The sequence below is a fragment of the Inquilinus sp. 2KB_23 genome (genome assembly GCF_052115705.1).
Taxonomy (GTDB): Bacteria; Pseudomonadota; Alphaproteobacteria; order DSM-16000; family Inquilinaceae; genus Inquilinus; species Inquilinus ginsengisoli_A.
Genome location: NZ_JBFRHF010000019.1, coordinates 57,301 through 110,290, shown reverse-complemented (window position 1 = coordinate 110,290; position 52,990 = coordinate 57,301). Strand labels below are relative to the sequence as shown.

Annotated in this window: 60 protein-coding genes, 1 tRNA gene and 1 riboswitch (1 of these 62 cut by a window edge); of the genes, 41 read left to right on the top strand and 20 right to left on the bottom strand. The window is 70.1% G+C overall.

Features of this window, described 5'->3' with window-relative positions; translation table 11 throughout:
• Window positions 1-875, bottom strand: partial view of a sugar phosphate isomerase/epimerase family protein gene (locus tag AB4112_RS23400; protein ID WP_441723333.1) — the 5' portion only. Its footprint begins 184 nt before the window's first position; only the first 875 of its 1,059 coding nucleotides appear in the window; its start codon is at window positions 873-875; its stop codon lies off the left edge, out of view.
• A 291-nt stretch (window positions 876-1,166) separates the two neighbouring features.
• On the opposite strand from AB4112_RS23400, the gene AB4112_RS23395 reads away from it, so the two are divergent.
• The gene (locus tag AB4112_RS23395) at window positions 1,167-1,622 is read left to right on the top strand and encodes a hypothetical protein (protein WP_441723331.1); all 456 of its coding nucleotides are present in this window, start codon (window positions 1,167-1,169) and stop codon (window positions 1,620-1,622) included.
• Window positions 1,623-1,631: 9 nt separating this feature from the next.
• Here the strand turns inward: AB4112_RS23395 and AB4112_RS23390 are convergent, their stop codons facing one another.
• Genes AB4112_RS23390 through AB4112_RS23380 form a run of 3 tightly spaced genes read right to left on the bottom strand, consistent with a single transcriptional unit; the run spans window position 1,632 to window position 2,536 of the window.
• Window positions 1,632-1,871 (bottom strand): hypothetical protein, encoded by a 240-nt coding sequence (locus AB4112_RS23390; RefSeq protein WP_309793960.1) that lies wholly within the window; start codon window positions 1,869-1,871, stop codon window positions 1,632-1,634.
• A 24-nt stretch (window positions 1,872-1,895) separates the two neighbouring features.
• Complete coding sequence (locus tag AB4112_RS23385) at window positions 1,896-2,195, bottom strand: DUF167 domain-containing protein (RefSeq protein WP_309793961.1); 300 nt, start codon at window positions 2,193-2,195, stop codon at window positions 1,896-1,898.
• A 38-nt stretch (window positions 2,196-2,233) separates the two neighbouring features.
• Window positions 2,234-2,536, bottom strand: coding sequence for a YggT family protein (locus tag AB4112_RS23380; protein WP_309793962.1), 303 nt, complete (start codon window positions 2,534-2,536; stop codon window positions 2,234-2,236).
• Window positions 2,537-2,747: 211 nt separating this feature from the next.
• Between AB4112_RS23380 and AB4112_RS23375 the strand changes: the two genes are divergently transcribed.
• The 12 genes from AB4112_RS23375 to AB4112_RS23320 all read left to right on the top strand — a co-directional run bounded on the left by AB4112_RS23375 (window position 2,748) and on the right by AB4112_RS23320 (window position 12,974).
• Window positions 2,748-2,834, top strand: a tRNA-Leu gene (locus AB4112_RS23375).
• Window positions 2,835-2,974: 140 nt separating this feature from the next.
• Window positions 2,975-3,592 (top strand): ribonuclease D, encoded by a 618-nt coding sequence (locus AB4112_RS23370; RefSeq protein ID WP_309793963.1) that lies wholly within the window; start codon window positions 2,975-2,977, stop codon window positions 3,590-3,592.
• A 165-nt stretch (window positions 3,593-3,757) separates the two neighbouring features.
• Window positions 3,758-4,717 (top strand): KpsF/GutQ family sugar-phosphate isomerase, encoded by a 960-nt coding sequence (locus AB4112_RS23365; protein WP_309793964.1) that lies wholly within the window; start codon window positions 3,758-3,760, stop codon window positions 4,715-4,717.
• A gap of 2 nt (window positions 4,718-4,719) precedes the next feature.
• The gene (gene lptC / locus AB4112_RS23360; protein ID WP_441723328.1) at window positions 4,720-5,424 is read left to right on the top strand and encodes an LPS export ABC transporter periplasmic protein LptC; all 705 of its coding nucleotides are present in this window, start codon (window positions 4,720-4,722) and stop codon (window positions 5,422-5,424) included.
• Complete coding sequence (locus AB4112_RS23355; RefSeq protein ID WP_309793966.1) at window positions 5,421-6,287, top strand: LptA/OstA family protein; 867 nt, start codon at window positions 5,421-5,423, stop codon at window positions 6,285-6,287. The genes lptC and AB4112_RS23355 overlap by 4 nt, the downstream gene beginning before the upstream one ends.
• Before the next feature lie 9 nt (window positions 6,288-6,296).
• The gene (lptB, locus tag AB4112_RS23350; RefSeq protein WP_309793967.1) at window positions 6,297-7,085 is read left to right on the top strand and encodes an LPS export ABC transporter ATP-binding protein; all 789 of its coding nucleotides are present in this window, start codon (window positions 6,297-6,299) and stop codon (window positions 7,083-7,085) included.
• Window positions 7,086-7,099: 14 nt separating this feature from the next.
• Entirely contained in the window at window positions 7,100-8,635 is a 1,536-nt protein-coding gene (gene rpoN, locus AB4112_RS23345) for an RNA polymerase factor sigma-54 (RefSeq protein WP_309793968.1), read from the top strand.
• A 157-nt stretch (window positions 8,636-8,792) separates the two neighbouring features.
• On the top strand, window positions 8,793-9,374 hold the full coding sequence (gene hpf, locus AB4112_RS23340; RefSeq protein ID WP_441723326.1) for a ribosome hibernation-promoting factor, HPF/YfiA family: 582 nt from the start codon (window positions 8,793-8,795) through the stop codon (window positions 9,372-9,374).
• Between the two features lie 22 nt (window positions 9,375-9,396).
• Window positions 9,397-9,855 (top strand): PTS IIA-like nitrogen regulatory protein PtsN, encoded by a 459-nt coding sequence (gene ptsN / locus AB4112_RS23335; protein WP_441723324.1) that lies wholly within the window; start codon window positions 9,397-9,399, stop codon window positions 9,853-9,855.
• 51 nt (window positions 9,856-9,906) lie between these two features.
• Window positions 9,907-11,424 carry an FGGY family carbohydrate kinase gene (locus AB4112_RS23330; protein WP_441723322.1) on the top strand — a complete coding sequence of 506 codons (1,518 nt, stop codon included), beginning with the start codon at window positions 9,907-9,909 and terminating at the stop codon, window positions 11,422-11,424.
• Window positions 11,425-11,481: 57 nt separating this feature from the next.
• Window positions 11,482-12,237 (top strand): GntR family transcriptional regulator, encoded by a 756-nt coding sequence (locus tag AB4112_RS23325; RefSeq protein ID WP_309793972.1) that lies wholly within the window; start codon window positions 11,482-11,484, stop codon window positions 12,235-12,237.
• Window positions 12,234-12,974 carry an SIS domain-containing protein gene (locus AB4112_RS23320; RefSeq protein WP_309793973.1) on the top strand — a complete coding sequence of 247 codons (741 nt, stop codon included), beginning with the start codon at window positions 12,234-12,236 and terminating at the stop codon, window positions 12,972-12,974. Before AB4112_RS23325 ends, AB4112_RS23320 begins: the two co-directional genes overlap by 4 nt.
• Before the next feature lie 89 nt (window positions 12,975-13,063).
• On the opposite strand, the gene AB4112_RS23315 is transcribed toward AB4112_RS23320, so the two are convergent.
• A complete protein-coding gene (locus tag AB4112_RS23315; protein ID WP_309793974.1) occupies window positions 13,064-13,285 on the bottom strand; it encodes a DUF1150 family protein in 222 nt (73 codons plus the stop codon).
• A 28-nt stretch (window positions 13,286-13,313) separates the two neighbouring features.
• Window positions 13,314-13,778 carry an Hsp20 family protein gene (locus AB4112_RS23310; protein WP_309793975.1) on the bottom strand — a complete coding sequence of 155 codons (465 nt, stop codon included), beginning with the start codon at window positions 13,776-13,778 and terminating at the stop codon, window positions 13,314-13,316.
• A gap of 324 nt (window positions 13,779-14,102) precedes the next feature.
• Between AB4112_RS23310 and AB4112_RS23305 the strand changes: the two genes are divergently transcribed.
• Complete coding sequence (locus AB4112_RS23305) at window positions 14,103-14,573, top strand: Fur family transcriptional regulator (protein WP_441723318.1); 471 nt, start codon at window positions 14,103-14,105, stop codon at window positions 14,571-14,573.
• Window positions 14,574-14,641: 68 nt separating this feature from the next.
• Window positions 14,642-15,256 (top strand): dienelactone hydrolase family protein, encoded by a 615-nt coding sequence (locus tag AB4112_RS23300; RefSeq protein ID WP_309793977.1) that lies wholly within the window; start codon window positions 14,642-14,644, stop codon window positions 15,254-15,256.
• Between the two features lie 33 nt (window positions 15,257-15,289).
• Here AB4112_RS23300 and bla read toward each other — a convergent pair whose 3' ends face one another.
• Window positions 15,290-16,072, bottom strand: a complete 783-nt coding sequence (bla, locus tag AB4112_RS23295; protein ID WP_441723316.1) for a subclass B1 metallo-beta-lactamase — start codon at window positions 16,070-16,072, stop codon at window positions 15,290-15,292.
• Between the two features lie 208 nt (window positions 16,073-16,280).
• Here bla and AB4112_RS23290 point away from each other — a divergent pair, with 208 nt between their 5' ends.
• From AB4112_RS23290 to AB4112_RS23255, 8 genes are all read left to right on the top strand, one after another.
• Window positions 16,281-17,246, top strand: a complete 966-nt coding sequence (locus AB4112_RS23290; protein ID WP_441723314.1) for a CobW family GTP-binding protein — start codon at window positions 16,281-16,283, stop codon at window positions 17,244-17,246.
• Window positions 17,243-18,271, top strand: a complete 1,029-nt coding sequence (locus AB4112_RS23285; protein ID WP_441723312.1) for a WD40 repeat domain-containing protein — start codon at window positions 17,243-17,245, stop codon at window positions 18,269-18,271. Before AB4112_RS23290 ends, AB4112_RS23285 begins: the two co-directional genes overlap by 4 nt.
• Window positions 18,268-18,600 (top strand): hypothetical protein, encoded by a 333-nt coding sequence (locus AB4112_RS23280; protein ID WP_441723310.1) that lies wholly within the window; start codon window positions 18,268-18,270, stop codon window positions 18,598-18,600. The genes AB4112_RS23285 and AB4112_RS23280 overlap by 4 nt, the downstream gene beginning before the upstream one ends.
• 23 nt (window positions 18,601-18,623) lie before the next feature.
• On the top strand, window positions 18,624-19,028 hold the full coding sequence (locus AB4112_RS23275) for a GFA family protein (protein ID WP_309793982.1): 405 nt from the start codon (window positions 18,624-18,626) through the stop codon (window positions 19,026-19,028).
• Between the two features lie 163 nt (window positions 19,029-19,191).
• Window positions 19,192-19,353: a hypothetical protein gene (locus AB4112_RS23270; RefSeq protein WP_309793983.1), complete on the top strand. Its 162-nt coding sequence runs from the start codon at window positions 19,192-19,194 to the stop codon at window positions 19,351-19,353.
• A 5-nt stretch (window positions 19,354-19,358) separates the two neighbouring features.
• Window positions 19,359-20,117 carry a metal ABC transporter ATP-binding protein gene (locus tag AB4112_RS23265; protein ID WP_374710609.1) on the top strand — a complete coding sequence of 253 codons (759 nt, stop codon included), beginning with the start codon at window positions 19,359-19,361 and terminating at the stop codon, window positions 20,115-20,117.
• The gene (locus AB4112_RS23260; protein WP_441723307.1) at window positions 20,114-20,989 is read left to right on the top strand and encodes a metal ABC transporter permease; all 876 of its coding nucleotides are present in this window, start codon (window positions 20,114-20,116) and stop codon (window positions 20,987-20,989) included. The genes AB4112_RS23265 and AB4112_RS23260 overlap by 4 nt, the downstream gene beginning before the upstream one ends.
• 26 nt (window positions 20,990-21,015) lie before the next feature.
• Complete coding sequence (locus AB4112_RS23255; RefSeq protein WP_309793985.1) at window positions 21,016-21,912, top strand: metal ABC transporter substrate-binding protein; 897 nt, start codon at window positions 21,016-21,018, stop codon at window positions 21,910-21,912.
• A 185-nt stretch (window positions 21,913-22,097) separates the two neighbouring features.
• On the opposite strand, the gene AB4112_RS23250 is transcribed toward AB4112_RS23255, so the two are convergent.
• Window positions 22,098-22,826 carry a CbtA family protein gene (locus tag AB4112_RS23250; RefSeq protein ID WP_309793986.1) on the bottom strand — a complete coding sequence of 243 codons (729 nt, stop codon included), beginning with the start codon at window positions 22,824-22,826 and terminating at the stop codon, window positions 22,098-22,100.
• A gap of 10 nt (window positions 22,827-22,836) precedes the next feature.
• Window positions 22,837-23,028 carry a CbtB domain-containing protein gene (locus tag AB4112_RS23245; protein WP_309793987.1) on the bottom strand — a complete coding sequence of 64 codons (192 nt, stop codon included), beginning with the start codon at window positions 23,026-23,028 and terminating at the stop codon, window positions 22,837-22,839.
• Window positions 23,029-23,192: 164 nt separating this feature from the next.
• Window positions 23,193-23,422: riboswitch (cobalamin riboswitch) on the bottom strand.
• Window positions 23,423-23,539: 117 nt separating this feature from the next.
• Between AB4112_RS23245 and AB4112_RS23240 the strand changes: the two genes are divergently transcribed.
• Window positions 23,540-23,983, top strand: coding sequence for a hypothetical protein (locus tag AB4112_RS23240; protein ID WP_309793988.1), 444 nt, complete (start codon window positions 23,540-23,542; stop codon window positions 23,981-23,983).
• A gap of 14 nt (window positions 23,984-23,997) precedes the next feature.
• Here the strand turns inward: AB4112_RS23240 and AB4112_RS23235 are convergent, their stop codons facing one another.
• Both AB4112_RS23235 and AB4112_RS23230 read right to left on the bottom strand, forming a co-directional pair.
• Complete coding sequence (locus AB4112_RS23235) at window positions 23,998-25,023, bottom strand: TIGR01620 family protein (RefSeq protein ID WP_309793989.1); 1,026 nt, start codon at window positions 25,021-25,023, stop codon at window positions 23,998-24,000.
• Complete coding sequence (locus AB4112_RS23230) at window positions 25,020-26,393, bottom strand: YcjX family protein (protein ID WP_309793990.1); 1,374 nt, start codon at window positions 26,391-26,393, stop codon at window positions 25,020-25,022. Before AB4112_RS23230 ends, AB4112_RS23235 begins: the two co-directional genes overlap by 4 nt.
• 149 nt (window positions 26,394-26,542) lie before the next feature.
• Here AB4112_RS23230 and AB4112_RS23225 point away from each other — a divergent pair, with 149 nt between their 5' ends.
• From AB4112_RS23225 to AB4112_RS23200, 6 genes are all read left to right on the top strand, one after another.
• Window positions 26,543-27,328 carry a YdcF family protein gene (locus AB4112_RS23225; protein ID WP_441723304.1) on the top strand — a complete coding sequence of 262 codons (786 nt, stop codon included), beginning with the start codon at window positions 26,543-26,545 and terminating at the stop codon, window positions 27,326-27,328.
• A 44-nt stretch (window positions 27,329-27,372) separates the two neighbouring features.
• Window positions 27,373-28,011, top strand: coding sequence for a 5,6-dimethylbenzimidazole synthase (gene bluB, locus AB4112_RS23220; protein ID WP_441723302.1), 639 nt, complete (start codon window positions 27,373-27,375; stop codon window positions 28,009-28,011).
• A 163-nt stretch (window positions 28,012-28,174) separates the two neighbouring features.
• Window positions 28,175-29,503: an ABC transporter substrate-binding protein gene (locus tag AB4112_RS23215; RefSeq protein ID WP_441723300.1), complete on the top strand. Its 1,329-nt coding sequence runs from the start codon at window positions 28,175-28,177 to the stop codon at window positions 29,501-29,503.
• A gap of 212 nt (window positions 29,504-29,715) precedes the next feature.
• Window positions 29,716-30,282 (top strand): SIS domain-containing protein, encoded by a 567-nt coding sequence (locus AB4112_RS23210; RefSeq protein ID WP_441723298.1) that lies wholly within the window; start codon window positions 29,716-29,718, stop codon window positions 30,280-30,282.
• A 7-nt stretch (window positions 30,283-30,289) separates the two neighbouring features.
• Window positions 30,290-31,177 carry a carbohydrate ABC transporter permease gene (locus AB4112_RS23205; RefSeq protein WP_441723296.1) on the top strand — a complete coding sequence of 296 codons (888 nt, stop codon included), beginning with the start codon at window positions 30,290-30,292 and terminating at the stop codon, window positions 31,175-31,177.
• The gene (locus AB4112_RS23200; protein WP_441723294.1) at window positions 31,177-32,025 is read left to right on the top strand and encodes a carbohydrate ABC transporter permease; all 849 of its coding nucleotides are present in this window, start codon (window positions 31,177-31,179) and stop codon (window positions 32,023-32,025) included. Before AB4112_RS23205 ends, AB4112_RS23200 begins: the two co-directional genes overlap by 1 nt.
• Before the next feature lie 9 nt (window positions 32,026-32,034).
• Here AB4112_RS23200 and pyrB read toward each other — a convergent pair whose 3' ends face one another.
• A complete protein-coding gene (gene pyrB / locus AB4112_RS23195; protein WP_441723292.1) occupies window positions 32,035-33,093 on the bottom strand; it encodes an aspartate carbamoyltransferase in 1,059 nt (352 codons plus the stop codon).
• A 59-nt stretch (window positions 33,094-33,152) separates the two neighbouring features.
• Complete coding sequence (locus AB4112_RS23190) at window positions 33,153-34,175, bottom strand: sugar-binding transcriptional regulator (protein WP_441723290.1); 1,023 nt, start codon at window positions 34,173-34,175, stop codon at window positions 33,153-33,155.
• A gap of 260 nt (window positions 34,176-34,435) precedes the next feature.
• Here AB4112_RS23190 and AB4112_RS23185 point away from each other — a divergent pair, with 260 nt between their 5' ends.
• Both AB4112_RS23185 and AB4112_RS23180 read left to right on the top strand, forming a co-directional pair.
• A complete protein-coding gene (locus tag AB4112_RS23185; RefSeq protein ID WP_441723288.1) occupies window positions 34,436-34,858 on the top strand; it encodes a hypothetical protein in 423 nt (140 codons plus the stop codon).
• Between the two features lie 59 nt (window positions 34,859-34,917).
• On the top strand, window positions 34,918-35,289 hold the full coding sequence (locus AB4112_RS23180; RefSeq protein ID WP_441723286.1) for a hypothetical protein: 372 nt from the start codon (window positions 34,918-34,920) through the stop codon (window positions 35,287-35,289).
• A gap of 20 nt (window positions 35,290-35,309) precedes the next feature.
• Here AB4112_RS23180 and AB4112_RS23175 read toward each other — a convergent pair whose 3' ends face one another.
• The gene (locus AB4112_RS23175; protein ID WP_441723284.1) at window positions 35,310-36,323 is read right to left on the bottom strand and encodes a zinc-binding alcohol dehydrogenase family protein; all 1,014 of its coding nucleotides are present in this window, start codon (window positions 36,321-36,323) and stop codon (window positions 35,310-35,312) included.
• Window positions 36,324-36,550: 227 nt separating this feature from the next.
• Here AB4112_RS23175 and AB4112_RS23170 point away from each other — a divergent pair, with 227 nt between their 5' ends.
• The 3 genes from AB4112_RS23170 to AB4112_RS23160 all read left to right on the top strand — a co-directional run bounded on the left by AB4112_RS23170 (window position 36,551) and on the right by AB4112_RS23160 (window position 39,351).
• Window positions 36,551-37,381, top strand: coding sequence for an ABC transporter ATP-binding protein (locus AB4112_RS23170; RefSeq protein WP_441723282.1), 831 nt, complete (start codon window positions 36,551-36,553; stop codon window positions 37,379-37,381).
• A complete protein-coding gene (locus AB4112_RS23165) occupies window positions 37,371-38,168 on the top strand; it encodes an ABC transporter permease (protein ID WP_309794003.1) in 798 nt (265 codons plus the stop codon). Before AB4112_RS23170 ends, AB4112_RS23165 begins: the two co-directional genes overlap by 11 nt.
• Window positions 38,169-38,334: 166 nt before the next feature.
• A complete protein-coding gene (locus AB4112_RS23160) occupies window positions 38,335-39,351 on the top strand; it encodes an ABC transporter substrate-binding protein (protein ID WP_441723280.1) in 1,017 nt (338 codons plus the stop codon).
• 228 nt (window positions 39,352-39,579) lie between these two features.
• Here the strand turns inward: AB4112_RS23160 and AB4112_RS23155 are convergent, their stop codons facing one another.
• Window positions 39,580-39,972: a response regulator gene (locus AB4112_RS23155; RefSeq protein ID WP_309794005.1), complete on the bottom strand. Its 393-nt coding sequence runs from the start codon at window positions 39,970-39,972 to the stop codon at window positions 39,580-39,582.
• A 229-nt stretch (window positions 39,973-40,201) separates the two neighbouring features.
• On the bottom strand, window positions 40,202-41,992 hold the full coding sequence (locus AB4112_RS23150) for a putative bifunctional diguanylate cyclase/phosphodiesterase (RefSeq protein WP_309794006.1): 1,791 nt from the start codon (window positions 41,990-41,992) through the stop codon (window positions 40,202-40,204).
• Window positions 41,993-42,535: 543 nt separating this feature from the next.
• Here AB4112_RS23150 and AB4112_RS23145 point away from each other — a divergent pair.
• Genes AB4112_RS23145 through AB4112_RS23125 form a run of 5 tightly spaced genes read left to right on the top strand, consistent with a single transcriptional unit; the run spans window position 42,536 to window position 47,910 of the window.
• Entirely contained in the window at window positions 42,536-43,579 is a 1,044-nt protein-coding gene (locus AB4112_RS23145; protein WP_309794007.1) for a BMP family ABC transporter substrate-binding protein, read from the top strand.
• 26 nt (window positions 43,580-43,605) lie between these two features.
• On the top strand, window positions 43,606-45,117 hold the full coding sequence (locus AB4112_RS23140) for an ABC transporter ATP-binding protein (protein ID WP_309794008.1): 1,512 nt from the start codon (window positions 43,606-43,608) through the stop codon (window positions 45,115-45,117).
• Window positions 45,114-46,154, top strand: coding sequence for an ABC transporter permease (locus AB4112_RS23135; RefSeq protein ID WP_309794009.1), 1,041 nt, complete (start codon window positions 45,114-45,116; stop codon window positions 46,152-46,154). The genes AB4112_RS23140 and AB4112_RS23135 overlap by 4 nt, the downstream gene beginning before the upstream one ends.
• A gap of 5 nt (window positions 46,155-46,159) precedes the next feature.
• Complete coding sequence (locus tag AB4112_RS23130) at window positions 46,160-47,068, top strand: ABC transporter permease (RefSeq protein ID WP_441723276.1); 909 nt, start codon at window positions 46,160-46,162, stop codon at window positions 47,066-47,068.
• Between the two features lie 23 nt (window positions 47,069-47,091).
• Window positions 47,092-47,910 (top strand): purine-nucleoside phosphorylase, encoded by an 819-nt coding sequence (locus tag AB4112_RS23125; RefSeq protein ID WP_441723274.1) that lies wholly within the window; start codon window positions 47,092-47,094, stop codon window positions 47,908-47,910.
• A gap of 142 nt (window positions 47,911-48,052) precedes the next feature.
• Here the strand turns inward: AB4112_RS23125 and AB4112_RS23120 are convergent, their stop codons facing one another.
• The gene (locus tag AB4112_RS23120) at window positions 48,053-49,855 is read right to left on the bottom strand and encodes an IlvD/Edd family dehydratase (protein ID WP_441723272.1); all 1,803 of its coding nucleotides are present in this window, start codon (window positions 49,853-49,855) and stop codon (window positions 48,053-48,055) included.
• A 178-nt stretch (window positions 49,856-50,033) separates the two neighbouring features.
• On the opposite strand from AB4112_RS23120, the gene AB4112_RS23115 reads away from it, so the two are divergent.
• The gene (locus AB4112_RS23115) at window positions 50,034-50,648 is read left to right on the top strand and encodes a DUF1287 domain-containing protein (protein ID WP_441723270.1); all 615 of its coding nucleotides are present in this window, start codon (window positions 50,034-50,036) and stop codon (window positions 50,646-50,648) included.
• Window positions 50,649-50,660: 12 nt separating this feature from the next.
• On the opposite strand, the gene AB4112_RS23110 is transcribed toward AB4112_RS23115, so the two are convergent.
• The 3 genes from AB4112_RS23110 to AB4112_RS23100 form a co-directional block, all read right to left on the bottom strand.
• Window positions 50,661-51,467 (bottom strand): hypothetical protein, encoded by an 807-nt coding sequence (locus tag AB4112_RS23110; RefSeq protein WP_309794014.1) that lies wholly within the window; start codon window positions 51,465-51,467, stop codon window positions 50,661-50,663.
• A 68-nt stretch (window positions 51,468-51,535) separates the two neighbouring features.
• The gene (locus tag AB4112_RS23105; protein WP_309794015.1) at window positions 51,536-52,066 is read right to left on the bottom strand and encodes a hypothetical protein; all 531 of its coding nucleotides are present in this window, start codon (window positions 52,064-52,066) and stop codon (window positions 51,536-51,538) included.
• A 55-nt stretch (window positions 52,067-52,121) separates the two neighbouring features.
• Complete coding sequence (locus AB4112_RS23100; RefSeq protein WP_309794016.1) at window positions 52,122-52,979, bottom strand: MBL fold metallo-hydrolase; 858 nt, start codon at window positions 52,977-52,979, stop codon at window positions 52,122-52,124.
• Between the last annotated feature and the right edge of the window lie 11 nt (window positions 52,980-52,990).

Below are 52,990 nucleotides of genomic sequence, written 5' to 3'. Positions count from 1 at the left end.
CCGTGCTGCGTCAGCTTCGAGAAGATGCCGCCGAAATCGACCTGGCCGTCGCCGAGCGAGCGGAAGCGGCCGGCCCGGTCGGCCCAGGGGGCGTAGCCGGAATAGACGCCCTGGCTGGCGCTCGGGTTGAACTCGGCGTCCTTGACGTGGAAGGCGCGGATCCGCTCGTGGTAGCGGTCGATGAAGCCGAGATAGTCCAGCTGCTGCAGCACGAAGTGGCTCGGGTCGTACAGGATGTTGCAGCGGGGATGGTTGCCCACCCGGTCCAGGAACATCTCGAAGGTGCGGCCGTCGAACAGGTCCTCGCCAGGATGGATCTCGTAGCACAGGTCGACCCCGGCCTCGTCGAAGGCGTTCAGGATCGGCGTCCAGCGCCGCGCCAGCTCGTCGAAGGCGGTCTCCACGAGCCCGGCCGGGCGCTGCGGCCAGGGATAGGCGTAAGGCCAGGCCAGGGCGCCGGAGAAGCTGGCATGCGATTTGAGGCCGAGGTTGCGTGACGCGGCGGCGGCGTAGCGCATCTGCTGCACCGCCCATTCCTGCCGCGCCTTCGGGTTGCCCCGCACCTCCGGCGCCGCGAAACCGTCGAAGGCCTCGTCATAGGCCGGGTGCACCGCCACCAGCTGGCCCTGCAGATGGGTCGACAGCTCGGTCAGGGCCAGGCCGTGCTTGCTCAGCGTGCCCAGCACCTCGTCGCAATAATCCTGGCTCTCGGCCGCGCGCTTCAGATCGAACAGCCGCGCATCCCAGGACGGGATCTGCACCCCCTTGTAGCCGAGGCCGGCGGCCCAGCCGGCAATGGCGTCCAGGCTGTTGAAGGGGGCCGCGTCGCCGGCGAACTGGGCGAGGAAGATGGCCGGTCCCTTGATCTCTTTCATGATCTGCTCCTCCGCGGGGCGCTGCGGCCCCTTCTCCCTGGGCGTTGGTCCGGCCCGGCGGGCTTCGGACCCTGTTCCAGCCTAGCAATCCGGATGGCCGAAACGCAATGTAACCGATTGCAGAACGTATTATCGCGCAACGTCATGGTCCCGATCGCGGCCGCGCTTGTCAAATAATTGTCTGATGAATAAATCACGGCTTTGTCACGACATTTGGTCCGGAAGCGAAACGCAGCGTAGGATGACCGCCACACCGCCCTCGAGAGGCGGGGATCGAGAATGGAGGCTGAGATGCGTATTGCCACGCTCGCCGCGGGTCTCGGGATGGTCCTGGCCCTCGTTGCCTGTACGCCGCCTTCGGCGCTCGACACCAACCCGCACTATGTCCGGATGACCCGGACGGAGTTCGACCGCCAGATCCTGGGCAAGCCGTTCCTGGTCGAAGGCGTCCTGGGCGGGCCGGACCGGCTGTTCCAGTACGGACGCAACGGCAAGTACACACTCAGCTCGCTCGACGGGCGCGGCGCCCCGATCCAGGTGCGGGAAGGCAGCTGGCGGTTCGAAGACGGCACGGTCTGCACCGGCCGGCTCAGCCGCAGCGAAACCGGCGACAGCTGCGTCACCATTTTCTCGTCGCCGCTGGCCGTGGCCCCCGACGTGATGAACTGCAATGTCCGCTGGGTGGGAGAGCGCGGCGCGCTCGAGGATGCCGCCGTGCATCGCTGCCGGGTCGCCGCGCGGCGCTGAGAGCCCGCTTCAGCCGGTGATCGCGCCGCGCATGCCGTGGGCCATTTCCAGGCCCAGCCATAGCAGCACGCCGCCCAAGGCCAGCAGCACCAGCCCGGTGGTCAGCCAGTGCGACCAGTGCCCGGTCCTGGTGCGGCGGGAGGCGCCGAGAATCAGGGCGCCGACGGCCAGTGCCGGCACGACCCAGATCGCGCCGGAGGCCATCAGGACGAAGCCAGTGAAGGCGATGGCGCCGATCAGGGCATCCATGGGCGCCTTGGTCCTGTCGTGCGATCAGCGGACATCGGTGTCCAGGCTCCCGGCCCAGTCTTCCAGCCGGGCGGCGAGGGCGGCGTCGCCGCCTGCGATCTCGATCACCTTGTTGCGGTCGGTGGCGCCGCTGACCACGGCCAGCCCGGTCTTCGGCAGCCGCCAGCTCTTGGCCAGCAGGGCGATCAGTGCGGTATTGGCGGCCCCGCGCTCCGGCACCGCCGTGACCGCGACCTTCAGCAGCGGCGCGCCGTCGGCATCCTCGGCCCGCCCGGTCACCGCATTGCGCCCCGCCCGCGGCGTCAGCCGGACCGCGACGCGCACGCCGCGCGGCCCTGCGACGAAGAGCCGGCGGCCGGCGGTCAACCGAACAGCAGGCGGGCGTGGACGTTGGCCAGGATCATGCGCGCCAGGGTGACCAGCAGCCACAGCACGACATAGGAGATGTCGACCCCGCCGAAATTCGGCACGAAGCGCCGGATCGGGCGCAGCGCCGGCTCGGTCAGGCGGTAGAGCACGTTGCCGACCTGGTAGACGAACTGGTTGCGGGTGTTGACCACGTTGAAGGCCACCAGCCAGCTCAGTATGGCGGTGGCGATCAGGATCCAGATGTACATCTGCAGCACGATGTCGATGATGGTGAAGATCGGGTCGATGACGATCATGCGCCTGTTCCAAAAGGTGGTCCGTGCCGGCCCGCTCGCCGAATCCGTCCGGTACCGTACCGATGCGGCCCGCACCGAACAAGCGATGCGACGCGCAGCCTTCGGCCGCGACCACAGCAGCGCCGGGGCGAAATCGCCAATCTTTCACAATGTGCGGATTCCCCTGTTGACAGGGGGTGGGGTGGCATCCTACATCACGGCCCGCCGCATCGCCCAGGTGGCGGAATTGGTAGACGCGCAGGTTTCAGGTACCTGTGGCCGAAAGGTCGTGGAAGTTCGAGTCTTCTCCTGGGCACCATCCCTCTTGATGGTCCTGACGACGGCGATGCGATAGAGACTGGCAACGACCCGCTTGCTTCAAGCGGGTCTTTCCTTTTGGGGCCGAAGCCGTAGCAGGACTGACCTCGAGGCCGCGGCCGGACATGAAGGTGGCGACCGGTGGCTTCCGAACCGATTCTGCATGATGGCGACCTGCCCGACGGCCTCGATCTCGGCGACGTGATCGCGATCGACACCGAGACCATGGGCCTGAACCCGGTGCGCGACCGTCTCTGCCTGGCCCAGCTCAGCGCCGGCGACGGCACGGTCCATCTCGTCCAGTTCCGCAAGGGCCCGTTCAACGCCCCCAACCTGTCGGCGCTGCTGACCGACCCGGCACGGCTGAAGCTGTTCCACTTCGCCCGCTTCGACGTGGCGGCGCTGCAGGCCTATCTCGGCGTGGTCTGCGCCCCGGTCTACTGCACCAAGATCGCCTCGAAGCTGGTGCGCACCTTCACCGACCGGCACGGGCTGAAGGATCTCTGCCGCGACCTGATCGGCGTCGAGCTGTCGAAGCAGCAGCAGAGCTCGGATTGGGGCAGCGACCAATTGACGCCCGAGCAGCTGCGCTACGCCGCCAGCGACGTGCTGTACCTCCACGCCCTCAAGGCGAAACTCGACGCCATGCTGCAGCGCGAAGGCCGGGTGGCGCTGGCCCAGGCCTGCTTCGATTTCCTGCCGGCGCGCGCCGCGCTGGACCTCGGCGGCTGGGCGGACCTGGATATCTTCGCCCACTGAGCCGATATGGGGACACAATCGTGCCGCCTTGCGGCGGTACGTCGATCTGTCTCGGACCTGCAATCCCAGCCCTTCGCGCCCGCTGGTCCAAGAGTCGATGAGGTCCTGGTTCGTCCTGTCGCAAAGACGGGATACCATCCGCGGGCGGACCGCTGAGGAGACGGCATGGTGGCAACTGCAGGGATCGAAGCCGGCCGCAAGGCCCTGCTGGTGGAGCGTGACGCGCTCGACCGGCTGGCCGAATCGCTCGACAGCCGCTTCGATCACGCCATCGACACCATCCTCGGGGCGGCGGGCCGGGTCGTGGTCAGCGGCATCGGCAAGAGCGGCCTGGTCGCGCGCAAGATCGCGGCGACCCTGGCCTCGACCGGCACCGCGGCGCTGTTCGTGCACCCCGCCGAGGCCAGCCATGGCGACCTCGGCATGATTCACCGCCAGGACGTGGTGGTGGCGCTGTCCAATTCCGGCAACACCGCCGAACTCGGCGACGTGATCGCCTACACCCGCCGCTTCGCCATCCCGCTGATCGGCATCACCAGCCGGTCGCCGTCGACGCTGGCCGACCAGTCCGACGTCGTGCTGCTGCTGCCCCCGGCGGCGGAAGCCTGCCCGACCGGGCTGGCGCCGACCACCTCGACCACCATGATGATGGCGCTGGGCGACGCGCTGGCGATCGCGCTGATGACCCGCCGGGGCTTCTCCTCCGACGATTTCCGGGTGCTCCATCCCGGCGGCGCGATCGGCAACAAGCTGATCCGGGTGCAGGACATCATGCATGCCGAGGCCGAGCTGCCGCTGGTGGCGCCGGACACGCGGATGGACGAGGCGATCCTGGAGATGAGCCGGGTCGGCTTCGGCTGCGTCGGCGTGGTCGATTCCGACCGGCGGCTGGTCGGCGTGGTCACCGACGGCGACTTGCGCCGCCACATGAGCGACGGCCTGCTGGGCCAGACCGCCGGCGCCGTGATGACGCCGGGCCCGCGCACCATCCGCCCGGCGGCGCTGGCGGCGGAAGCGCTGGGGCTGATGAACCGCTACAAGGTCACCAACCTGTTCGTCACTGCCGAGGGACGGCCGGTGGGCATCCTGCGCGTGCATGACTGCCTGCGGGCGGGGCTGAGCTGAGGATGGTCGTGGCACCCCAGACTCCAGGCGAAGACAGGGCGGGCCGCAGGGCCGCCGCATCCGGGCGGCGGTCGCGCCTGGCCACGGCCGGCCGGGCGGACAGCTTCAGCCGGACCTACAGCCGGCTGGTCGGGGTGCTGAAGTACCTGCTGCCGGTGGCCGGGCTGGTGATCGTCGCGCTGGTCGTGCTGTGGCCCGAGCTGCACCAGGTCCAGGTCGACATCTCCAACCCGACCCAGCGCCCGGTCGCCGCCGCCGACGGCGCGATCCAGAATCCGCGCTACAGCGGCATCGACGAGGCGAACCGGCCCTATACGGTCTGGGCGACGGTGGCCAAGCAGGCGGCCGACCAGATCTTCAACATGGACCACCCCAAGGGCACGCTGCGGCTGCCCAGCGGCCTGGTCCTGAACCTCGATGCCTTGACCGGCCGGCTGGACCGCGGCACCAAATCGGTGCATTTGAGCGGGGACGTCACCTTGCGCCGCAGCGACGGCACCACGATGGTCACCGACGCCGCGGACATCGATCTCGCCGACAAGGGGGCGCAAAGCAGCACTCCCGTGACGGCGGAGGGCCCGTTCGGTACCCTGTCCGCCGGCGGCTTCAAGATCGAGCAGCATGGCGACGTCATCATCTTCACCGGTCCGACCAAGCTGCTGCTGAAGCCCGGCGCCGACAAAGCCTTCGAGGGAACGCCCCAATGATCCGTCCGCTGATGCTCGCTGTCCTGCTCGGTGCGCTGGCGACGCCCGCCATGGCGCAGCAGCAGCTGCAGCTCGGCAGCAAGAACGGCGAGCCGTCTGAGATCCAGGCGTCCCAGTCGCTCGAGTGGCGGCAGAACGAGAAGCAGTACATCGCCAATGGCGACGCCGTGTACAAGCGCGGCGACCTGACCGTGAAGGCCGACGTCCTGACCGCCTACTACCGCGAGCTGCCGGACAAGACGACCGAGATCTACCGCGCCACGGCGGAAGGCAACGTCCTGATCACCCGCGGCGACACCACCAGCGCCACCGGCGGGCACGGGGTCTACGACATGGACACCCAGGTGTTCACCCTGACCGGCGGCAACCTGAAATTCGTCAACAACGACGACGTCATCACCGCCACCGACAGCCTGCAGTACCGCCAGGCCGAGGATGTCGCGGTCGCCCGCGGCAACGCCGTGGCGACCCGGGCGAAGGAAGAGAAGACGCTGCGCGCCGACGTCCTGACCGGCCATTTCGCCGCGAACGAGAAGGGCGACAAGGAGCTGTCGGTGGTCGACGCCGACGGCAATGTCCGGCTGACCACGGCGACCGACGTGGTCACCGGCCAGACCGGCCGCTACAACGTCAAGACCCAGTTCGCGACCATCACCGACGACGTGCACCTGACCCGCGGCGGCAACCAGCTGAACGGCGACTATGCCGAGGTCGACATGGCCAGCGGCGTCAGCAAGCTGCTGACCCGGCCGGGGCAGGCGGGGCAGCCCGCCACCCGCGCCCGGGCGCTGCTGGTGCCGGACCAGAAGGTCCAGACGCCGGGCGAGCCCGCCGCACCGGCCCAGCCGGCGCCGAAGAAGTAAGGACAGGCGATGGCCAGACCCACCAGCCCGGCGCTTTCGCCTGAAGCGGCCTCCGCGCCGCGCCTCGTCGCCAAGAACGAGGGGCTCGTCGCCCGCAACCTCGGCAAGCAGTACAAGAAGCGGCCGGTGCTGCGCGACGTCAGCCTGCAGGTACAGCGCGGCGAGGCGGTCGGGCTGCTCGGCCCCAACGGCGCCGGCAAGACCACCTGCTTCTACATGATCACCGGGCTGATCCAGCCGGATTACGGCACCATCGCGCTGGACGGGCAGGAGCTGACCGACCTGCCGATGTACCGCCGCGCCCGGCTCGGCATCGGCTACCTGCCGCAGGAGGCCTCGATCTTTCGCGGCCTGACGGTGGAGCAGAACATCCGCGCCGTGCTCGAGATCTCCGAGCCCGACCGCTCGACCCGCGAGGCGGTGCTGGAGGACCTGCTGGCCGAGTTCTCGATCAGCCATCTGCGCCGCACCCCGGCCATGGCGCTGTCGGGCGGCGAGCGCCGGCGCGTCGAGATCGCGCGGGCGCTGGCCAGCCATCCGCATTTCATGCTGCTCGACGAGCCGCTGGCCGGCATCGACCCGATCGCCGTCGGCGACATCCGCGAGCTGGTGGCGCATCTGCGCGACCGCGGCATCGGCGTGCTGATCACCGACCACAATGTCCGCGAAACCCTCGATATCGTCGATCGGGCCTATATCCTCCACGACGGGCGTGTTCTGATGGAAGGGAAACCATCCGATATCGTCGGCAATGAGGAGGTGCGGCGCGTGTATCTGGGCGAACGCTTCAGCCTTTAGACCACCGGGCGACCATGGCCATTTCGCAACGCTTGGGGCTCAGGCAGAGCCAGGCGCTGGTCATGACGCCGCAGCTGCAGCAATCGATCAAGCTGCTGCAGCTCTCCAACATCGAGCTCTCCGCCTTCGTCGAGGGCGAACTCGAGCGCAATCCGCTCCTGGAACGGGAAGACGGCGAGCGCGGGGATGACGGCGACAGCACCGGCGACCGCAACGACGCCGAGCCCCCTGATCCCGGGTCCGGGCGGACGGTGGCGGCCGATGTCGCCCTGACCGCGCCGGAGCCGCCGGCCATGGTGTCGGCCGACGCGCCGCTCGACACCGACTGGAGCAACCTGTTCACCGGTTCCAGCTCCACCGACCGCAACGACGATTACGGCGGCGAGGCGCAGTTCGCCGGCGCCGGCCGCGGCCGCATGGACTTCGCCGACGACCTGCCCGGGCTGGACGAGACGCTGCCGGAGCGGCCGAGCCTGCGCGACCATCTGCTGAGCCAGATCGCGATCGAGTTCGCCGGGCCGGCCGACCGGCTGATCGCGGCGCGGCTGGCCGACCTGCTGGAGGACACCGGCTATCTCGGCGTGCCGGTCGAGGAGATCGCGGCCGCCTTCGGCTGCCCGCCCGCGCGGGTCGAGGCGGTGCTGCGCCGCTGCCAGCGGCTGGACCCGCCCGGCGTGTTCGCCCGCAGCCTGGCGGAGTGCCTGGCCATCCAGCTGGCCGAACGCAACCGGCTCGACCCGGCGATGCAGGCACTATTGGACAATCTCGACCTGCTGGCACGGCGCGACCTGGCGGCGGTGATGCGGCTGTGCGGCGTCGACGCCGAGGACCTCGCCGACATGATCGCCGAGATCCGCGCCCTCGACCCTAAGCCCGGTGCCGCCTTCGACCACGAGATCGCGCAGACGCTGATCCCCGACATCCTGATGCGGCCGCAGCAGGACGGCAGCTGGCTGATCGAGCTGAACGCCGAGACGCTGCCGCGGGTGCTGGTCAACCGCCGCTACCACGCCGAGATCACCCGAGGCACCCGCAGCAAGGTCGACCGCGACTATGTTGGCACCTGCCTGGCCGACGCCAACTGGCTGGTCCGCGCCCTCGACCAGCGCGCCAACACCATCCTCAAGGTGGCGTCCGAGATCGTGCGCCGGCAGGACGCGTTCTTCGTCCTCGGCGTCCAGCACCTGCGGCCGCTGACGCTGAAGGACGTCGCCGAGGCGGTCGACATGCATGAGAGCACGATCAGCCGGGTGACCACCAACAAGGTGATGGCGACGCCGCGCGGGGCGTTCGAACTGAAGTACTTCTTCACCCAGGCGATCCAGGGGGCCGATGGCGGCGACGCCCATTCGGCCGAGGCGGTGCGCCACCGCATCCGCACCATGATCGATGCCGAGCCGGCGGATGGTGTGCTGTCGGACGACCGCATCGTCGAAATCCTGCGCAAGGAGGGGATCGACATTGCGCGCAGGACCGTCGCCAAGTACCGTGAGGGGATGCGGATACCATCCTCCGTCCAGAGACGACGCGAGAAGGGTTTGAGCCGATGAGCGCTCCCCCGTCCTCGTCCGCAGCCCAGGGCCGGGCCCCCTTCGTTGACAGAAAGGTGCCCCATCCCTATGGTCGCCGCGCAAAGGCGGCCCCCCACGGCCGCCCGGTTCTTTTTTGGGCGCCGTTTTCCCATCGTGCAGCAGTGAAGCGACAGCCATGCAACTGACCGTCCGAGGCAAGCAGATCGATGTCGGTGACGCCCTGCGCACCCACGTCAGCGACGCCCTCACCAGCACGACCGCGAAGTACTTCAACAACGCGATCGAGGCCAACGTCGTCTTTTCCCGCAACGCGCATCTGATCCGGAGCGATCTGTCGGTCCATGTCGGCCGCAACATCCTCCTGCAGAGCAATGCGGAGGCCGAGAGCCCGTATCACGCCTTCGACGCCGCGGCGAACAAGCTGGCCAAGCGCCTGCGCCGCTACAAGCGCCGCCTGCGCGACCACCACAATGGCGACGGCCAGCCGGGCCTCGCCGCCCAGGCCTACATCCTGGAGGCCGAATCCGAGGAGCTGCACGAGGGCGACGAGCCGACGCAGCCGATCGTGATCGCCGACGTGTCGACCACGATCGAAAGCCTGACCGTGCTGCAGGCGGTGATGCGCCTCGATCTCGGCGACCTGCCGGCGCTGATGTTCCGCAACCAGGCACTGGGGCGGCTCAACATGGTGTTCCGCCGACCCGACGGCAACATCGGCTGGGTCGACCCGAAGGGGACCGAGGACGCCGCCGCCTGACGGCGGCGCGTCCGAATCCGACATGATCGATTTTCTTCGCCCCGAGGCGATTCTCGCCAGTCTGAAGGCTGCCAGCAAGAAGCAGGCGCTGCAGGACCTGGCCCGCCGCGCCGCCGAACTGACCGGCCAGCACGAGCGCTTCGTCTTCGACGTGCTGCTCGAGCGTGAGCGGCTGGGGTCGACCGGCGTCGGCCGCGGCATCGCCATCCCGCACGGCAAGCTGCCCAACCTGCCCGGCGTGTTCGGCGCCTTCGCCCGGTTGGAGCGGCCGATCGACTTCGACGCGGTCGACGAGCAGCCGGTCGACCTGGTGTTCCTGCTGCTGGCCCCGGAAGGGGCGGGGGCGGACCATCTCAAGGCGCTGGCCCGCATCAGCCGGATGCTGCGCGACGAAGGCCTATGCGAGAAGCTGCGCGGCTGCCAGAGCGCCGACGCGATCTACGCGCTGCTGTCCCAGACCGAGGCGGTGAACGCCGCCTGATCCCCGGCCGCCCGCTCCGCTGGGCGGGCGGTCCTCGTGCGCAGGTCCGCCATGCCGCCGCTCCTGCTCGGCCTCGACGCCGGCACCTCGGTCATCAAGGCCGCGCTGTTCGGGCGCGACGGCCGCCAGGTCGCCGCCGCGGCCCGGCGCACCCTGGTGGCGCATCCTTCACCATCCTGGTCAGAGAGCGACCCCGAGGCCGCGTGGTCGGCAACCGTCGCCGTGATCCGCGAGGTCCTGGCCGGGGCCGAGGGCCGCGACGTCGCCGCCATCGGGGTCTCCGGCGCCATGGTCGGCGCCTGGGTGATCGATGCCGATGGCCGGCCGGTGCGGCCGGGCATCCTGTGGGACGACGGCCGCAGCCAGCCCTGGATCGAGGCGATGCAGGACCGCGACCCGCATTTCCTGTCCCGCATCTTCGCGTCGTCCGGCTCGGTGATGCAGCAGGGCTGCACCCTGCCGGTGCTGCGCTGGCTGTTGGACCATGAGCCCGAGGCGATGGCGCGGGCGGACTGCGTGTTCGGCTGCAAGGACTTCCTGCGCTTCCGCCTGACCGGCCAGCGCGCCACCGACCCGACCGAGGCCGCGGTGGCGCCGGGCAGCGCCCTGGCCCAGGGTCGCAGCGACGCCATCCTCGACCTGTTCGGCCTGCAGCCCCACCGCCGGCTGCTGCCGCCGGTGCTGCCCTGCGAGGCGATCGCCGGAACCGTGACGGCGGCCGCGGCGGCGGAGACCGGGCTGCGGCCCGGCACCCCGGTCGTCACCGGTGCCGGCGACGTCGCCGCCAGCGTCATCGGCTCGGGCGGGCTGGCCCCGGGATCGGCTTGCACCATTCTCGGCACCACCTGCCTGAACGGCATCGTGCTGCCCTCGCCATCCTTCACGCCGCCGGATCTCGGCCTACTGTTCAGCCTGCCGGACCGGATGTGGCTGCGCTGCATGGTCAATGTCGCCGGCACCAGCAATCTCGACTGGTGCCTGCGCAGCCTGTGCCCCGACCTGGCCGCGGTGCCTGACCCCTATGCGGCGCTGGAGGCGCTGGCCATGGCGGCCGCTCCCGGCGCGGGCGGGGCGGTCTATCTGCCCTATCTCAGCGAGGTCGGGATCATCGCCCCGGCGGTCTCGGCCACGGCGCGGGCGCAGTTCGCCGGGCTGGCGCCGTCGCACGGCCAGACCGAGCTGGTGCGTGCCGTGTACGAAGGGCTGGCCTTCGCCATCCGCGACTGCTTCGAGGCCATGGACGCGCGGCCGGAGACGGTGCTGCTGTCCGGCGGCGGCGGGCGCAGCGCCTTCTGGTCGCAGATGATCGCCGATGTGCTGGACCTGCCGGTCGAGATTCCCGCAGGCACCGAACACGGCGCCCGCGGCGCGGCGCTGCTGGCCGCGACCGGCATCGGATGGTATCCCTCGGTCGGCGAGGCCTCGCGCCGGACCCGCGTCATCCGGCGGTCGCATCGCCCCGATCCGGCGCTGCGACCGCGCTACGACGCCGCCTTCCGCCGCTACGCCGCGCATCGTGACGCGCTGCTGCGGATGACACTGCCGAGCGGAACGTCCGACCTTTCTTGACGGGGTCGGGATCGGCCTCCATCATGCCAAACGTGGTCTAGACCACCAGGGCCCATCATGACCGACCTAGAGCCGACCTCTTCCGACAAGCCGATCTACCAGAAGATCGCCCAGGACCTCGCCGACCGGATCCGCGACGGCGGCTTCGCCGTGGGCGACCGGCTGCCGTCCGAGCGCGACCTGGCCGACCAGCTCGGCATCAGCCGGATGACCGTGCGCCAGGCCTTCAAGAGCCTGACCGATGCCGGGCTGATCGAAAGCCGGATCGGCCGCGGCTGCTTCGTCGCCCGGCCCAAGATCGACCAGCGGCTGCAGCGGTTGAGCGGCTTCAGCGAAGACATGGCCCGGCTGGGCCGCCGCGCCGCCAGCGTGATCCTGCGCCAGACCGTGGTGCCGGCGGCGGGCGAGGCGCGCGAGGCGCTGGGCATCGCGGAAGGGGACCCGGTGGTCCTGCTGGAACGCGTCCGCCTGGCCGATGCGGTGCCGATGGCGTTCGAGATCAGCTGGCTGCCCGCGGCGCTGGTGCCCGGCATCCTCGACAAGCACGATTTCAGCACCGCCTCGCTGTACGAGGTGCTGCGCCGCGACTACGGGCTGGTGCCCTGGCAGGCGGAACAGACGGTCGAGGCCGACCTGCCGGACGCCATGACCGCCAGCGCGCTCGACATCCCGCTGACCGCGCCGGTGCTGGTGCTGACCCGGCGGACAGCCGATTCCGCCGGCCATGTCATCGAATTCGTCCGCTCCGCCTATCGCGGCGACCGCTACAAGATGCGGGCGCGGCTCTCCCCTCCAGACACGACGGACTCATGACCGCCCCTGCTCTTTCCGGTGCCTCCGCCTATCTCGCCGGCATCGCCGACCGCATCGCCGCCCTGACCGCGACCCAGGGCGCCGCGATCGGCGCCGCGGCCGAGGCCTGCGTCGAGACCATCCGCCGCGACGGGCTGATCTACATCTTCGGCACCGGCCATTCCCACCTGATGGCGGAGGAGGGGCATTTCCGCGCCGGTGGCCTGGCCTGCGTGGTGCCGATCCTGGCCTCCTCGGTGATGCTGCATGAAGGCGCCGTGGTCAGCGGCGTGCTGGAGCGGATGACCGGCCTGGCCGACCCGCTGCTCAGCCGCTACCCGATCGGGCCGGGCGACACCCTGTTCGTCTACTCCAACAGCGGGGTCAACGCGGTGCCGGTGGAAGCCGCGCGCTACGGCAAGGCCCGGGGCGCCCGGGTGGTGGCGGTCACGTCGATCGCCTATTCCAAGGCCGCGGCGGCCGGCCGCGAGACCCTGGCCGAGATCGCCGACATCGCCATCGACAACCAGGGTCCGCCCGGCGACGCCTCGGTGACCGCGGCCGAGGGGCTGATCGTCGGCCCGATCTCGACCGTGCTGGGTGCGGCGATCTGGAACGCGGTGCTGACCGAGACGGTGGCCCGGCTGGCCCAGTCGGGCGAGGTGGCGCCGGCCTATATCAGTTCGAACATGCCGGGGTCGAAGGACCGCAACGCCGCCCTGGTGGAACGCTACCGCACCCGAAACCCGCATCTGTGAGCCCGCGTCTCCCGACGCGCTCCTGAACGACAAAAGCCCCGCCGGTCGGCGGGGCTTTCGCGTTCAGCTCATGCGAGGGAGCGGCGGGGTCAGTGGGCGCTGACCGGCTCCATGTCGTTCTGGCGGATCACCGCGAAGGCGACGTCGCGGTCCTTGACCACGGTCAGCGGGGTGCCGTCGGCGCCGTGCACGGCGAAGACCGCTTCGCCCTCGACCACCGCCCGCTTGACGAAGGCGATCTGGTTCAGGCCCAGCGCCGCGAAATCCGTCGGCGACATCTGGTTCAGGGTCGGAATGGCATGTGTGTTCATGGTCATCACCACGGGTTTCGGTTCAGCTTCACGCATTGACGTCGCTGGCGACGTCAATGGTGGTCTTGCCGTTGGCCTTGGATGCCGCGGGCTTGATCGCGATGGTCCGGACCTTGGTCTCCGGCAGCGGGCGGCGGAGGTCGACGTTGAGCAGCCCGTTGTCGAGCGAAGCCCCGGTCACCTCGATGCCCTCGGCCAGCACGAAGGCGCGCTGGAACTGGCGGGCGGCGATGCCGCGGTGCAGGAACACGCGCTCCTTCTCGTCGGACTGCTTGCCGCGGACCACCAGCTGGTTGTCCTCGATCTGCACCGACAGGTCGGCGTCGCTGAACCCGGCGACCGCCAGGGTAATTCGCAGCTGATCGTCGCCGATCTGCTCGATGTTGTAGGGCGGATACCCGTCGTTCGGCACTTTGCCGATCCGATCGAGCGTTCGCTCGAACTGCTCGAAACCGAGCAGGAGCGGGCTGTTGAACAGCGAAACCCGCGTCATGGTCACTCCTCCTGACGAGCGAGCTGCCGGAACCTCCGGCTGAGGTGGCCCGGTCGCCCGGCGCCTGTGGGGGAGGGACCTTCAAGCATCCCTCTTGTTTAAGGAGATGGGGGGTGACCGGTCGGTTTCAAGATCGCCGGTTATGCAGCCCATCCAGCCCGACGGCGGGCCAGCCCGCTCGTCGATGGTTGGGCTTCGGCGGCCGGACCGCAAGCCCTTGCGTTCCCGGCCGGATTGTCCAAATAGCCGCTGTGCAAGGGTTTGGTCCGCCCCGCGCGCGCATGCTATCAATCGGACATGGGACGACAGGTGGAAGACATGCCGATGGCGTCGAAGAGCAAGGCCGCCGTGGCGCCGAAGACGACCGCGAAGCGCGGTCGGCCGCCTCGGGCCGGGCTGTCGCATTGGCAGGAGCGGGTGCTCGACCTGGTCCGCGCCAGCGCCGAGCCGGCCAGCGCCTACGACATCCTGCGCGAGATGAAGGATGACGGCATCACCGCGCCGCCGGTGGTGTATCGGGCGCTGAAGGGGCTGCTCGACCGCGGCCTGGTGCACCGGATCGAATCGCTCAACGCCTATGTGGTATGCGGCGGGCCGGACCACCATCACCACCAGCCCGCGCAATTCGCCATCTGCCGCGACTGCGGCCGGGTGGAGGAGATCACCGACCCCGCGGTCGACCAGCTGATCGAGGCCTGGACCCAGCGCATCGGCTTCGTCGCCGACAGCCGCACCATCGAGATCCTCGGCCGCTGCCGCGACTGCGCCGCCCGCCAGGCCCCCGCCGCGGACTGAACCCGGCGTCGAGTGGGTGGGTTGGCGCGCCCTTCCCGGCGAGGGGGCCGACGCCGTAAGGTGATCGCTTGCATGTCCAACCATCAGACCCGGAGGTTCCCATGGCCGAGGTCCTGTTGTTCCACCATGCACAGGGGCTGACCCCCGGTGTGCGTGCGTTCGCCGAAGACCTTCGGGCCGCCGGCCACACCGTGCACACGCCGGACCTGTTTGACGGACGCACGTTCCGGAGCATCGAGGAGGGGCTCGCCCATATTCGTGAAATCGGATTCGACGAGGCGCGGGAACGCGGCGTCCGGGTTGCCGACGGACTGTCTTCCGAGCTCGTCTATGCCGGGTTCTCATTCGGCGTGCTGCCGGCGCAGAAGCTCGCGCAGACGCGGCCCGGGGCCCGTGGAGCGCTGCTCTTCTACTCCTGCCTGCCGATCAGCGGCGAGTGGGCCTTCGGACCTTGGCCGGACGGGGTCCCGGTCCAGATCCACGGCATGGACAACGACCCGATCTTCGTCGGCGAGGGCGACGTCGACGCCGCCCGTGAGATCGTGGAGAAGGCCGAGGATGCCGAGCTTTTCCTGTATCCCGGCGACCAGCACTACTTCGCCGACAATTCGCTGCCGTCCTACGACGCGGATGCGACCGCGCTGCTCACCAGGCGGGTGATCGAGTTCCTGGGTCGCGTCTGACCCAGCCGGCGTCCCGGAGATCTTGGGCGCCGTTCAGCCGGCCGGGTGGCAGCTCTTCGCCGCCTCGGCCCTCGCCAGGGTCCGGGTGTGGGCCAGGAGTTCGGCGTCGCCGACCTCGCCATGGCCCGGCACCACGATCTTCGCCGCCTTGCCGTAGCGGCCGATGACCGCCTCGACCGATTGCGGCCAGCGGCAGATGTCGGACTCGTCGGTGTTGCCCAGGTTGCCCTGCTCGACGCCCCGGATCATGCAGCCGCCGAACAGCACGGCGCTGTCCGCCAGGAAGGCCACGGTGTTGTCGCGGGTGTGCGCCGGGCCGGGATAGAACAGCTCCACCGGCCGGCCGCCGCCGGTGAGGGTGGTCGACTCGCCGCTCCAGCTGCGCTGGATGGTGCCGGCGCCCTCGGCCTCCTTCACCGTCTCGTCCCGGGCCATCGACCAGCCGCCGCGGGCATGCACCGCCGCGAGGCCGCTCAGGCGGTCGTCATGGGCGTGGGTGACCAGCAGGTTGATCGGCCGGTTGGGGGCGGTCTGCGCCACCTGGGCCAGCAGGGCCACGGTCTGCGCCGGCGTCCAGGCGGCGTCGATCAGCAGCACCTCCTCGGGCCCGATCAGGGCGAGGCCGTTGGACGGCACCCAGCCCTGCGGGGTCTTGCCCCAGCTGGTGTGCAGCCAGACGCCGTCGGCCAGCTGGCGGAAGCCCAGCGCGGGCGGCGCATCCTCGCCCTCCGCCCGGGCCGGCCGGACCAGGGCCAGCGACAGGCTTGCGGCGCAACCGCACAGGAAGGCACGGCGGGACGGGGCGGCAACGGGCATGTCGATCCTCGGCTGCGAAACGGCGGAGTCGGCCTCCGGACACCGTGCCTCGCGAAGAATCTGGGCGATTCTGGGGCACGCTGCCGGCGGCCGGGTCCGCATGGCGCGCCTTGTCCATAGCATCCGGCCGGGGATCAGGCGACAGGCTTGCGTCTTTCCAATATGTTATATAGTAACAGTTATCCCGTCCGGAACCCGAAGCCCGCCCATGCCCCGCATCCCCGTCACCGTCCTGACCGGCACCCTCGGCGCCGGCAAGACCACGCTGCTGAACCGCATCCTCTCCGAGGCGCACGGCAAGCGCTACGCCGTGATCGTCAACGAGTTCGGCGAGATCGGCATCGACGGCGACCTCGTGGTCGGCGCGGATGAGGAGGTGTTCGCCATGAACAATGGCTGCCTCTGCTGTTCGGTGCGCGGCGACCTGATCCGGATCATCGGCGGGCTGATGAAGCGCGCCGACGGCTTCGACGGCATCCTGATCGAGACCACCGGCCTGGCCGACCCGGCGCCGGTGGCCCAGACCTTCCTGGTCGATGACGAGGTGCGCGAGCGCGCCGCCCTCGATTCGATCGTCACCGTGGTCGATGCCCGCAACATCGAGGCGCGGCTCGACGACAGCGACGAGGCGGAGGAGCAGGTGGCCTTCGCCGACACCATCCTGCTGAACAAGACCGACCTGGCGGATGCGACCGGCCTGGCGGTGGTCGAGGCGCGGATCCGCGCCATCAACCCGGTGGCGCGTGTCATTCAGACCCGGCGCTGCGACGTCGACCTCGGCGCGCTGATGGGCGCCGGCGCCTTCGACCTCGACCGGCTGCTGGCGCTCGCCCCCGACCTGCTCGACGGCCGCGCCCATCACCACGAGCATGACCAGGGCGTCGGCAGCCTGTCCTTCCGGTCGGACCGGCCGCTCGACGGGCGACGCTTCATCGAATGGATCGGCATGCTGCTGGCGGTCCGCGGCGCCGACATCCTGCGCAGCAAGGGCATCCTCGACTTCGCCGAGGCGAGCCGGCCCTTCGTATTCCAGGGCGTGCACATGCTGCAGGAGGGCGATTTCGCCCCGGCCTGGCGGCCCGGTCAGCCGCGCGAGAGCCGGCTGGTGCTGATCGGCCGCAACCTCGACGCCGCCGGGCTGCGCGCCAGCTTCGAGGACTGCGTCGCCCGATGAGCCTGCTGCTGCCGCCGCGGGCCCTGGCGGAGGAAAAAGGCATCGTCCGGGCCTGGCCGGCGCCGGTGGTGGTGGCCGCCTTCGCCGGCCGCCACCACGCCTTCGGCCTGGGCGACGGCACGGTCCGCCTGATCGACATCGAGGCACCTGAGATGGTTATCACCGTGCCGGCGCATGGTGGCGCCGTCCTGGCGCTGTGCCCGGACATTGCCGGCGGCTTTCTCAGCGGCGGCGATGACGGCCGGCTCTGCCGTATCGACCGCGATGGGGCGGTGTCCGGGATCGCGGCGGTGCCGGGCCGCTGGATCGCCGCCGTGGACGCCGCCCCGGCGACCGGGCGCCGTCTCTGCACCGCCGGCCGGGACGTGCTGGTGTTCGACGCCGAGGGCGCGGAGATCACCCGCCTGCAGGGGCCGGCCGTGATCGACGGTGCCGCCTTCGACCCGCGCGGCCGGCGCGTCGCCGCGGCCCATTACGGCGGCGTCACCGTGTGGTCGCCGCGCAAGCGCGCCTGGCCGTCCAGGCTCTACGCCTGGCAGGGGGCGCATCTCGGCGTGACCTGGCATCCGCGCTCGCGCTTCATCGTCTCGGCGTTGCAGGAGAAGGCGCTGCACGCCTGGCGCCTGTCGGACGGCGTCCACATGCAGATGCCGGGCTATCCGGCCAAGCCGCGCTCGATGGCCTGGGCCGATGGCGGGCGGGCGCTGGTGACCTCCGGCTCCGAAGGCGTGGTGTCCTGGCGCTTCACTGGGCGGGACGGGCCGATGGGCGGCACGGCGAGCGAGGCCGGCTGGGCCCGCGGCACGCCGATCACCCGCGTCGCCGCCCATCCGCTGCTGCCGGTCGTGGCCGCCGGCGCCAAGGACGGCTTCGTCGCGCTGATGCCGCTCGACGGCAACGGCTACGTCCCCGTGCTCCGGCCCAACGGCGCCGCGATCGAGGCCCTGGCCTTCTCCGCCGACGGCCGCTGGCTGGCGGCCGGCGATGCCGGCGGCCGGGCCGCCCTGGTCGACCTGCAGCCATGACCGGCGCCACGGCCCTCGACGCCTCCGACGTCGCCACAAGGCGCGCCCGGCATTGGCCCGAGGCGCGGCGCGTCCTGGCCCATCCGGACTTCCACCGCGGCTTCCGCGAGGCCCTGTCGGGCCGCCCCTTCGACCACCGCCGCGCCGACTCGCTGCCGCGCCTGGGCCAGCTGCGCTACGAGAACGGGCGGCAGATCGCGGCCGAATGCGTCGCCCAGGGCCTCGCCGTCGACTGGCCGTCGCCCGGGCACATCCCGCCGGCGCTGAAGCACCTGGTGCTGCGCCGCTTGGCGCCGTCGCCGCTGGCCCGCCGGCCCGCGCGGCGATAGGCTGGCGGGGGAGGTGCGGCGCCATGCTAATCGACGGCCAGTGCCATTGCGGCCATGTCCGATACGAGGCCGAGATCGAGCCAGAACAGGTAGGGGTCTGCCACTGCACCGATTGCCAGGTGCTGACCGGCTCCGCCTTCCGGGTCACGGTGACCGCGCCGCGCGACCGGATCCGGCTGACCGCGCATCAGCCCAAGGTCTACGTCAAGATCGGCGACGGCGGCCGCCGCCGGCTCCAGTCCTTTTGCCCGGAATGCGGGTCCCCGCTCTTCGTCACCGGCGAGGGGGCCGATGCCGAGGAATGGGGTATCCGTTGGGGCAGCATCCGGCAGCGCGAACAGTTGGTGCCGAAGCGGCAGTCCTGGTGCGGTTCGGCCGTGCCTTGGATCTATCGCATCGCGGATCTGCCCGGCCGGCAGGGAGACTGACACGTAGGCTGGGTTCGCGAGGGCGAACCCGACCTAGTCCTTTGGTCGGCATCCCTTCGGCCGACGCTTTGCGATCTTGCAAAGATGTTATACGTTAACGTCAATGGTGCCGCGCCGCCCGGGCGCTATGGTGCCGTACCTGCCTCACCGCATCGGCCGATCCATGACCCTGTTGCATTCCCACCCCGCCCACACTGCCCGCCGGGCGGGGGAGATCGGACCGTCGGCCCTGGCCGCGCCGGTCGGGCTGCGGCTGGTCGTCGCCTTCGGCCTGATCGCCGTGCTGTGGCTCGCCGTGGCCTGGGCGCTGGGCTGGCTGGGATGAACGTGATGAGCCCCTCCGGCGCCACCGGCCGCATCCGCCTTGCCAACCTGACCGCCGGCTATGAGCGGCACCCGGCCGTGCACCATGTCGACGGCAGCTTCGAGCCGGGCACGCTGACCGCCATCGTCGGGCCGAACGGCGCCGGCAAGTCGACCCTGCTGAAGACCATCGCCGGCCTGCTGACCCCGCTGTCCGGCCATGTCGACCGCGGCGGCCTGCGCCGGCGCGATGTCGCCTACCTGCCGCAGCTGGCGGAGATCGACCGCAGCTTCCCGATCTCGGTGGCCGACACCGTGCTGCTCGGCGGCTGGGCCCAGACCGGGCTGTTCGGCGGCGTGACCAAGGCGCTGCGCCGGCGGGCCGAAGAGGCGCTGGAGGCGGTCGGCCTCGGCGGCTTCGAGGGCCGGCCGATCGGCAGCCTGTCCGCCGGCCAGTTCCAGCGCGTGCTGTTCGCCCGGCTGCTGCTGCAGGACGGGCGGGTGATCCTGCTCGACGAGCCCTTCACCGCGCTCGACACCAAGACCACCCGCGACCTGGTCGACGTGGTGCGGCGCTGGCATGGCGAGGGGCGCACGGTGATCACCGTGCTGCACGACCTCGATCAGGTGCGCGAGTTCTGCTCGCACACCCTGCTGCTGGCCCGCGACCCGATCGGCTGGGGCCTGACCGGAGACGTGCTGTGCGCCGAGAACCTGCTGCGCGCCCGCGCCATGGCGGAAGCCTGGTCCGATCGTGGCGAAGCCTGCCATCGGAGCGCGGCGTGACCGATCCCTGGACCTTCCTGGTACAGCCCTTCCTCGAATACGACTTCATGAAGCGGGCGCTGATCGCCTGCATGGCGCTGTCGCTGGGCTGCGGCCCGGTCGGTGTGCTGCTGGTGCTGCGGCGGATGAGCCTGGTGGGCGATGCCATGTCGCATGCGGTGCTGCCGGGCGCCGCGGTCGGCTTCCTGATCTCCGGCCTGTCGCTGTGGGCGATGGGGCTGGGCGGGCTGGTCGCCGGCCTGCTGGTGGCGCTGATGGCCGGCGCCGTCACCCGGGTCACGGCGCTGCGCGAGGACGCCGCCTTCGCCGCCTTCTACCTGATCGCGCTGGCCGCCGGCGTGCTGATCGTCTCGACCCGCGGCAGCAATGTCGACCTGATGCATGTGCTGTTCGGCACCATCCTGGCGGTCGACGACGCGGCGCTGCTGCTGATGGCGGGGATCGCCACCGTCACCCTGATCGCGCTGGCGCTCCTGTACCGGCCGCTGGTGGTCGAATGCTTCGACCCCGGCTACCTCCGCATGGTCGGCGGCATCGGGGCGGCGGTGCATTTCGCCTTCCTGATGCTGGTGGTGCTCAACCTGGTCGGCGGCTTCCAGGCGCTGGGCACGCTGATGGTGGTCGGGCTGATGATGCTGCCGGCGGCGGCGGCGCGGTTCTGGGCCCGGTCGCTGTGGTCGCTGTTCGCCTGTTCGGCCGGCCTGGCCCTCTTGTCCGGCTATTCCGGCCTCCTGTTCTCCTATCACGGCAACCTGCCCTCCGGGCCCAGCATCGTGCTGACGGCCGGGGCGCTCTACGTGCTGTCGTTGATCTTCGGGACGCATGACAGCCTGCGGGCCCGATACCTGCCGACCGCGCATTACGCGCGCTGACCTCGTGTCCTAATCGGAGCCATTGCATGAAGACCCTGTTTCGTGCCGGCCTTCTGGGCCTGTCTCTTGCTGCCTGCGCGCTGCCCGCCTGGGCGCAGGACAAGACGCTCAACGTCGTCGCCAGCTTCACCGTGCTGGCCGACATCGTCCACCAGGTCGGCGGCGACACCGTCGCGGTCCGCAGCCTGGTCGGCCCCAACGGCGACCCGCATGTCTACGAGCCGACGCCGCAGGACGCCCAGGCCCTGGCCAAGGCCGACGTGGTCATCGTCAGCGGCCTCGACCTCGAAGGCTGGATGGACCGGCTGATCACCGCCTCGGGCTACAAGGGCAAGATCATCGTCGCCTCGGACGGCATCGTCACCCGCCGGATGGAGGATGACGGCAAGGAGATCACCGACCCGCATGCCTGGAACAGCGCGGCGAACGGCGTGGTCTATGCCCAGAACGTGACCAAGGCGCTGGCGGCCGCCGACCCGGCCCATGCCGCGGCCTACCAGGCCAACGGCGCCAAATACGAGGCCGAGCTGAAGGACCTCGACGGCTGGGCCCGGCGCGAGGTCGCGACCATCCCCGAGGCCAAGCGCAAGGTCATCACCAGCCATGACGCCTTCGGCTATCTCGGCGCCGCCTACGGCATCGAGTTCCGGGCCCCGGTCGGCTTCTCCACCGAGAGCGAGGCCTCGGCCGGCGACGTGGCCAAGCTGATCGACCAGATCAAGCACGAGCACATCAAGGCGGTGTTCATCGAGAACGCGACCGACCCCCGGCTGGTGCAGCAGGTGGCCAAGGCCTCCGGCGCGCAGATGGGCGGCGAGCTCTATGCCGAGGCGCTGTCGACCGAGGACGGCCCGGCTTCGACTTATGCGAAGATGTTTCGGTATAACATCACAACGCTGGTCGGCGGCATGAAGCAGAACTGATACCAATCCCGCAAACATCGACTCGTCGTCATCCCGGGCGCCGCGCAGCACGAAGTGATGCGCTGCTGACCCGGGATCTCTTCGAGGTCGTGCCGAGATCCCGTGTCTGCGCCGCAGCACTGCGTGCCGCAGCGCGCACGGGATGACAGGTCAGGAATTCAGACAGCCGATATGAGGTTCGGCGGTTATGCCGCCGGCCGGAAGCGTTGGTACAACAAGCCGGTCAGCGACCCCAGCACGGCCCAGAACAGCAGGCTGGTGATCACCGCCGCGACGATGAAGTCATGGGTCAGGGATTCCGGCGCCACCGACTTGAACTCGGCCGGCTGCGGCGCGCCATAGGCGTGCGGCAGCACCAGCAGGACGATGCCGGCCAGGCTCCACAGGGCGCTGCGGGTCAGGAAGATCAGCGCCAGCCCGCCGCCGGTCGCCAGCGCCGTGGCCACCCACCAGACCTGGCGGTCGAACAGCGGCGCCGCCTCGGTGCCGGGCACCTCCGGCGGCAGGCCCAGGCCGGGCGCCAGGGTGAAGGTGGCGAAGCCGGCCAGGCCCCAGAACAGGCCACGGCGCCAGTCGATCTCGCCGCCATGCACGGCATAGGCCGCGACCAGCAGCAGGGCGAAGCCAATGCCGGTCAGCACGTCGGCCAGCAGCGTGTAGGCGGTGCGCTCGAAGCCGTCCTGCGGCTCCCAGGCCGCGGCCCCGTGCTCATGATCGTGCTCGGCGGCCGCCGTGGTCGCGGCGGGCGCGGCCATCGACATGGCGGGGGCGGCGGCGTCCTCGCCGGCCTTCTCGAACACCTCGGCATGCAGGATGATCGGCACCGTGCCGAACTGGTGGACGATGGTGATGAAGGCGCCGGCGATCAGCCCGGCCAGCGCTGCCACCAGGAAGAAGCTGCGGAACGCGGCCATTGCCGACTCCTCAGTGGCAGGGGAACGCGTTCGAATGCCGGGTGTCGTGCGCGGCGTTGTGGAAGGCCTCGGCATGCGAGAAGCCGACGCCCCAGACCAGCACCACCCCCAACAGGGCGGCGAGCAGGGCGGGGACGGCGGTGCGGCTGCGCGGCGCTGCCTTGGCGCCGGTACCGATGGTGATGGACGGGTTGGACGTCATGTCCCTGTCTCCTATGCCTTGCGTTCAATGGTGAAACGGGCCGCGTCGGCCGAAGGCATGGGCACGCGTTGCCCCGGCCTGCACGCGGCAGGGCCGGCGACGCGTCGCCATGAGACGATCCTGGACACCATCATCTCCGCCTCCGGGCACCCCGCCCGGTCAATGGAACCCCTACGATGATGGCAGGTCTCCTGGCTCGCGGGTCGTGGTCTGCCGCCGACCTTCCCAAGCCTCCGGTCGCCCGGTGGCCCAGTGGTCGTCGATGGCGGCAGACTCTCCGCTTACAGTTGCGGGGGCAGCCACGGTCTAGGCCCCTGATTGGGTCGTCCGCACCGTGTTCCCTTTTAATCCCCTCGGAGGTCGTCCTCGGGGCACCATCACGGAAACCGATACGTCATTCCGCCGGGTGCGGCAAGTCATCCCAGGGCCTCCCGCGTGACATCGTCATTGCGGAGCGCCGCGGGAGCGTGGCAATCCGGTGGCACGGTCCCCTGGTCGAGGAGAGCGCCCGATGGCATCGAAAGACCCGGTCACGATCGATCGCACCGAATTGCGACTTGCCTATGAGTTCGTCAGCACCGGCGGCTTCGGCGAGAACAAGGCCTATGTCTCGCTCGACACCGGGAAAATCCACCTGGTCTCGGACTTTGCCGACATCATGGAGGAGGACGTGGCTCCGGACGACGTGGAGACCTCCGATCGCTACCTTGCCATTCCGCACAAGAACGAACTCGATCTCGGCCGGGACCTGGTCCTGCGCTTCGTCGATCGCGAGCTGCCCGGCGACCTCGACACGGTCGAGGACATATTCCGGCGAAAGGGCGCGTATGGGCAGTTCAAGCGGCTGCTGGAATCGCGGGGCGCGCTCGATCGCTGGCACGATTACGAAGAGCGCACCGTCGAGGAAGCTCTTCAGGTTTGGTGCCAGGAGAATGGCATTCGTCTATCGGAGTGACGCCCCGCGGGTGCCTAGTCCTTGCCCTTCGGCCCCGTCTCGGCGCCGAAGATCGCCTTGGCCAGGCTCATGGTGCCGGGTGGGTGGTCGCGCAGATAGGGCAGGGGGCGGCACACCTTCATCGCGGCCAGGCCGATGCGCACGCTGAGGATGCCGTTGATCGCGCCCTCGCCGGCGCGGCGGCCGAAGGAGCGCAGCAGGCCGGCGCCCAGGAAATCGCCGAGATAGTCGTTGGCGGCCTCGACCCCGCCGGCGATCAGCAGCGTGGTCGCCACCCGCCGGATCAGCGACAGCGTGGCGAACAGGCCGGGCCGGAAGCCCTGGATCTCGGCGATCCGCCGGATCATCCGCAGGTTCAGCGCGCCGGACACGATCATGTCGACCACGGCGAAGGGCGTGACCGTGGTGATCAGCGCGGTACGCCGCGCCGTGGCCGCGATGGTGGCGCGGCAGGCGGCGTCGATCGGGCGCTGGGCGTGGATCTCCAGCAGCGCGATCAGGTCGGCAGGGTCGCGCAGCTCGTCGCGCTCGCGCTCCAGCCGGGCGATGCCGTCGGCGGCCGGACCGCTGCCGTGCAGGCCGCGGAAGCGCGCCACCACCGCCTCGGCCGCGGCCGCATCGCCGCTGGCTGCGGCCCGGGCCAGGCTGCGGATCGCCTCGACCCGGCCCAGCCGACGCAGCGCCAGCAGCTCCCAGCCGGCCCAGACCAGGATGCCGATCCCGGCGATGCCGAGCAGCACCAGCGTCGCCGCCTGCAGCGGCCCGCCCTGGCTCAAGAGGTCGGTGACCAGGCGCTCGATCCACAGGCCGATGCCCAGGCCCACCAGGCCGGTCAGCGCCCCGAAGGCGATGCGCAGGGCGACGCTGCCCGGGCTGCGGCGGCGGTACAGGCCGGGATCGGAGGCTTCCGGCGCGGCCGGGACCGGGTCGTCCTCGACCGCCACCGCCTCGGCCTGGTCGAGCCGGAACACGGCCGGGGCTGGCGTCTGCCGCCCCTCCGCCTCGGGCAGTTCGTCGAGAATCAATGGCGGCCGGGTCATGCCAGGTCTTCCCCGATCAGGAACTGCAGCGCCCCGTCCAGCCGGATGTGCGGCCAGGGCTGGCCGTCGGCGCCGAGATCGGCCGGCGGCAGGAAGCGCTGGGCGCCGAAGCGGCCGCCGCCACGGGCCTCGCGCAGGCTGCGCGGCAGCGCCCCGGGGAAGGCGGCGACCGGCTTGCCGCCCGGCTCGATCGTCCCGGCGACGCAGCGCAAAGTCTCGCCCTCGTGCTTGACGTCGACCTCGCGGGTGGCGCGCAGCGAGGCGATCGCCATCGACCGCGCGGTGGCGCCCTGGAAGGCGGTGCGGCGCACGCTCTGCTGCAGCAGCTCGTCCATCAGCCCGACCAGCGGCTCATGCCCCTCGCGCGGCAGGTGGTCGGCCTTGGTCGCCGCGAACAGCACCTTGCGCACCCGGGTCTCGAACGGCCACAGCCAGTTGACGCCGCCGGTCCGGAAGCAGCCCAGGATGTCGTCCATGGCGCGGCCGAGATCCTCCAGGCTCTCCGGCCCGGCGGCGAGGTGCGACAGGAGGTCGACCAGCACGATCTGGCGGTCGAGCCGGCTGAAATGGTCGCGGAAGAACGGGCTGATCACCTTGGCCTTGTAGCCCTCGAACCGCTCCTCCATCAGCCGCCACAGCGACCCGCGCGGCGTCTCGCGCGGCCGCGGCAGCGGGCAGAAGGTGAGGGCGGGCGAGCCTTCGAGGTCGCCCGGTAGCAGGAACCGCCCCGGCTGCAGCCGGCTCAGCGGAATGGCATGGGTGCGGCAGCTGCGGAGGTAGTCGGTGTACAGCCGGGCGACCTCGATGGCGTCGGTCTCCCTGGCCGGCCCGGCGGGGTCGAGGGCGGCGATCGCCTCGCGCCAGCCCTGCGACAGCGGCGCCCGCACCCCTGATGCGGCCAGGGCCAGCGTCTCCTCGGCCCAGGAGGCGTAGTCGCGCTGCAGCAGCGGCAGGTCGATCAGCCATTCGCCGGGATAGTCGAAGATGTCGAGATGCAGCAGCTGGTCGCCCAGCAGGCTGCGCAGCCCGCTCTTGGGGGCGAAGCGCAGGGACAGGCGTAGTTCCGCCACGTTGCGGGTGCTGGCCGGCCAGTCGGGGTGCCCGCCGGCGCCGGTCAGCCGCGCCACCGCCTCCTCATAGGCGAAGCGCGGCAGTTCCAGGTGCGGCTGCGGCCGCAGCAGCGCGGCGCGCAGCCTGTCCTCGGCCACGGCGTCGAGCAGCCCGAACCGCCGCGGGTCGGTCAGCCCATGCACCAGCGCGGCGATGAACACCGATTTGCCGGCCCGGCTCAGGCCGGTCACACCAAGGCGGATGCGGCGGTCGAACAACTCGCCGGCGCGATCGAAGAGGTCGGTCGAAAACAGCTCCATGAAGGGGCGGTGTGCTCCGGTCGGCCCGAGTCAGACAGAGTAGCCCATGTGCGGACGCCGCGTCTCCGCGTCAACCCGCGCATGGGCCGATGGGTTGCATCTTCGGCCGCGATCCGCCATTCCTGGGCCCCACGCCCGGCGGGTGAGCGGTGTTCTTCTTCCTGTCCAAACTGATCTGGTTCTTCGTGCAGCCGCTCGGCCTGGTGCTCCTGGCGCTGCTGCTGGCCGTGGCCGGATTCCTCTACGGCTCCCGCCGCGTGGCGCGGCGCCTGGTCATCGCGCTGGCCGTGGCCTTCACCGCGATCTGCGTCCTGCCCGTCGGCGACCTCATGATCCTGCCGCTGGAGAACCGGTTCCGGAAGGAAGAGCTGCCGCCGGTGGTCGACGGCATCATCGTGTTGGGCGGCGCCGAGCTGAACCAGCTGTCCGGCGCGCGGGGCGAGCCGATGCTGAACGACAGCGGCGAGCGGCTGTTCGCCGCCCTGGACCTGGCCCGCCGCTTCCCGGATGCGCAGGTGGTGTTCTCCGGCGGGCTAGGCGATCCCTGGAACGGCGTGCCGGCGCAGTCGGACATCTTCCGCGACGCCATGCTGATGGCCGGGCTGGCGGAAAGCCGGCTGGTGCTGGAGGGCCAGGCCCGCAACACCGACGAGAATGTGCTGCTGCTGAAGCAGCTGCTGCAGCCCCAGGCCGGGCAGCATTGGGTGCTGGTCACCAGCGCCTTCCACATGCCTCGGGCGATGGCGCTGTTCCGCAAGGCCGGTTGGACCGTGGTGCCGTGGCCGGTGGACTATCGCGGCCTGCCGCCGGCCCTGCTGCCGCGCGCCGACCTGGTCGACCAGATGAGCGTCCTCAACGTCGCCATCCATGAATGGATCGGCCTCGTGGCCTATTGGGCGACGGGTCGCACAGCGGAGCTGTTCCCCAAGCCATGAGCGGTCGGCTATAGCTGGGCCGACCTGCCGCCAGGGAGCGAATCGTGCCCGGCCCCGACTTTCCGCCCGACTTCCGCAACCGCTTCGTCGAATTGCTGCGCTGGCGCCGCGACGTGCGCCGGTTCCGCCGCGATCCGCTGCCGCCCGGGCTGCTCGACCGGCTGCTCGACCTCGCCTGCCTCGCCCCCTCGGTCGGCAACAGTCAGCCCTGGCGCTTCGTCGCGGTGGCGGATCCCGCGCGCCGCGCCGCGGTGCGGACGGTGTTCAGCCGCTGCAACGCCGATGCTGCGGCCGGGTATGACGACGAGCGGGCCGGGCAGTATCGCCGGCTGAAGCTGGCGGGGCTGGAGGAGGCGCCGGTGCAGCTCGCCGTGTTCTGCGACCGGTCGACCGGGCAGGGGCTGGGGCTGGGCCGCCAGACCATGCCGGAGACGCTGGACCATTCCGTCGTCACCGCCATCCACACGCTGTGGCTGGCCGCCCGGATCGAGGGCGTCGGAATCGGCTGGGTCTCGATCCTGGAGCCGGAGGCGGTGACCGCGCTGCTCGAGGTGCCGCCCGACTGGCATCTGGTCGGCTATCTCTGCATCGGCTTTCCCGAAACCGAGGAGGTGGTGCCGGAGCTGGAGCGTGAGGGCTGGCAGGCCCGGCTGGGCGCCTGCCGCGCGCTGCTGGAGCGCTAGCGGCTGGGCTTGACAGCCGTTCTTGCGCCGGACGAGTGTATTCGTAGAGATACAAATGTTCGGCTTGCTCGAGAGGACGGCGCAATCGTCCATCCGAACGGGCGGGAACCCTGATCGGCCGGGTTCGGCCGCAGGCGACATATCAGAAAGGGAGGCTAGTCCAATGAAGAAGCTGTTGTTTGCCGGTGCAGCCATCGCCGCACTGCTGGCCGCAGGCCAGGCCATGGCCTGGAGCCTGAAGGAGGCGTCGGCGCCCTACAAGGGCACCACCATCAAGGCGATCTTCCTGGATCGCCCGGGCTACCGCGCCGCGATCCAGCTGCTGCCGCAGTTCGAGCAGGAGACCGGGATCAAGGTCGAGTACGAGATCCTGCCCTACGAGAACAGCCGCGAGCGTGAAGTGCTTGATTTCACGGCCGGTGGTGAGATCGACGTGGTCCTCACCGATGTCGTCTGGATCGGCGAATACGCCGACAGCGGCTGGCTGGTGCCGCTCAAGAAGTTCACCGACGACCCGGCCCTGGCCGATCCGGCGCTGAACCTGAAGGGCTTCTTCCCGATCCTGCTGGAGAGCTTCGGCACCTGGAACAAGGAGCTGTACGGCCTGCCCTTCGACAACTACTCGGGCCTGCTGTTCTACAACAAGTGCATGCTCAAGGACGCCGGCTTCGACAAGCCGCCGGCGACCTGGGACGAGCTGCTCAACACCTACGGGCCGAAGCTGACCCATGACGGCAAATACGCCTATGCCCTGCAGTCGCGCCGCGGCGAGACCCAGTCGGCCGACAGCTTCATGCGCGTGCTGTGGCCGTTCGGCGGGTCGCTGCTCAATGCCGACTTCAAGTCCAATCTCACCTCCGCGGAGTCGCAAAAGGGGCTGAAGTTCCGGCAGGATCTGATGAAGATCATGCCGCCGGGCATCGTCGATTTCGACCATGCGGAATCGGTCAACGCGCTGGCCCAGGGCCAGGTGGCGATGATCACGGAATGGTCGTCCTTCTATTCCACCCTGGTCGACCCGGCGACCTCGAAGCTGGGCGACTGCCTGGGCGTGGCCACCGAGCCGAAGGGCGAGGCCGGTCTGAAGCCGGCGCTGGGCGGCTTCTCGCTCGGCGTCGCCTCGCAGTCGAGCGAGGCGGAGCAGAAGGCGTCTTGGCTGTTCATCCAGTGGGTGACGTCCGAGGCGATGGCCAAGCCCTATGTCGAGGCCGGTGGCGTCTCCGGCCGCACCGCGGTCTATGACGACCCGGCGATCAAGGCCAAGTACGCCTTCGTGGCGCCGACGGTGGAATCCTGGCAGGGCGGCGTGCCGTCGTTCCGGCCGCGCTTCCCGGAATGGCCGGCGATCTCCGAGATCGTCGCCGAATTCGGCACCAAGATCATGCTGGGCGAGGAGACCACCGAATCCGGCGCCCAGAAGATCGGCGAGCGCATGGAGGCGGTGCTGCAGAAGGCCGGATACTACGACGGCAAGAAGGAGAAGCTGCAGTAGGCTGGATGGTGGAATGATCGGGTCGAGTTCGGTCCGGGTGTAGCTCTCGTGTTGCCTCTCCCGCCTGGCGGGAGAGGCCGGGCTCGCACAGCGAGACCGGGTGAGGGTGGGCACTGGCCTCGACAAACACCCTCACCCGGAACCGCCAACGCGGTTCCGGCCTCTCCCGCAAGCGGGAGAGGCACACCAGGAACCGAACGGGAGAGTTTTCGATGCCCGACACCCTGGGCGCCCTGGCGGAAGTGGCGCTGGACGAGATCGGCGGCGTGTTCCGCCGGCTCGACCCCGATGCCATCGACCCGGTGCTCGACGCCCTGGCCGGCGCCGGCCGGGTCGTCTGCCATGGCGTCGGCCGCGAGGGGCTGATGATGCGGGCGCTGGCGATGCGCCTGTACCATCTCGGCCTCGACGCCCATGTCGTCGGCGACATGAGTGCCCCGCCGGTCGGGCCAGGCGACCTGCTGGTGGTCAGCGCCGGGCCCGGCGGCTTCGCCACCATCGACGGGCTGATGCGCATCGCCCGGGATGCCGGGGCGCGGACGCTGCTGTTCACCGCCCAGCCGCAAGGCAGCGCCGCGGCGCTGGCCGACACCGTGTTCGTGCTGCCGGCCCAGACCATGGCCAACGATACAGGCCCTGCCGTCGCCTCGGTGCTGCCGATGGGCAGCCTGTACGAGGGCGCGCAGTTCCTGCTGTTCGAGCTGGTCGTGCTGGCGCTGCGCGACCGCCTCGGCATCGCGCCCGAGGCGATGCGGGCGCGGCACACCAATCTCGAATAGGACCCGCATGGCGCATCGTCTCGAAAGCCGCTGGACCCCGGTCTGGTTCCTCGCCCCGGCCGTGATCGCCCTGCTGGCGATCGGCATCTTCCCCACGCTCTATGCACTGTGGAATTCGCTGCACCAGGTGATCCTGCCGAAGATCCCACGCGAAGGGACGCCCTTCGTCGGGCTGGAGAACTACCTGTCGGTGCTGGCCGACCCGACCTTCTGGGACGCGCTGGGCCGCACCCTGCTGTTCCTGGCCATCGTGCTGCCGGCGGAACTGCTGCTCGGCCTCGGCGTCGCCCTGCTGCTACACAAGCCGGGGCTGCCCTTCCTGAAGACCCTGGCCCGGCTCAGCCTGGTGATCCCGATGGCCACCACCTATGCCGTGGTCGGGCTGATCGGCCGGCTGATCTTCAACCGCGACTTCGGCGTGGTGAACTGGTTCCTCGGCCTGGTCGGGATCCCCCCGGTCGAATGGCTCGGCGACCCCAGCTTCGCCTTCGTCTCGATCGCGATCATGGACATCTGGCAGTGGACGCCGTTCTGCGCCCTGGTGCTGCTGGCCGGGCTGACCATGGTGCCGCCGGAGATCGAGGAGGCGGCGCGGCTGGAGACGCGGCGGTTCCGGCACATCCTGCGCCATGTCCAGCTGCCGTTCCTGATGCCCGGCATCACCGCGGTGCTGATCCTGCGCACCGCCGACACGCTGAAGCTGTTCGACATGATCTTCACCATGACCCGCGGCGGCCCGGGGGCGGCGACCGAGTTGATCTCGATCACCATCCAGCGCGTCGGCTTCCGGGTGTTCGACCAGGGCGTGGCCTCAGCCCAGGCGGTGCTGCTGCTGATCCTCACCATCGTGCTGTCGCGGATGTATATCCGCCTGGTCTACCAGGAGGTGGAGTGATGGCGGCACCGATGCAGGGCGGCGGCCGCGGGCCCCGGATCCGCGTCTCGATCTGGCACGCGCTGGCGCTGATCGCCATCGCCCTGGCCTGCGTCTTCCCGTTCTACTGGATGGTCACGACCAGCCTGAAGGACCAGGCGGTGGCCCTGGCCTCGCCGCCGGTGTGGTTGTTCGAGCCGACGCTGGACCATTACCGCGCCGTGCTCGGGCCCAAGGATGTCGGCCCCAGCCTGCTCAACTCGATCATCGTCGCGGTCTCGACCACGGCGCTGGCCATCCTGCTCGGCACCCCGGCGGCCTACGCCCTGGCGCGGTTCGAATTCCGCGGCAAGGCCGACCTGTGGTTCTGGTTCATCACCAACCGCATGGTCAGCCCGATCGTGCTGGCGCTGCCGATCTTCCTGCTGGCCCGCAGCCTGAACCTGATCGACACCCATCTGGTGCTGATCCTGCTGTACCTCACCTTCAACCTGCCGATCGTGGTGTGGATCTGCGCCGACCAGTTCCGCGGCATTCCGCGCGATCTGGACGATGCGGCGCGGATCGACGGCGCCTCGCGCTTCGCCGTGTTCCTGCGCATCGCCCTGCCGCTGGCGGCGCCGGGCGTCGCGGTCTCGGCGATCTTCTCCTTCATCTTCTCCTGGAACGAGCTGCTCTACGCCCTGGTGCTGACGCGCAGCGCCAGCCGCACGGCGCCGGTGGCGGCGACCAGCTTCATGAGCGGCTACGATTTGCCCTGGGGCGAGATCATGGCCACCGGCACGCTGATCGTGCTGCCGGTGATCGTCTTCGCCCTGATCGTGTCGCGCCAGCTGGTCCGCGGCCTGACGATGGGTGCGGTGAAGTAGGGGAGGGGCTTACGCCCCGGTCTTCCCCGGCCGGTAGAACTCGGCGTCGTCGGGGCCGATCCGTTCCGGCCGCCACCAGCGGGCCGGCTGGAAGCTCTTCTCGATGCCGTCGGCGACGCCCAGGGTCAGGGCGAACAGCGCCATGCGCACCGGCACGCCGTTGTCGGTCTGGCGGAAAATGGCCAGGCGGGGGTCGGTGTTGAGGTCCTGGGCCAGGTCGTTGGCGCCCGGCCGGCTGTCGCGCGGCAGCGGGTGCATCACGATGGTGTGCGGCGTGCCGTGGGCGTTGAGGATGCCCAGGCTGATCTGGAAGTCCGGCGCGTAGTCGGCCGACAGCTCGCCCTCGGCGAAGCGCTCCTTCTGCACCCGGGTGGCGTAGATCAGGTCGGCGCCGGTCACGCCGCGCGCCACCTCGTCATGCTCGACGATGGTATGGCCGCGGCTGCGGGCGTGCTCGACCAGCTCCGCCGGCATGCGCAGCGGCTCCGGCGCCACCAGGCTCAGCTGCAGGCCCTGGTACAGCGACAGGATGTGGATCAGCGAATGCACGGTGCGGCCGTATTTCAGGTCGCCGACCAGGGCGATGCGGGCGCCGTCGACCGGCCGGCCGATGCGCGCGAACTCCTTCTCGATGGTGTAGATGTCGAGCAGCGCCTGGGTCGGGTGCTCGCCGGCGCCGTTGCCGCCGTTGATCACCGGAATGTGGGTCGCCTCGGCGAATTCATGGATCGCCCGCTCTTCCGGGTGGCGCATCACCACCGCGTCGACATAGCCGCTGACCACCCGGGCGGTGTCGTAGATCGACTCGCCCTTGGCGATCGAGGAGAAGGTGAAGCCAGTGGTGTTGACCACGGCGCCGCCGAGGCGCTGGAACGCAGCCTCGAAGCTCAGCCGGGTCCGGGTCGAGGCCTCGAAGAACAGGCTGCCCAGCACCGCGCCCTCCAGCACCCTTGTGGTGGCGCGGCCCTGGGCGACCGGGGCCAGGAGGTCGGCGACGCGGAACACGGCCCCCAGCGAGTCGCGGGTCAGCTCGCGCGTGGAGAGGAAGTGCCTGCCTTGGAAATCCATGATGTCAGCCCGCGTTGCGGAGGGGGCGCCGGGCGGCGCCGATGCGGGGCCCAGTCTTCTCAGCCTTCGCGGTCTTCCGCAAGCCGTTCCGCCAGCCTCTCGTCGGTGATCAGCACGTTGACGCAGCGGCGGCGCAGCGCGGCGCGAATGATCTCGAACTTGTAGGGGCCGCCTGAGGCCAGCACCACGGCCGGGATCCGCGCGAGGTCGTCGAGCGACAGCGAGACCATGCGCCGGTTCAGCGGATGGTCGACCGGCCGGCCCTCGGCGTCCAGCCAGTTGCCCAGGATGTCGCCGACAGCGCCGGCCGCGCGCAAGGCCGCCGCCTCGCGGTCGACGATGCCCAGCGCCAGCATCATGTTGTGGTCCGAGACGTTGCCGACGCTGATCAGGGCCAGATCGGCCGATTTCGCCTTGTCGTAGATGCCGCGCAGCACGCCGCGGCCCAGCAGGCTGTCGCGCTGGGTCTCGTCGTCGGCATAGACCGGGGCGGCGAGGTAGAAGCGGTCGGCATCGTGCAGGTCGGCGAAGCGCGAGGCGATCTCGAAGGTGTTCTCGCCCGACCCGCGGGTCATGCTGCCGATCAGCGAGACCACGGACAGGTCGGTCATCCGCCGCCGCCGCATCGACTGCAGGCCCAGCCGCAGGGTCTGGCCCCAGCCGATGCCGACCAGCATGCCGTCATGCACCGCGTTCTCGACATAGCCGCCGAGGGCGACCCCGATCGCCGCCCGGATCTTGCCCTCGTCGCGCGGCGTCGGCACCACCACCGCGTCGCGCAGCCCGTAGCGGCGGATCAGCGCGCGTTCCAGCGCGACGCAGGAGGCGAGGGGCGACTGGATGCGGATCTGGATGATGCCGGTCTCGCGGCAGATCTGCAGGATGCGGTTGACGCGCAGGCGGGTCAGCCCCAGGCGCTCGGCGATCTCGGCCTGGGTCAGCCCTTCGACGAAATAGGCCCAGGCGATGCGGATCTGTTGCTGCTGGTCCGGGTCGATCGGCGCGTCGGCCGCATCATCCGCCGCCGAACGCTGCGCCGGTGGGGTCTTCGCGGTCTCCGGGCGGCGGCGCGTCTCGGTCATGCGGACTCTTCGGTCTCGGTGTTGTCCGGCGCATGGTGGCGGCGGGGCGGCCCGGCTGCAAGCGTCCCGCGGGCCTCCGAAACGAAGCGGGCCGCGCCGGTTGCCCGGGCGGCCCATCGCTGTTCGATGGTTGGACATTAGCAAATCCGACCGCATCTGACCAGACGAGAGCCGGCAGGGCAGGGTCGGCGCGGCGTCGGTTTGAAAAATCGCGGCCCGGCGTCATCTCTCCGCTTCAGGCAGCGGGAGGGAATGAGGGGATGCGCAAAGGCGACCTGGCGCGGTTGATCCGGATCCTGGGGATGCTCGGCTCCGACCACGATGGCGAACGCGCGGCGGCAGCGCTGGCGGCCGACAAGCTGGTGCGCGGAAGCGGCTGGACCTGGTGGGACCTGCTGGCGCCGGCGCGGGCGCCGCGGCCGATCCGGTCGCAATGGAAGGACCCGTTCACCGACCGGCTGGCCGCCGCGGATTCGCGGATGCGGCAGCTGCGCAGCGAGAACGCCCGGCTGCAGGACGAGGTGCGCAAGCTGAAGCAGCGGCTGGATCAGCGGGCCCGGCCGTTCCACCACACCGGCCAGGCGTCGCGCGCGGCCCCCGACACGGCCACCGGTGTCGGCCAGGGGCCGGCCCAGTCGAACCACGGCTTCAACCGTCACTTCCGTCGGTTCACGGACGGTTAACGCTCAGTCGGCATGCTGATCCTCACCGGGGATGGCGCCGGGTCAGTCGAGGTCATGTCATGCATCGCGGAGTATTCAGCTACTACGACTTGTTCTCGGCTTCATTGGCACAGCGGTATTTGGAAAAGCTCGACTGCGACCTGGATCACTGGGAGATCCATTTCCTACGCTGCGGCTACGATTTCCTAGTCCGCGGCATTCCGGAAGGCGCCATCTCCGCCTGGAACTATCTCGAGCTGCCGCCCGACCGGCGGGTCGCGTTCGGCGGACCGATGCCGGTCACGCCGCTGACCGACCGCGAGGCGGGCGACATGCGGTACGCGTTGCAGTGGCTCGTCGCCGCCGCCGAGGATGACGAGGCCGTGTTCGCGGCGCCGCTGGCGGCGATCGGCCCTGCCGCCGCCACCACGCTGCTGGCCCGCTGCGGCTAGGCCGCAGGCGCCGGCCGGGGTCAGACCTCGACCAGCGCCTTGATCACCCCGGCCTCGGGCCGGGCCCAGCCCGGCACCAGCGCCGGCACGTCGGCGAGGCCGCCGCGATGGCTGGCCAGCGCCGCGCTCGGCACCTTCCCGGCCTGCATCGCCGCCAGCACATGCTCGAAATCCTCGCGCGTGGCGTTGCGGCTGGCCAGCAGCGTGGTCTCGCGCTTGTGGAATTCGGGGTCGGAGAAGCCGATCTCGTCGCGCACGATGCTCAGCAGCACATAGGCGCCGGCATGCGCGACGTAGGAGAAGCCCTTGCGCATCGCCGCCGGGCTGCCGGTGGCGTCGACCACCAGGTCGAAGAAGTCGCCGCCCGTCGCCCGCTTCAGCCGGTCGTCGATGTCGCCGCCGCCCTCGAACACCGCGTCGGCCTTCAGCACGTCGCGGCTGAACGCCAGGCGGCCGGGATGCAGGTCCAGCACGCTGACCTCGGCGCCGCGCAGCTTGGCGAAGATGGTCGCGGCGATGCCGATCGGCCCGGCCCCGACCACCAGCACCCGGTCGCCGGGGCCGGAGGCGCCGCGGCGGATGCCATGCGCGCCGATCGCCAGGAACTCGACCATCGCGGCCTGGTCCAGGCTCAGGCCGTCGGCCGGGACCACGTTCTCCTCCGGCACCGACAGCCATTCGCACAGGCCGCCGTCGCGATGCACGCCCAGCACCGACAGGGTCTGGCAGCAATTGGTGCGGCCGCGGCGGCAGGCGACGCAGGTGCCGCAATGCAGGTAGGGCTGGATGCTGACGACCTGGCCGGGCCGGAAGACGCTGCCGACATCGGCCTCCGCCACCTCGGCGCCCAGCTCGTGCCCGATGACGCGGGGGTACTCGAAGTAGGGCTGGTTGCCCTTGTAGATGTGATAGTCGGTGCCGCAGATGCCGACCCGGCGGATCCGCACCAGCACCTCGCCCGGCCGCCGCTGCGGCTCCGGCCGATCGATCAGGCGCAGGGTCTCGGGCTTCTCGCAGAGGATCGCTTTCATCATCCGTCCGGTTCGGGTCACGGGTGCTGCCCCAAAATGATCGGACATATCGCGCTTGTCGAGCCGGTTCGGCCGGCCGGGCGGGCGGAGGAGGCATGCGCCGGCCAGGATGGCAGCCATCACGCCCGGGCACCGTGGTTTGACTGGAAAGCCGCGCCGGAACTGGACAGACTTGCCGCCTTGTCCGACAAGACCCGCACAGGGCTGATGGTCCGAGGGAGGCAGGCAGGGTGCAGAGTACCGCCGGGTCGGCGCGGAGCGAGAACGCCCCGCCGGCCATCGCGTTTTCCGGAATCTCCGTCGCCTATCCGCTGAAGGGCGGCGGGCGCTATGTCGCCCTGTCCGAGACCGACCTGGTGGTCGCCGACGGTGAGTTCACCGCCATCGTCGGGCCGACCGGCTGCGGCAAGTCGACCCTGCTGAACGTCGCCGCCGGGCTGGTGCCGGCCGCCAGCGGCGGCTGCGCCGTGTTCGGCCGGCCGCTGGCGGGGCTGAACCGCGACGCCGGATACCTGTTCCAGGCGGACTCGCTGATGCCGTGGAAGACCGCACGCGACAATGTGGCCGTCGGCCTGTCGGTCCGCGGCGTGGCAAAGGTGGAGGCGCGCGACCGGGCCCAGGCCTGGCTGACGCGGGTCGGGCTGGCGCCGATGGGCGACCGCTATCCGCACCAGCTGTCCGGCGGGCAGAAGAAGCGCGTCGCCCTGGCCCAGATGCTGATCCTGGAACCCAAGCTGCTGCTGATGGATGAACCCTTCGGCCCGCTCGATGCCCAGACCCGGATTGTGATGGGCGACCTGCTGCTGTCGCTGTGGTCGGCCGAGCGCAAGGCGGTGCTGTTCGTGACCCACGACCTGGAGGAGGCGATCGCCTTGGCCGACCGGGTGGTGGTGCTGTCGGCCGGGCCGCAGGCGCGGATCATCGCCGACCATCGGGTGGCGCTGTCGCGGCCGCGCGAGCTGGCCGAATCCCGGCACGAGCCGGAATTCGTGGCGCTGCACCGGGCGATCTGGGCGGCGCTGAAGGACGAGGTGATGAAGGCCTATGGCGATGTCGTCTGAAGCCGCAAGCAAGGGCCGCATCCTCGCCTGGCAGATCGCGGTCGCCGTGATCGGGCTGGGGCTGTGGCATGTGCTGACGGCGACGAAGATCCTCGACCCGTTCTTCTTCGCCACCCCGCTGGGCGTGATCGAGCGGACCTGGCGCGACTTCGCCTCCGGCGTGATCTGGCGGCATCTCGGCGTCACCCTGCTGGAGACCGTGCTGTCCTTCGCCATCGGGGCGCTGGGTGGCGTCGCGCTCGGCTTCTGGTTCGCGCGGCGGGCGACGGCGGCGGCGGTGTTCGACCCCTACATCAAGGCGGCCAACGCGCTGCCCCGGGTGGTGCTGGCGCCGATCTTCGCGCTTTGGTTCGGCCTCGGCATCTGGTCGAAGGTCGCGCTCGGTGTAAGCCTCGTCTTCTTCATCGTGTTCTTCAACGTCTACCAGGGCGTGCGCGAGGTCAGCCCGACCATCCTGGCCAATGCCCGGATGATGGGGATGAGCGACCGGCAGCTGCTGCGCCACGTCTACATGCCGTCCGCGCTGTCCTGGGTGTTCTCCAGCCTGCACACCTCGGTTGGGTTCGCCCTGGTCGGCGCCGTGGTCGGCGAATATCTCGGCGCCACCGCCGGGCTCGGCTACCGCATCGCCCAGGCCGAGGGCGTGTTCGACGTGGTCGGCGTGTTCTCCGGCATGCTGGTGCTGGCGGCCTTCGTGGTGGCGATCGACGCCGTCGTCTCGGTGATCGAGCGGCGGCTCCTGGTGTGGCGGCCGGAGAGTGCGGCCAGCGCCTCGGCCCAGGGATGAGAGCCTGTCCGATAACGCTACTGGCGTGGCCGCCTGATGGCGGTTTCTGCGCTTCCGGTGCTCACGGACCCAAACGTCCGCTGCGCTCCGGTTCTCGAAACCACCACCAGCCGACTCACGCCAGCGCATTCTCGAACAGGCTCTGTGCAAACAAGGAGAAAGCGGAATGAAGACCGTGTTGCGAGGGCTCGCGCTGGTCCTCGGCCTGGCGCTGGCGGCGCCCGCCATGGCGGCGCCGGAGAAGACGCACCTGACCATCGGCGTCGGCGGCAAGCCGCTGCTGTACTATTTGCCGCTGACCATCGCCGAGAAGAAGGGCTTCTTCACCGAGGAAGGGCTGGATGTCGAGATCAGCGACTTCGCCGGCGGCGCCAAGAGCCTGCAGGCGATGATCGGCGGGTCGACCGACGTCACCACCGGCGCCTATGAGCACACCATCCTGATGCAGGCCAAGGGCCAGGACATCCGCGCCCTGGTCGAACTCGGCCGCTTCCCCGGCATCGTGCTGGTTGTGCGCAAGTCGCTGGCCGGCGAGATCAAGACGGTGGCCGACCTCAAGGGCCGCAAGATCGGCGTCACCGCGCCGGGATCCTCGACCAACTTCTTCGTCAACACCCTGCTGGCCAAGCAGGGGCTGACGCCGGACGACGTGTCCTTCGTCTCGGTCGGCGGGGGCCCGAGCGCGGTCGCGGCGATGGAGCATGGCGAGATCGACGCCATGGCCAATCTCGACCCCGTCATCTCGAAGCTGCAGCAATCCGACCTGGTGACGGTGCTGGCCGACACCCGGACGGAGGAGGGCGTGAAGGCGGTGTTCGGCGGCCCGGTCCCGGCCGCGGTGCTGTATGCCAAGGAAGACTTCATCCAGGCCAATCCGGAGACCACGCAGGCGCTGGTCAACGCCTTCATGAAGTCGCTGCGCTGGCTGGCCACCGCCAAGCCGGAGGATGTCGCGGCCGCGGTGCCGGAGGAGTTCCTGCTCGGCGACCGCGACCTCTACATCCAGTCGGTCAAGAACTCGCTGCCGATGTATTCGCGGGACGGGATGATCGGCGCGGCAGGGCAGCAGACGGCGCTCGACATCCTGCACCAGTTCAGCCCGGAGCTGAAGGACGCCCAGATCGACCTTTCGAAGACCATCGACCTGCGCTTCGTCGAGAAGGCGGGACAGGCGATCAAGTAGCGGACAGGGCCCGGGGCGGCATCGCATCGCCCCGGGCCAACACTCTGCTGGGCCAGGACGGGAACGACGTGCTGCGTGGGGTCGCCCGGGGCTGACCGTCTCGACGACGGCGCTGGCTTCGACATCGCGCTGTACAACGAAAGTTCGGCCGCGGTGGCGATCAACCTCGCCACCGGCACCGGCCATGGCGGCAATGCCCGGGGCGACGTGGGCGGCCGATCGAGGGCGCTAGCTCCTGGCGTCCTCGACCTTGCGCTGGATCTCTTCGGCGAAGGTGTTCGCCTGGATCGGCTTCTGGATGTAGGACGACCCGCCGGCGGTCAGGGCCTGGTCGATCAGGCTCATGTCGCGGGTGGCGCTGATCATGATCACCGGCAGGTCGCGATAGCCGGGATGGCCGCGGATCAGCGAGCACAGCTCGGTGCCCGAGACCTCGGGCATGACGATGTCGATCAGCACCGCGTCGAAGTCGCGCGGCGGCTTGCGCTCGGCATCCAGGTTCAAGGTGGCGATGGCCTCGCCGGCGCTGGCGCAGGTCTCGACCTCATGGCCGCCCGACCGCAGCATGGTGGCGGCGAATTCCAGGAACAGCTCGTCGTCGTCGACGAGCAGAATCTTCATCGGGGCGGTCCGCCCGGTCACAGCGGCAATCTCCGCCGGATCATGATGCGCGCTTCCCCCGGGACCGAGGGCGGCAACGGTCGGCATGGTGCATTCCCCGCTGCAGTTCCACTCTCTCCCAACCCGGTCGATTCATCGGGCTGGCCGGCGACGAATTGCAGAAATTCAATGCCTTGGCAAATGCTTCCCGATCCATGCGGTAACGTTACCATCGTTGTCATCGGCGGCGCTACTCGCGTCCGGCGCCGGCGCGCACCGCGGGCGCGATACCGCCGGCGCTGACCGCCTGCCCGAACAGGAAGCCCTGGCCCTGTTCGACCCCGAGCCGCCGCAGGATGTCGAGCTGGGCCTGGCTTTCGACATGCTCGGCGCACAGCGAGACCCCGAAGGTCTCGGCGAAGCGGGCGACCCCGTCGATCAGGCGCTCGCAGCGGGCCTCGTCCGCCACCGTCCGCACGATCTCGCCGGCGATCTTGATCGCGGCGAAGGGCAGCCGGACCAGGGCGCCGAGATTGGCCTCGCCGCTGCCGAAATCGTCGAGCTCGAAGGTGATGCCCAGCCCGACCATGCGCTCGACCACGGCCTCGACCTCGGCCGGCATCCGGGTCAGCGCCCGCTCGACGATCTCGATCCGCAGCAGGCTCAGCGGCAGCCCGGCCTCGGCCATGCGGGCGAGGATGGGGGTGAAGATGGCGTCGGACTGCATCACCGCGACCGGGATGTTGACCGAGATCGGCACCAGCGCGTCGGGCGGCAGCCGGATCAGCGTCTCGGCCAGGGATTTCAGCAGCCACTCGGTGTATTTCAGGGCCAGGTCGGGCCGGCGCTCGACCCAGGGAATGAAGTGGCTCGGCGCCAGTATGCCCAGGGTCGGGTGGTGCCAGCGCGCCAACGCCTCGAACGCCACCACCTGGCCGGTGGCAAGGGCGACCCTTGGCTGGAACACCAGCCCGATCTGATCGGATTGCAGCGCCGCGGGGATGTCGAACTCCACTGCCGAGATCGACATCGCCCGGCGCACCTCCGGCGTGGCGGCGGAGGCGATGCCGGTGGCGGATTGCTTGGCGTAGTACATCGCCATGTCGGCCAGGCGCTTCAGCAGGGTCGGGTCGGATTCATGGTCCGGGCAGGTGGCGATGCCGATGCTGCAATAGATCGGCAGCCGGTAGCCGCGCAGCATCGCCGGTTCCTTCAGCGCGGTCGCGATCCGGCCGGCGGCGGTCAGGGCGGCCCCGGCATCCGCGCCGGTGACGATGGCGGCGAATTCGTCGCCGCCCAGCCGGGCGACGAAGGCGTCGGTCGACAGGGCGCGGCGCAGCCGGCTGCCGACGATGGCCAGCAGCAGGTCGCCGACATCGTGGCCCAGCGTGTCGTTGACCTTCTTGAACTCGTCGAGGTCCATGAACAGGACCGAGACGGGGGCGGCCGGGCCGATGCCGCGGGCGATGATCTGCCGCAGCCGCTCCTCGAAATGCCGGCGGTTGGGCAGGCCGGTCAGCGGGTCGCGATAGATTAGATCCTGGACCTCGCGGTCCCGCTGGTCGCGCCGCAGCGCCACGGCGAAGATCTGGGCCATGCTGCGCCTGAGATCCTCAGGCAGGGACGGGGGCAGGGACGGGGGCCAGCCCGAGGCATCGGCCAGGACCAGGGCGCCGGCGATCCGCCCGTCATCGTCGGTCAGCGGCTCGGCGGCGATGGCAGCCGGCGCGTCCTCGGGGCCTATCGCGCCGGCTGCCGGGGCGTTGGTGAAGACGGCGACCCCGGGCGGCAGGCTGGCGGGGCTGACGCGGATCGTTCCCAATGCAGCCGGCACGCCGTCGGGTAGGCCGCTCTGCGTGATCAGGGAGAGGCTGGCGCCGCTCTCGTCGAGCCGCAGGAAGGCGACGCCGACCGGCGCGGCCAGCCGGCTCGCGGTCTGCGCCACGCTGTGCAGGATCACGTCGAGCGGATCACCGTCGGCCAGTGCCTGCAGTGCGTCGCGCTGCAGGGCGATCACGTCCTGGGTGAGCGGATGGGTCATGGCGACGGGGCTGCGGCCTCCGCGCGCGACAATACCGGCAGCCCGGCGGACAACCGGCGGATGCGGATGGCAGCGACCCGGGCGGCGCAACGGCGCGGCCGGGTGAACCAAGATCTGCCGCTCATGCGCCTCCGTATCCTTGATTGGGGAAGACTGATCCCGTTGGCTCGGCCGGTTCCCTGATCGAATAGAACCGGATTTGCCCTGCAGGCGGAAGGCAATTCAGATAGATATAATTTTATGCAACCGCAATGGTTCTGCGCTGTCCCGTGGCCTGCCGGAATGTTGCGGGAATGACGTATTTTGGACCATCGGCCCCGGTTTCGCGAGGGCTTCTAAAGGATGAAGGGACCGGATGCTGCGACATCGTCGCTGGACGGTGGAGGCCGAAAGGCCGACTCGCCGCTGCCACGGCAGATTGACGAATCGTTGCGCAGTAGCCAAAGGTGCAAGACTCTGCAGCCATCGGCATCCCGATCCGCGAGGCCGCCCGCGGGGGTCGGGGACAAGCCGGCGGCCACATCCAGGGACACGGGGAAGACCATGCGCGATCACGGGCGTCTGCGGCGTTTCATCGTTGGGATCGCGGGGGCTGCCCTGGCGATCGGTGCCGCGGTGCCGGCCCAGGCCGCCGTCCAGGGTACAGGCAACAAGATCATCTTCATCTCGCCGAACCCGCTCGGGGTGAACGACTTCCTGAAGCTCGGCCGCAAGGGCGCCGAGGAGGCCGCGGTCGCGATCGGCGGCGAGGCCCGGATCTATGAGAGCACCGACCCCGCCACCCGCCGGCAGAATGTCGAGGCGGCGGCGCGCGAGGGCGCGGCGGTGGTGATCGTGCTCGGCTTCGAATTCGGCGACATCGTGCCGGATGCTGCGACGAAGTTTCCCGACATCAAGTTCCTGATCGTCGACCAGTGCATCCAGAAGCCGCTGCCCAACGTCTATTGCGCGGTGTTCCGCGAGCATGAGGGCGCCTATCTCGCCGGCGCCGAGGCGGCGCTGACCTCGGAAAGCGGTACGGTCGGCAGCATCGGCGCGCTCGACATCCCGTTCATGCACCGCTTCACCGACGGCTTCGCTGCCGGGGCCAAGGCGGCGAATGACGAGATCGTGGTCAGCCCGACTCTGTGGGTCGGCGGTGACAACCCGTTCTCCGACCCGGTGCGGGCGCAGCAGCAGGCGGTGTCGCTGATCAGCGAAGGCGCCGACCGGGTGCTGGCCGGCACCTCTGGCGGCAATGGCGGCATCTTCAAGGCGGTGGAGGCGACGCCGGGCACCCTGGCTTTCGGCGTCGACGTCAACCAGTGCCCGCAGGCGCCGGGTGTGGTGCTGGACAACATCGAGAAGAAGGTCGATGTCGCGCTGGTCCAAGCGGTCAAGGGCATCCTGGCCGGCACCCAGGCGCCGCTGACCTCCTACGGGCTGAAGGAGGGCGGGATCACCCTGACCGGCCTGGGCGACGACGTCGGCACTTCGAAATGCCTGATCGCCGACCATCCGGATGTGATCACCAAGGTGCGCGAGATCCGCGACGCCATCGCCGCCGGCACGGTGGTGGTGGCCGACCCGCTGACCGCGGCCCCGTAACACACCCCCGCGGAGAGGGGCCCGGCATGGCGTTCCTGGAGATGCGCGGGATCGTGAAGCGCTATCCCGGCGTGCTGGCCAACGACCGGGTCGACCTGTCGGCCGAACGCGGCGAGATCCACGCCGTGATGGGCGAGAACGGGGCCGGCAAGTCGACCCTGATGGGCATCCTCTACGGGCTGGTCCAGCCGGATGAGGGCGGGATCGCGATCGATGGCGCGGTGCGCCGGTTCCGCTCGCCGATCGACGCCATCGCCGCCGGCCTCGGCATGGTGCACCAGGCCTTCAAGCTGTTCGACAGCCTGACGGTGTGGGAGAACGTGGTCTATCGCGACGAGCCGCGGCGCGGTCCGTTCATCGACCGCGCCGCGGCCCGCAGGCGGGTGGCGGAGCTGGCGCGGCGCTACGACCTGCCGGTCGACCCCGACGCCCGGGTCGGCGACCTGCCGGTCGGGGTCAAGCAGCGGATCGAGATCCTCAAGGCGCTCTATCGCGACGCCCGCATCCTGATCCTGGACGAGCCGACTGCCGTGCTGACCCCGCGCGAACGCGACGGCCTGTTCGTGGTGATGCGCAGCCTGGCGGCGGACGGGCGCACCATCCTGTTCGTGACTCACAAGATCCATGAGGTGATGGCGGTGACCGACCGCATCACCGTGCTGCGCGACGGCCGCGTCGCCGCGCGCCTGGTGACGGCCGAGACCGATGCGCAGGCGATCATCCGGGCGATGACCGGGCGCAACGTCTCGCTCAAGGTCGACCGGACGCCTGCGGTTCCAGGTCGGCCGCTGCTGCAGGTCGATGGTTTGACCCTGGATGCGCCGGGCCGGCCGGCGGTCGACGGCGTGTCCTTCGCCGTGCGGGCGGGGGAGATCGTCGGCATCGCCGGGGTCGCCGGCAACGGCCAGACCGAGCTGGTCGAGATCGTGGCCGGGCTGCGCGCCGCCGATGCCGGCACGGTGCGGGTCGACGGCCGCGACGTCACCACAGCGGGCGTCGCCGGCCGCCGGGTCGCCGGCATCGCCTATGTGCCGGAAGACCGGGCCCACACCGGCACCGCGCTGCGCGCCAGCGCCACCGACACCCTGTCGATGGGCTTCCACCGCCGGGCGCCGCTGTCGCGCCATGGCGTGCTGGACCGCGGGGCGATGCGCCGGCGGGCGCGCGACCTGATCGCCCGATTCGGCGTGAAGATTCCGGGCGAGGCCACGGCGGTCGGCACCCTGTCCGGCGGCAACCTGCAGAAGGTGGTGGTGGCGCGCGAGCTGGACCATGAGGCGGCGGTGCTGATCGCCGAGCAGCCGACCCGCGGCGTCGATGTCGGCGCCATCGAGTTCATCCATGGCCAGCTGGTGGCGGAGCGCGACAAGGGCCGGGCGGTGCTGCTGGTCTCGGCCGAACTGACCGAGATCCTCGCCCTCTCCGATCGGGTGCTGGTGATGTATGAGGGCCGGGTGATCGCCGAGGTGCCGGGCGCCGAAGCCACCGAAACCAGCCTTGGCCTGCTGATGGCCGGGGTGGTGGAGGAAGCGGCATGACCGCGGCGGTCGGCCTCCTGCGCACCACCGCGACCTCGCCCGTGCTCTGGGCGATCCTCGGCGGGTTCCTGATCGGTGCGCTGATCACCCTGGCCGCCGGGCACGACCCGGTGTCGGTCTACTGGGAGATCCTGCAGGGCGCGGTGGCCGGGCCGAACCTGGCGGAATCGATCGCCCGGGCGGTGCCGCTGGTCGGCATGGCGCTGGTCGCGGCGATTCCGCTGCGTGGCGGCATGGTCAATCTCGGCGGCGACGGGCAGCTGCTGCTGGGCGGGCTGGTCGCGGCGCTGGTGGCGCTGTACCTGCCGGCGCCTGGCCTGGTCCGGCTGACGGTGGCGATCCTGGCGGCGATGGCCGTGTCTGGCGCCTATGCCGCGCTGGCCGCCTGGGGCGAGGTCCGGTTCGGCGTGCCGCTGCTGATCTCGACCCTGCTGCTCAGCTACCCCGCCAAGGGCGTCACCTCCTACCTCGCCCGCTTCCCGCTGCGCGACCCGTCGACCGGCATGCCCGAGACCTTCCGCATCGACGAGGCGGCGCGGCTGCCGGTGCTGGTGCCGGGCACGCCGATCACCTGGGGCCTCGTGCTGCTGGTGCTGGTGATCGCCGCCGTGGTGTTCACCGACCGCCGCGGCACCGCCGGCTACGAGTTGCGGCTGCGCGGCCTGAACTCCCGCTTCGCCGCCTATGGCGGGGTCGACCTCGGCCGCCAGACCGTGCGGGTGCTGTTCGCCAGCGGCGCCGTCGCCGGGCTGGTCGGCGCCATCCTGGTGCTGGGCGACCAGTTCCGCTTCACCGACGGGGCGCTGTTGTCGCCGGCCTACACCTGGTCCGGCCTGATGGCGGCGCTGCTGGCGATGGGCGAGCCGGTCGGCGCCATCTGCGCCGGGCTGTTCTTCGCCGCGCTGCAGACCGGCGGCTTCGCCATGGAGCGGGCGACCGAAGTGCCGCGGGTGCTGACGCTGGTGCTGCAGGCGGTGATCATCCTGCTGCTCGCCATGCGCCACGGTTTGCGCCGCCAGCCCTCCGGCGGTCGGTGACGGCGATGGACTGGCTGTCGATCTTCAACGCCGTGCTGTTCGCCCAGACCATCCAGGCGGTGACGCCGATCCTGCTGGCCGGCCTGGCCGGGGTGCTGTGCGACCGCGCCGGCGTGTTCAACATCGCGCTGGAAGGCCAGATGCTGATCGGCGCCTTCGCGGCCATCGCCGGGACGTACTACACCGGCAGCGTCGCCGGCGGCGTGATCGTGGCGCTGGCCGGCACCACGGCCTTCGCCGCCATCCTGGCCTTCGGCGCCACCTGGTTCCGTGGCGACCCGATCGTGATCGGCATCGGCCTCAACCTGCTGGCCTCGGGGCTGACCGCCTTTCTGCTGCGCATCCTGTTCGGCGTCTCCGGCACATTCACCGACCCGACCGTGCAGGACCTGCCGCGAATCGTGCTGCCGCGGATCGCGGCGGTGCCCTGGTTCAACCGTGTCTTCGGCGGCCACAGCGTGGTCACCTGGGCGGCCTGGCTGCTGGTGATCCTGGTCGCGGTGTTCCTGTTCCGCACCGTCTGGGGCCTGCGGCTGCGCGGCGTCGGCGAACGGCCGGATGCGTCGGAGACGCTGGGCGTCGGCGTTGCCCGCTACCGCATCGCCGCGGTGTTGGCGGGCGGCGCCCTGTGCGGCCTGGCCGGGGCGCAGCTGTCGCTCGGCAGCGTCACCCTGTTCGCCGAGGACATGAGCGCCGGACGCGGCTGGATAGCCGTGGTGGCGGTGATGCTCGGCCGCGGCCATCCCGTCGGCGTGGCCCTGGCCTGCCTGCTGTTCGGCTTTGCCGACGCGGCTGGCCTCAGGCTGCAGGGCAAGGGGCTGCCGAACCAGCTCACCGATATGGCACCCTATGTCATCACCCTGATCGCGCTGGTGGTCGCCCGCGGGCGGCGCCGGCGCGGCGCGATGGTTTGAGCTTTGGCCGAGGAGGTCGCCCCATGACCGACGATCCCTACACACTGGCGCAGCACGCGGCCGAGGTGCTGCGGCTGAAGCTCGGCGACACCGATCATCACGCCGCCATCGTGCTCGGCTCCGGCTGGGGCCCGGCGGTGGACAAGATCGGCGAGACCGTGGCCGAGGTGCCGTTCACCGAGATTCCGGGCTTCCCGGCCACCACCGTGCTCGGCCACAAGGGCGTGTTCCGCAGCGTCCAGGCCGGCGATCGCCGCATCCTCGTCATGGCCGGCCGCGTGCATCTCTACGAAGGCCACCCCCCGGCCAAGGTGGTGCATGGCGTGCGCAGCATGGTGCTGGCGGGGGCGAAGATCGTGGTCCTGACCAATGCCTGCGGGGGCCTGCGCCCGGGCATGAAGCCGGGCGAGCCAGTGCTGATCCGCGACCACATCAACTTCACCGGCGTCTCGCCGCTGTTCGGGCCGAACCCGGACGCGCTGGGGCCGCGCTTCGTCGACCTCACCGGCTGCTACGCGCCGCGGCTGCGCCAGGCGGCGCAGGCGCTGGACCCGGCGTTGACCGAGGGCGTCTATGTCGGCTTCCCCGGCCCGATGTTCGAGACGCCGGCGGAAATCGAGATGGTCGGCCGTTGGGGCGGCGACATGGTCGGCATGTCGACGGTGTTGGAGGCGATTGCCGCCCGCCATCTCGGCGCCGAGGTGCTGGGGCTGTCGCTGGTCACCAACCTCGCCGCCGGGCTGCCGGGCGCCGATCTCGACCACCACCACATCCTCGAGGTCGCCCGCGGCACCGCCGAACGGATGGGCGGGCTGTTCCACGACCTGATGCGGGCGATCTGAGAGACCATCCGCACCAGGTCGACTTGGAGCCATAGCGGAACCAAAAGCTGTCATGCCCGGGCTTGACCCGGGCATCCAGAAGCTCTCGAGACCCTCTGGATTGCCGGGGCAAGCCCGGCAATGACAGTGAGGGGGTTTGCGCCTAGTGGTTGTTGCGCGGCACGCCCTTGGTCTGGGCGACGCGCTGGTACTTCAGCGCCGGCTTGAGCGCCATGCCGCCGGCCAACTGGTCGGTCATGCCGCGCTGGATCTCCTGCCACGGGGTCTGGCTGGCCGGGTACTTGTAGCCGCCCTGGGCCTCCAGCTCGGCGCGCCGGCGGGCCCATTCCTCGTCGGAGACCAGGACGTTCACGCTGCGCTGGCGCAGGTCGACCCGCACCTTGTCCCCGGTCCTCAGCAGGGCCAGGCCGCCGCCGGCCGCCGCCTCGGGCGAGGCGTTCAGGATCGAGGGCGACCCCGAGGTGCCGGACTGGCGGCCGTCGCCGATGCAGGGCAAGGCGTGGATGCCCTGCTGGATCAGGCGCGCCGGCGGCTGCATGTTCACCACTTCGGCGGCGCCGGGATAGCCGATCGGCCCGGTGCCGCGGATCACCAGGATCGAGAACGCGTCGATCTCCAGCGCCGGATCCTCGATCCGGTGGTGGTAATCCTCGGGCCCGTCGAACACCACGGCCTTGCCGACGAAGGCCTCCGGGTCCTGCGGGTTCGCCAGGTAGCGGTCGCGGAACTCCGGCGAGATCACGCTGGTCTTCATGATCGCGCTGTCGAACAGGTTGCCCTTGAGGTTCAGGAAGCCGGAATGGGCCTTCAGCGGCCGGTCGACCGGGCGGATGACCTCGGGGTTCAGATTCTCCACGTCGCGGCAGTTGTCGCCGATGGCGCGGCCATTGACCGTGACCGCGCCCGGATGCGGCAGCAGGCCGGCCTTCAAGAGCTCGGCCACCACGGCCGGCACGCCGCCCGCCTGGTGGAAGTCCTCGCCGAGATACTCGCCGGCCGGCTGCAGGTTGACCAGCAGCGGGATGTCGAGGCCGACCTTCTCCCAATCATCGTTGTCGAGCGGCACGCCGAGATGGCCGGCGATGGCGTTCAGATGGATCGGCGCGTTGGTCGACCCGCCGATGGCGGAGTTGATGACGATCGCGTTCTCGAACGCCTCGCGGGTCATGATGTCGGACGGTTTGATGTCCTGCTCGACCATCTCGACGATGCGCTGGCCGGTGACATAGGCGATCTGGCCGCGCTCGCGATAGGGCGCGGGGATGGCGGCCGAGCCGGGCAACTGCATGCCCAATGCCTCGGCCAGCGAGTTCATGGTCGAGGCCGTGCCCATGGTGTTGCAGTAGCCGACCGACGGGGCCGAGGCGGCGACGATGTCCATGAACTCGTCATAGCCGATCTCGCCGGTGGCCAGCCGCTCGCGCGACCGCCAGACGATGGTGCCGGACCCGACCCGCTCGCCCTTGTGCCAGCCGTTCAGCATCGGGCCGACCGACAGGGCGATGGCCGGGATGTTGACGGTGGCGGCCGCCATCAGCAGCGCCGGGGTGGTCTTGTCGCAGCCGACGGTCAGCACGACGCCGTCGAGCGGATAGCCGTACAGCACCTCGACCAGCGACAGATAGGTCAGGTTGCGGTCGAGCGTGGCCGAGGGCCGCTTGCCGGTCTCCTGGATCGGGTGGCAGGGGAACTCGAACGGCACCCCCCCGGCGGCGCGGATGCCGGCGCTGACCCGCTTCGCCAGCTCGATATGATGCCGGTTGCAGGGCGACAGGTCCGACCCGGTCTGGGCAATGCCGATCATCGGCTTGCCGGACTGGAGCTCCTCGCGCGTGATCCCGAAGTTCAGGTAGCGCTCGATATACAGGGCGGTCATCCCCGGATCGTCGGGGTTGTCGAACCACTGCTGCGACCGCAGCGTCCTGGATCGGTCTTGGCCGGCCATCGTGTTTTTTCCTCCACGCACCGCTCGTTGTCGGTGCTGACAGCGACATAATTGTACGACGATATAGTATGGCACCAGCTTGGGGGCCAGATACAGATGGATTTGTCGGATCCCGGTCGCCCTGATCCCGCCATCTCCGGATGCTGTGCTACGGCCGGTCCGCAGCGGGGAGGGTGGCATGATCGGTCGGCGTCGGCTCGTGTTGGGCGTGGCCCTGGCCGGCGCGTTGGGCCCAGCCTTCCGCATCGCCCGGGCCGAGGCCCCGGCGGACTGGCCGGCGCGGCTGGTGGCGGCGGCGCAGGCCCAGATCGGGGTCACCGTGACCTACGACCCGGCCTATGTCCGGCTGGCCTATCCCGACGGTGACGTGCCGCGCGACCGCGGCGTCTGCACCGATGTGGTCATCCGCGCCTATCGCGACGCCTTCGGCCTCGACCTGCAGCGCCTGGTGCATGAGGACATGCGGGCGAACTTCTCTCGCTATCCCCAAAGCTGGGGCCTGAAGCGGCCGGACCCCAACATCGACCATCGCCGGGTGCCGAACCTGCAGGCCTTCTTCCGCTGTTTCGGCCAGGCGCTGCCGCCGGACACCGCCCTGGCGGAGCTGGCCGAAGGCGACCTGGTGACCCAGATGCTGCCGGGCAACCTGCCGCACATCGCCGTCGTCACCGGCCTCCGCGGCGCCAGCGGCGCGCCGCTGGCGGTGCACAACATCGGTGGCGGCGCCCGGCTGGAGGACCGGCTGCCGGACTTCCCGATCACCGGCCGGTACCGCTTCCCGCCGCGCGGCTGAGCCCCAGCCGCGTCAGCCCTTGCCCAGCGCCCGGCGGATCGCGATCTCGACCGGCGCATAGGCCCCGTCCTCCCGCTCCAGCCGATAGGGCTTGGCCAGCCCCAGCGACGGCTGGGCCAGGAAGCGGGGCTGCGTGCCGCGATGCATCTGCGCCGCATGGATGATGAAGGGATGGCACAGATAGACGGTCCCGGCCTCGCCTGTCGCCGCCACCTCCGGCCGCCCGGCGCCCATGCGATCGAGATTGAGGTGCGACAGGCCGACCTCGCCCGCCGGTTCCAGATGCCGGGCCAGGTCGAGATGCGACCCCGCCCGGATCCGGGTCGGGGCATCCCGCGGCCCGATGTTGGAGAACAGGAACAGCATCACCAGGGCCCGGCCGCGCGAGGAGACGTTGACCCGCCAGGACGAATAGTCCCCGCGCGCCTGGGCCTGCGGGTCGCTGTCCGGGCCGGCAAAGCTGACATCGACATGCCAGCCGGCGTCGCCGGGGTCCTTCGGATGCGGGAACCGCACGGGGAAGGTGCCGAGGTCCTGCCGCGGGATCCAGCGTCCCCGGCCGACCAGCCGGTCGATGGCCGCATGCAGGACGGCGGTGTTCGCCGCCGCCCGGAACGGCTCCTGCCCATAGAAGCCCAGCCGGACCACCGGCAGGGTCCAGGTCGTTGGGTCATCGCGATCGCAGGGGATGTCTCGCCACAGGATGGCGCGGCCTTCATCGGCCAGCGCCCTAGGAAAGGCCCGGTCGATGCGGACGAACCCGTCCTGGATGAACTGCTCCACCTGCGCGTCGCTCAGCACGCCATCGGATTGCGTCATGGCCTAACCCGAATCTTCGAGCTTGGCTCTCCTGCCCACGCAAGTGTCGCCGTTCCCGCGCTTGGGGGCTATGGCTTGGCGGCGGGGGCCGGCGGCACCGGCAGGATGACCTCCGAGGCGATCTTCCAGTCCTTCCCGGCCTTCAGCCAGTTGATCACGATCAGGAACGGCTTGGGCGTCCCGTCCTGCCCGGCATAGGACACGGTGATGGTCACCGGCGCATAGGATTCCGCCACCTTGCGCGTCAGCCCGACCACCTTGAGCTTCGAGAGGTCGGGGTCGAGCACAACGGGCCCTGACGCCGCGATGTCGTGCAGCTTCTGGTCGATCGCCTCGTTGCCCCAGAACCCGGCCCAGTTGCCTTCGGACGGGATGGCGCTCTTCGCGACCAGCAGGACCGAGGGGGACTGCCAGTACAGCCCTTGCAGGGTGTCGAGATCGTGCCGGTTCGCCGAGGCCACCAGCTTGCCGAACTGCGACTTGATGGAGTTCAGGGTCGCGGTGTCGAGCGGGTCCTTGTAGGCGGCCGAAGCGGCGGTGGAGGCGCCGGCCGACAGGGCCACCAGGGCCAGGGCGGCCGCGAGGACTGTCTTACGCATGGTCAGACTCCATTGTGTGTTCGGGAGGATGCCGATGTCGCCGAAGGGAGCGGCCCTAGGCCTGCTTCTTGGCGATGTTGGCCGCACCCCACAGCGAGCCGGGATTGACGCGATCGGGATGGATCTCGAGCATGGCGTCGTAGAGCTGGCGCGCGGTCGTCGTCGCCGCATTCAGCCGGTTGAAATCGGCGATGTACTGCCGCGTCTCGCCGATGATGCGGGGGTCGTCGTCGTTCTCCGGGATCTTGTGCCCGGCGATCACCGCCTTCGGCTTCAGAGCCTCCAGCCGGTCGAGCGTGGCGATCCATTCCAGCCGGCTCTGCGCGTCGGTCTCGCCGAGATAGGGGTGGATCCCGTTATAGACCGCGTCTCCCCCGACCAGCAGCCCGATCGACGGGACGTGCAGGCAGGTGGACTGCGCCGTGTCGGTCCGCCCGGCATTCACCGCGACCAGCCTGCGTCCTTCCAGCTCCAGCCCGCCGTCCTCGAGCGGTTCGGCGACCAGCAGGCGGTCGGGGATCTCGCCGGGGAACAGCCGGCGCCAGAAATTCTCGATCGATGCCGGCGACAGATGCTCGTGCATCGCCTTGACCACCTCGGGCGTCGCGACCGCCCTGGCCTTCGGGAACCGCTCCAGCAGCGGGGCGAGGCCGAAGAAATGGTCGCCATGTCCGTGGGTGATGTAGATTGCGGTGAGGGTCTTACCGCTGGCGACCACCCAATCCACCAGGGTCTGCGACTGCTCGATGGTGAGGAAGGTGTCCACCAGGACGGCGTCGCGCTCGCCATGGATGAGGGTCGAAGAATTCGCCACCCATCTCAGCTCTTCCCGGCCGGGCGGCAGGTCGCGGCTGAGGCCGGGGCGCCGGATCGTCAATACGTCCCAATGCAGGCCGGTGTCGGTCGTGGTCATCGTCGGGTCCA

What these genes read in the sequence shown, in the direction of transcription:
- AB4112_RS23395 (WP_441723331.1), top strand. Translation starts at nt 1,167, where the DNA reads ATGCGTATTGCCACGCTCGCCGCGGGTCTCGGGATGGTCCTGGCCCTC.
- AB4112_RS23390 (WP_309793960.1), bottom strand. Translation starts at nt 1,871, where the DNA reads ATGGATGCCCTGATCGGCGCCATCGCCTTCACTGGCTTCGTCCTGATG.
- AB4112_RS23380 (WP_309793962.1), bottom strand. Translation starts at nt 2,536, where the DNA reads ATGATCGTCATCGACCCGATCTTCACCATCATCGACATCGTGCTGCAG.
- AB4112_RS23365 (WP_309793964.1), top strand. Translation starts at nt 3,758, where the DNA reads ATGGTGGCAACTGCAGGGATCGAAGCCGGCCGCAAGGCCCTGCTGGTG.
- lptC (WP_441723328.1), top strand. Translation starts at nt 4,720, where the DNA reads ATGGTCGTGGCACCCCAGACTCCAGGCGAAGACAGGGCGGGCCGCAGG.
- AB4112_RS23355 (WP_309793966.1), top strand. Translation starts at nt 5,421, where the DNA reads ATGATCCGTCCGCTGATGCTCGCTGTCCTGCTCGGTGCGCTGGCGACG.
- lptB (WP_309793967.1), top strand. Translation starts at nt 6,297, where the DNA reads ATGGCCAGACCCACCAGCCCGGCGCTTTCGCCTGAAGCGGCCTCCGCG.
- rpoN (WP_309793968.1), top strand. Translation starts at nt 7,100, where the DNA reads ATGGCCATTTCGCAACGCTTGGGGCTCAGGCAGAGCCAGGCGCTGGTC.
- hpf (WP_441723326.1), top strand. Translation starts at nt 8,793, where the DNA reads ATGCAACTGACCGTCCGAGGCAAGCAGATCGATGTCGGTGACGCCCTG.
- ptsN (WP_441723324.1), top strand. Translation starts at nt 9,397, where the DNA reads ATGATCGATTTTCTTCGCCCCGAGGCGATTCTCGCCAGTCTGAAGGCT.
- AB4112_RS23330 (WP_441723322.1), top strand. Translation starts at nt 9,907, where the DNA reads ATGCCGCCGCTCCTGCTCGGCCTCGACGCCGGCACCTCGGTCATCAAG.
- AB4112_RS23325 (WP_309793972.1), top strand. Translation starts at nt 11,482, where the DNA reads ATGACCGACCTAGAGCCGACCTCTTCCGACAAGCCGATCTACCAGAAG.
- AB4112_RS23320 (WP_309793973.1), top strand. Translation starts at nt 12,234, where the DNA reads ATGACCGCCCCTGCTCTTTCCGGTGCCTCCGCCTATCTCGCCGGCATC.
- AB4112_RS23315 (WP_309793974.1), bottom strand. Translation starts at nt 13,285, where the DNA reads ATGAACACACATGCCATTCCGACCCTGAACCAGATGTCGCCGACGGAT.
- AB4112_RS23310 (WP_309793975.1), bottom strand. Translation starts at nt 13,778, where the DNA reads ATGACGCGGGTTTCGCTGTTCAACAGCCCGCTCCTGCTCGGTTTCGAG.
- AB4112_RS23305 (WP_441723318.1), top strand. Translation starts at nt 14,103, where the DNA reads ATGGCGTCGAAGAGCAAGGCCGCCGTGGCGCCGAAGACGACCGCGAAG.
- bla (WP_441723316.1), bottom strand. Translation starts at nt 16,072, where the DNA reads ATGCCCGTTGCCGCCCCGTCCCGCCGTGCCTTCCTGTGCGGTTGCGCC.
- AB4112_RS23290 (WP_441723314.1), top strand. Translation starts at nt 16,281, where the DNA reads ATGCCCCGCATCCCCGTCACCGTCCTGACCGGCACCCTCGGCGCCGGC.
- AB4112_RS23285 (WP_441723312.1), top strand. Translation starts at nt 17,243, where the DNA reads ATGAGCCTGCTGCTGCCGCCGCGGGCCCTGGCGGAGGAAAAAGGCATC.
- AB4112_RS23280 (WP_441723310.1), top strand. Translation starts at nt 18,268, where the DNA reads ATGACCGGCGCCACGGCCCTCGACGCCTCCGACGTCGCCACAAGGCGC.
- AB4112_RS23275 (WP_309793982.1), top strand. Translation starts at nt 18,624, where the DNA reads ATGCTAATCGACGGCCAGTGCCATTGCGGCCATGTCCGATACGAGGCC.
- AB4112_RS23270 (WP_309793983.1), top strand. Translation starts at nt 19,192, where the DNA reads ATGACCCTGTTGCATTCCCACCCCGCCCACACTGCCCGCCGGGCGGGG.
- AB4112_RS23265 (WP_374710609.1), top strand. Translation starts at nt 19,359, where the DNA reads ATGAGCCCCTCCGGCGCCACCGGCCGCATCCGCCTTGCCAACCTGACC.
- AB4112_RS23255 (WP_309793985.1), top strand. Translation starts at nt 21,016, where the DNA reads ATGAAGACCCTGTTTCGTGCCGGCCTTCTGGGCCTGTCTCTTGCTGCC.
- AB4112_RS23250 (WP_309793986.1), bottom strand. Translation starts at nt 22,826, where the DNA reads ATGGCCGCGTTCCGCAGCTTCTTCCTGGTGGCAGCGCTGGCCGGGCTG.
- AB4112_RS23245 (WP_309793987.1), bottom strand. Translation starts at nt 23,028, where the DNA reads ATGACGTCCAACCCGTCCATCACCATCGGTACCGGCGCCAAGGCAGCG.
- AB4112_RS23240 (WP_309793988.1), top strand. Translation starts at nt 23,540, where the DNA reads ATGGCATCGAAAGACCCGGTCACGATCGATCGCACCGAATTGCGACTT.
- AB4112_RS23235 (WP_309793989.1), bottom strand. Translation starts at nt 25,023, where the DNA reads ATGACCCGGCCGCCATTGATTCTCGACGAACTGCCCGAGGCGGAGGGG.
- AB4112_RS23230 (WP_309793990.1), bottom strand. Translation starts at nt 26,393, where the DNA reads ATGGAGCTGTTTTCGACCGACCTCTTCGATCGCGCCGGCGAGTTGTTC.
- AB4112_RS23215 (WP_441723300.1), top strand. Translation starts at nt 28,175, where the DNA reads ATGAAGAAGCTGTTGTTTGCCGGTGCAGCCATCGCCGCACTGCTGGCC.
- AB4112_RS23210 (WP_441723298.1), top strand. Translation starts at nt 29,716, where the DNA reads ATGCCCGACACCCTGGGCGCCCTGGCGGAAGTGGCGCTGGACGAGATC.
- AB4112_RS23205 (WP_441723296.1), top strand. Translation starts at nt 30,290, where the DNA reads ATGGCGCATCGTCTCGAAAGCCGCTGGACCCCGGTCTGGTTCCTCGCC.
- AB4112_RS23200 (WP_441723294.1), top strand. Translation starts at nt 31,177, where the DNA reads ATGGCGGCACCGATGCAGGGCGGCGGCCGCGGGCCCCGGATCCGCGTC.
- pyrB (WP_441723292.1), bottom strand. Translation starts at nt 33,093, where the DNA reads ATGGATTTCCAAGGCAGGCACTTCCTCTCCACGCGCGAGCTGACCCGC.
- AB4112_RS23190 (WP_441723290.1), bottom strand. Translation starts at nt 34,175, where the DNA reads ATGACCGAGACGCGCCGCCGCCCGGAGACCGCGAAGACCCCACCGGCG.
- AB4112_RS23185 (WP_441723288.1), top strand. Translation starts at nt 34,436, where the DNA reads ATGCGCAAAGGCGACCTGGCGCGGTTGATCCGGATCCTGGGGATGCTC.
- AB4112_RS23180 (WP_441723286.1), top strand. Translation starts at nt 34,918, where the DNA reads ATGCATCGCGGAGTATTCAGCTACTACGACTTGTTCTCGGCTTCATTG.
- AB4112_RS23175 (WP_441723284.1), bottom strand. Translation starts at nt 36,323, where the DNA reads ATGATGAAAGCGATCCTCTGCGAGAAGCCCGAGACCCTGCGCCTGATC.
- AB4112_RS23165 (WP_309794003.1), top strand. Translation starts at nt 37,371, where the DNA reads ATGTCGTCTGAAGCCGCAAGCAAGGGCCGCATCCTCGCCTGGCAGATC.
- AB4112_RS23160 (WP_441723280.1), top strand. Translation starts at nt 38,335, where the DNA reads ATGAAGACCGTGTTGCGAGGGCTCGCGCTGGTCCTCGGCCTGGCGCTG.
- AB4112_RS23155 (WP_309794005.1), bottom strand. Translation starts at nt 39,972, where the DNA reads ATGAAGATTCTGCTCGTCGACGACGACGAGCTGTTCCTGGAATTCGCC.
- AB4112_RS23150 (WP_309794006.1), bottom strand. Translation starts at nt 41,992, where the DNA reads ATGACCCATCCGCTCACCCAGGACGTGATCGCCCTGCAGCGCGACGCA.
- AB4112_RS23145 (WP_309794007.1), top strand. Translation starts at nt 42,536, where the DNA reads ATGCGCGATCACGGGCGTCTGCGGCGTTTCATCGTTGGGATCGCGGGG.
- AB4112_RS23140 (WP_309794008.1), top strand. Translation starts at nt 43,606, where the DNA reads ATGGCGTTCCTGGAGATGCGCGGGATCGTGAAGCGCTATCCCGGCGTG.
- AB4112_RS23135 (WP_309794009.1), top strand. Translation starts at nt 45,114, where the DNA reads ATGACCGCGGCGGTCGGCCTCCTGCGCACCACCGCGACCTCGCCCGTG.
- AB4112_RS23130 (WP_441723276.1), top strand. Translation starts at nt 46,160, where the DNA reads ATGGACTGGCTGTCGATCTTCAACGCCGTGCTGTTCGCCCAGACCATC.
- AB4112_RS23125 (WP_441723274.1), top strand. Translation starts at nt 47,092, where the DNA reads ATGACCGACGATCCCTACACACTGGCGCAGCACGCGGCCGAGGTGCTG.
- AB4112_RS23120 (WP_441723272.1), bottom strand. Translation starts at nt 49,855, where the DNA reads ATGGCCGGCCAAGACCGATCCAGGACGCTGCGGTCGCAGCAGTGGTTC.
- AB4112_RS23115 (WP_441723270.1), top strand. Translation starts at nt 50,034, where the DNA reads ATGATCGGTCGGCGTCGGCTCGTGTTGGGCGTGGCCCTGGCCGGCGCG.
- AB4112_RS23110 (WP_309794014.1), bottom strand. Translation starts at nt 51,467, where the DNA reads ATGACGCAATCCGATGGCGTGCTGAGCGACGCGCAGGTGGAGCAGTTC.
- AB4112_RS23105 (WP_309794015.1), bottom strand. Translation starts at nt 52,066, where the DNA reads ATGCGTAAGACAGTCCTCGCGGCCGCCCTGGCCCTGGTGGCCCTGTCG.
- AB4112_RS23100 (WP_309794016.1), bottom strand. Translation starts at nt 52,979, where the DNA reads ATGACCACGACCGACACCGGCCTGCATTGGGACGTATTGACGATCCGG.